The sequence below is a fragment of the Sinosporangium album genome (genome assembly GCF_900100605.1).
GTDB lineage: Bacteria > Actinomycetota > Actinomycetes > Streptosporangiales > Streptosporangiaceae > Sinosporangium > Sinosporangium album.
The window spans coordinates 1-56,701 of record NZ_FNCN01000025.1 but is presented as its reverse complement, the minus strand read 5'-3'; the positions used below and the strand labels follow the sequence as shown (position 1 = coordinate 56,701).

Below are 56,701 nucleotides of genomic sequence, written 5' to 3'. Positions count from 1 at the left end.
TGGGGCCAGAGCCCCGTCGTCTCAAGATCGAGTACGGCAAAGCCGGAGGGACCGCCCGCCACGGAGGAAACCTTCCATCGCCGAACAAGGAGCCGCTGCTTGCGACGATCTCAGCGAAGATCCGCGCGGGCGCGGGAAACGGTGTGAGTGTGACCCTCTTGTGATCACGCCGGAGGGCCGCGGCGCGGCGCCCGCTTGACCATGTGCGGGGGAAAGCGGTCACAGGGGGGCGTTGCCGTCCAGGTCCAGGCATGTGCACCGTGGAAGGGACCGTGGAAGGGACGGGGCCGAGAGGGGGCGGCGATGCGTGCAGACGACACCCATGCGCCGATCGTGACCGGCTATGACGGTTCGCGGGTGAGTGAGGCCGCGCTGATCTGGGCCGCGCGGGAGGCGCAGGCGCGGTACGCGCCGCTCGTGGTGTGCCACGGCTGGCAGTGGCCGTTCCCCACGCGGCCCGGAGACCCGTCCGCGATGGAGACGGTCAAGGCCCTCGCGGAGCACACACTGGGGAAGGGCATCGACGTGGCCAGGAGGCACGCGCCCGGCGTGACCGTGCGGGGGTGGCTGGAGCTGGGGTCGGCCTCCGCCGTACTGCTCGTCGAGGGGGCTGCCGCGAGCATGATCGTGCTGGGGGCGCGCGGCGTCGGCGGATTCGAGGGGCTGCGCCTGGGCGCCACGGCCGTCCAGGTGGTGGCGCACGCCTGGTGCCCGGTGGTCGTCGTCCCCGGGCCGTCGCGGATGAGCGGGCGGATCGTGGTCGGCGTCGACGACTCCCACGGGGAGACCGTCGCCATGGCCTTCGCCTTCGAGCAGGCCGCGCTCCACCGGGTGCCGCTCCACGCGGTGCGGGCCTGGGAGGAGGACGAGACGGCCCGTCGCGCGGCAGCCGCGCACTTCCACCGGCTCGTATCCGCCTGGAGTGAGAAGTTCCCCTACGTATCGGTCACCACGGCGTTCGTCGGCGGCTCACCCGCCGAGGTCCTGCTCGACGCGGCGCGTACGGCCGGCCTGGTCGTGCTCGGCAACCATCCCCGCCGCGAGGGGGCCGAGGCGACCATCGGCATGGTGACGCAGGCGGTGCTTCTCGGCGCGCCGTGCCCGGTCGCCGTCGTCAGGCCCCTGCCGCACTGACGGCGCACCCGCTGAGGGCGCACCTACAGACGGCCCATACTGACGGCCCGTACCGACGGCCCTCCCACTGACGGCGCGCCCATGGCCAGGGTGGGCCGGCCGCCGGGTCCGCAGGCCGCGGGCGCGGCGACGCCGACCCCGCGCTCTGCCGTATTCACGTGCTCAGCGGGCTCGTGCGGGGCCCGTGAGCTGGGCGATGTCCCCCGCGGCGTCGCCGATCAGCTTGTCGGCCAGATCGGCCAGCACGCGGCCCGCCGCCAGTTCGTCGCCGATCTCCGGGACGGGGCGGTCGCCGGGGTTGCGGCGGGCGAAGGCCGTGCTGGCATGCCTCTTGCCGCTCGGGGTGGTCAGCACTGCCTCGGCGACCGTCCGATAGTCCTCGTCGTCTTCCGAGATGGAGATTCGCACGGTCCACTCCTTGGTCTCCATGGCCTTCTCCTCCCTCGTGTCCCTTGTGCGCCGTCGGTGCTTCCCCTCCATTGTCACCCCTGCGTCGCCACACGTCAGCGCGTGTCGGAACATCGAAAGCGGGGGCCCGGAAGACCCGGGCCCCCGCCTGTCGCGATGGACCACGTGAAGGGCTAGCCCCTAACCGTGTGCCGTCAACGCCACACGTGCACGCGCGAGCTGCGGCTGGTCGAGTCGGCGTACTCCTTGTCGCCCTCGAAGACGGCGCGGTAGTCACCGCTCTTCTTGGCGCGGACCTTCGTCTTGAACGTGCCGTTCCAGCCGGTGTCCACGGACGTCACGTACTTCCACGCGCTGGTGCCCCGGGCGCGGAATTCGATCTCGACGTCCTCGTTCTCCAGGCCGTCCCAGCGGCCGTCCTCCAGCGCCCGCAGGCGCCCCGAGACCGTGATCTTGCTCTTCCGCTTCACGCTCGACGGGCTGGCGTAGAACCTGTCCAGCTTCGTCACCGCCTCGCTCTCTTCGATCTCCACGGAGAAGTTGACCGTGTCGGTCAACTTCTTGCCGTTCTTGTCGAAGGCGTCCGCGATGGCCTCCCAGCGGCCCTCGTAGTCGGAGTCGTCGAAGCGGGCCGTGTAGCGCCAGAGATCACCCTCGTGGACGACCTTCGCGGTCACCGCGTCCGCGGCGCGGTAGGTCCGGACGTCCGGGCGCAGCCGCAGCTCGACCTTGGTGGCCTCCGTGGTGCGGACCTCGATGGTCACCTCGGTCTCCCCGCCGTCCTTGACGACGACCGGGTTCGGCGACACGCTCGAGATCTTCACGTTCAGCGCACGCGCGGTCGACCCCGTGGCGGTACCGGTGCTGAGCAGCATTGACCCACCGACTGCCGCGGTCAGCGCGCCGATGGCGATTCGTTTGTACAAGAGGTTTCCTCTCCCCGTAGTGAGGAAAACGACCTGGGTTGGCCGTGTCCACCTACATCAGACCGGTTGACAAGGGGAAAAGTTGCGAAAAGTCTCAAAAATCTCACCGCAGCGCGTCTGTTAAGTGACGTTTAACTGTGAAAAGCGCAGGTCAAATGCGAGACTGCTTCGCGTTGCGTGCCATCGATGTGACGAAGACCACTTCCGGGCGGCGGCCCCGCCCTGAGGCGGGTCGTCACGCTCGGAGCCGCCGCGCTCGGAACGATCGGGGCCGATGCCGACCGCCTCGGCCGCGTCGGCGAAAGCGGGGGCCTGGACGAGCCAGACCCCCGCTTTTCACAAGGCGCGCCACCACGTCCGCCGCGGCGGACGTTCAGCCCGTCGTCAGCGCCAGGTGTTCACCCGCGAGCTGTGGCTGACGGAGTCGAAATAGTCGCGGCCACCGTTGAAGTAGGCGCGGTAGTAGCCGTCCCGCTTGCCGTGGACCTTGGCCTTGAACGAGCCGTGGCCCCCGCTCTTCACCGAGGTCACACGCTTCCAGCTCCGGGAGTCGCGGTCGCGGAAGTAGATCTCCACCTTCTCGCTGCCCAGCCCCTTCCACCGGCCGTGCTCCAGCTCCCGGAGGTTGCCCGAGAACGAGATCTGGCGGTACTTCCCGTAGCCCGACTTGTGCGCCCGGAACCCGTCCAGCTTCGTCCGGGACTTGCGGGACTTGCCGTCCTTGATCTTGACGTTCTTGACCTTGACGTAGAAGCCGGCCGTGTCGGTCACCTTCTTGCCGTGCCGGTCATAGGCGTCGGCCACGGCCACCCAGCGGCCGTCGTAGTCCGACCGGTCGAACCGGGCCTGGTAGCGCCAGCGGTCACCCTCGCGGATCAGCTTGGCGTGCACCGTCTTGACGCGCTGGGACCGGTTCTCCGGGCGGAGCTGAAGGGAGACCTTACTTCCCTTCGTGGCGCGGATATCGAAGTCCACGACGACGTTTCCGCCGCCCTTCCCGGATGCCGCGTACGGCGAGGCGTGAGAGATCTTCACGCCCAGGGGAGCCGAGGTCGAGGCGGTGGCCACGCCCGAGCTGAGCAGCAGTGATCCACCGACAGCAGCGGTCAGCGCGCCGATGGCGAGTCGTGAGTTCACGAGGATCCCTCTCTGTGCGAAGAAACGACCTGTTTGGTCGCATTCGCTGGAGTAAGACCTTTTCGGCGCGCAAAAAATTGCCAAGATCGCCATGAAATTCTGCATAAAACTGACGTTAAGCACTATTTAACTGTGGAATTCGCAGGTCAAGGCCGAGATCGCTCCGCTCCGTGACCGGCCCGATGTGGCCAAGGCCACGTCGGCCGACACGCCCCCCGGCGCTCACCCTGCGGACACGGTCGCGCCGATCCGCTCCGCCACGTCCACAGGCAGCGGGAACGGCCGCTCAGCGGGCAAGACCACTTCCGCCACCCCCGCCCGGACCTCTTCGCGCAGCCGTACGGCCATGGCCGTGACATCGTCGATCGACACGATCCACTCGCCCACATAGCGCTCGACCGCCTCCCCCGACAGCCCCACCTGCAGCGATCGGTACGGCAACGCCCGCAGATGCCGGTCGCGCTCCGGGTCCCACTGCACCCGCACCGGGCGGCTCCGCACACTCCGCGCCCAGGCCGCGCGGTCGGCGTGGAGAGCGTGGTCGTAGTGGCTCAGGGCCGCGTGCGCCAGCGCCCACAGGAATCCCTCACGGCGCAGCTCGACCGCGAGCACACGCTCCTGGCCCGGCTTCGCCGCCCACCCGGAGCGGTACATCATCCAGAGGAACGACGGCTTGATCCACGTCATGCGCTCGCGCTTGAACGGCGGCACGAACGTCTGCGCCTCCACGGCCCGGTCGGCGATCACGGGATCGTAGGCCTGGTAGACGGTGATTGTCTCGTCGGAATGCACGGCGCGGATCTGCCGGTTGGGTGTGGACATGCCGATCAGCTTTTCGGAACGGCCGCCGCGCCGGCAACCGAATATCTCTGGGGGCCGGCGCCGGAATTCAGCGGCTGCGGGGAAGGGGTATCGGCTCCCGCAACCACCGGGCCAGGAGTTCGCGTTCGATGAGGATGAGTCCCGCCCGGCGGGCTTCCTCAATGGCGGGCCGGGTCAAGCGGCCCGAGGTCACGAGAATTCCCGTATAACCGGTGAAAGTGAATCCCAGAGCGCCGAGGAAATTGCGCACCTCAGGTGAGCCGACCGCGCCCGCATAGCGTTTGCATTGAATGGCGAAACGCTCGCCGTGGGGGCCGACCGCGGTCAGGTCGACCCCGCCGTCGCCGGCGCGGCCGAGCTCGCGCACCTGGCGGAAGCCGTCGCGGCGCAGGAGCCCGGCGGTGAGCCGTTCGAACTGCGCGCCCGTCAGCCCGTCGACCCGCTCCAACGCCTGGTTCTCCAGCAGCCACCGGTGTTCCAGCGCCGAGGCCCGCCGTGCCCGCCACACCGCGAACGCCACCGCGATCCCCGCCGACACGACCACGAGGGCGGGCAGCCACGGCCAGTTGTCGCCCACGAAGGCCACGGCCGCCTGCAGCAGCCCCACCACCAGCAGAACGCCGATCGCCGCGGCGGCCCAGCCGCCCAACGAGCTTTTCTGTTTCCTCTTCCTGGACTTCGCGATCCTGGACTTCGCGATCCTGGATTTCGTGGTCCTGGATTTCGCTGGGCCTCGTCGTCTCTTCGCCGGCTTGCGGCTCGGCATGCGGCCGTTCTCCTATCGTCGGGAAAGCGTGAATCGATTTTACGACACCTTCCCCGCTCGAAACACAAACGTTATCCGAACCGGTATCTGTGCTCCCGGAATTCGGCTTGGAAAAACCCGGGAATGCGGCCACCTCATAATCACCCCGGCGCGGTGCCCCCCCTGGACCCCGTACGGCTGCCGCCCGGCAACCCCCCGGTCCCGCACGGCCCCCCGCCGACGCCCCCGGCACCCGCCGTACCCCGCCCCGGCCGTGACGACGAAACCCCCAGCCCTCCCCGAGCGCGACCAGCGCACAACGCGGACATCATCTGGCCGCGATGGGGTCTAGCGTGCGGTGTCCCCAGCGGAAGGAGACTCACTATGACCGTTCTCGTCACCGGCGCCACCGGCAATGTCGGACGCCACCTCGTCGCGCAGCTGCTCGACGCCGGGCACCGGGTCCGGGCCCTGACACGCGACCCTTCGAAGGCGGCGCTCCCGCCCGGCGCCGAGGTGGTCGGCGGGAACCTGACGGACGCCCCCGGGCTGGCGCGCGCCTTCGACGGGGTCACCGCGGCCCACCTGATCAACTTCAACGGCGAGGACTACTCCCTCCTCGCCAACGGCCCCGAGATCACCGACCTGGCGCGCGAGGCCGGGGTACGCCGCGTGACCGTGCTCAAGGGATCCCCCGACAAGAGCCCGCTCGAACAGGCCGTCGAGGCGAGCGGCCTGGCGTGGACCCATCTCGGCCCGGTGGAGTTCATGTGCAACGCCCTCGAATGGACCGCCTCGGTGCGGGACGAGGGGGTCGTCCGCGAGGCGTTCCCGGAGGCGAGGAGCGCGATGGTGCACGAGGCGGACATCGCCGCCGTGGCCGCCGCGCCGCCCGCACCTTCCTCCAGTGGGTGCGCGAGCACGCGTCCGCCTTCGGAGCCTGACCCCGCCGATCCGGCCGACCGAGTCCCTCTCGGTGATCTATGGTGTCGGCCGCCGCCGCGCTTGCCGAGAGGGGCCCGGACGGCCTCACCGCGCACGGCGCCGCCGACTACACCCAGGAGCGACTGCGCCCAGGAGTAGGTCTTCGAGCACGGCCTCGCCGATATCCTGGCCCGCTTCACCGCCGCGCGGTGAGACGGCCCGCCGCCCGTCCCCGCCGTCGGTCACGGAGCGTCCGCGCTCCCACGCCGCTCCCACGCCGCTCCCAAGGTGCTCCTACGCCGCTCCCGCGACGCGCTGGGCGGCGCCTATCTGCGGGAAAGAAGGGAATTCCCGGCCCCGGCTGCGGGGGCCCGGGGCCAGTCTTCCCGCGGGCCCGTTGCGAAATTCCCGAGATATATGCATTTGGCGGTGGATTTGAAGCGGTGAACGATCCCGGCGGTGCAGCATCCCCGTGCCCGTAGGGGATCCGGGAAAGTCCGAGCTCTCCCGGGGAGGGAGGTCCGAGGTGTCGGGGATTTTCTCCCGAGGGGCCACGCCGGAAAATTGTCGCCGCACGACATTTCCTTATAAAGCCTGAAAGAACCCTGAAAAAGGCTCACCCCTCACCGGCTGCCTCCAGGCCCGCGCCTCCAGGCCCGCGCCACCGGGTCCCGGACGCACGGCCCGGACGCACGGCCCGGACCTACGTCGGCCGGTGAGGCGGAGCCGTACCGCGATGCCGTACCGCAGAGCCGTACCACAGAGCCGTACAGCGATGCCGACAAAGCGGGATCCGAGCCCCGCGACACGTGCGATCTCGCCACGCGGACGCTCCATTCGTGGCGCGGCCGGGGGACACTAAGCTGTAACGGCGTATCCACCGATCCCGAGATTGAGGCCATGAAGACCTTCGAAGAGCTGTTCGCCAAGCTGTCCGAGAAGGCGCGTGTCCGGCCCGCCGGCTCAGGCACCGTCGCCGCGCTGGACGCCGGCGTCCATGCGATCGGGAAGAAGGTCGTCGAGGAGGCCGCCGAGAGCTGGATGGCGGCCGAGCACGAGTCGCGCGAGCGCGCCGCCGAGGAGATCTCGCAGCTGCTCTACCACGTGCAGGTGCTCATGCTGGCCCGCGGCATCGGTCTCGACGAGGTCTACAAGCATCTTTAGGTCCTGTCCCGCAGGTCGTGCCGCAGGGCATGCGATCTCGCGGGGTAGGGCCTGGGCCTCTCCCGCCGTTCACGACCTCGCCGTTCCGACGACCAGACCTAGGACTTCCGATGCTGCGTCTCGCCGTTCCCAATAAGGGCGCTCTCAACGATGCCGCCCAGACCATCCTCAAGGAGGCCGGCTACCGGCCGCGCTCCGACTCCAAGGAACTCGTCGTCGTCGACGAGGCCAACTCCTGCGAGCTGTTCTTCCTGCGCCCCCGCGACATCGCCGTCTACGTGGGGGAGGGCACGCTCGACGCCGGGATCACCGGGCGTGACATGCTCGCCGACTCCGGCGCCTCCGTCGAGGAGATCCTGACGCTCGGCTTCGGCGCCTCGACGTTCCGCCTGGCCGCGAAGCCGGGGACGATGGACAGCGTCAAAGACCTCGAAGGGCTGCGCGTCGCCACCTCCTACGCGGGCCTGCTCAGCCGCTACCTCGCCGACACCAAGGTCGACGCCCGCGTGATCAAGCTGGACGGCGCCGTCGAGACCGCGATCAGGCTCGGTGTGGCCGACGCCATCGCCGACGTGGTCCAGACCGGCACGACGCTGCGCAACGTCGGCCTGGAGGTCTTCGGCGAGCCGATCATGAAGTCCGAGGCCGTGCTCATCAAGCGGGAGGGCGCCGAGGAGGGCAACGGGCTCACGCAGCTCATCCGCCGTCTGCAGGGCGTCCTGCACGCCCGTGACTTCGTGATGATGGACTACGACATCCGCGCCGAGCGCATCGAGGAGGCCATCGCCCTCACCCCCGGCATGGAGGGGCCGACCGTGTCGCCCCTGCACCGCGAGGGGTGGGTGGCGGTCCGTTCGATGGTGCGCCGCAAGGGCCACCAGCAGGTCATGGACCAGCTCTGGGACATCGGCGCCAGAGCCATCCTGGTGACCGACATCTACGCCTGCCGCATCTGAGCGGCGGGGCCGCCCGTGACGTCTCGACCTGCGGCCGGAGGCGGCCGGTGGGTCTCCGTGGCCCCCGAGCGCCTCGCCGGATGGCTGCGCGGTTTCGCCGAGCGCCACGGGCCGCCCGCGGTCTCGGCCGGCTCCGCGACGGTGGTGCTGCGCGGCGCCGACGGCGAGTTGGCCGAGTGCCATGTGCCCTTCCCGCCCCTCGCCGTCGGCCGCGACGGCGAGGGTCTCGAATCAGACACGATCATCCCAGGTGGGGGCGGTTTCGATCCGCTCCTGGAGCCGCATACGGCCGCGCTCGTGGAGCACGCGCTGCGTCCGCGCCGGGTGGGGGTGGTGCTGGTGCGTCTCGGCGGCCACGCCGTCGGGGTGTTCGAGGGCGCCGAGCTCGTGGTGTCGAAGGTCGGGGCGCGGCTCGTGCAGGGCCGTACGGCGGCGGGAGGCTGGTCGCAGCGGCGCTTCGCGCGGCGCAGGGCCAATCAGGCGGCGCAGGCCCGCGAGTCGGCCGCCGACACGGTCGCCAGGGTGCTCGTGCCGCATCTCGACGGCCTCGCCGGTGTGGTGCTGGGCGGCGACCGGCGGTCGGTGGAGGTCCTGCGGGGCGACCGGAGGCTGTCGGGGGTGTTCGCTCGGGAGGTGGGGGACTTCCTCCCGGTCCCCGATCCGCGCCTGCAGGTGCTCGCCGACACGCCCCGGCTGTTCCGGGCGGTGAAGGTGAGGCTCACCGCTCCGGGGGAGAACGGAGCGGACCCCCTGTGAGCATGGCCATAGACTGAGCGCCATGCGCGCTTCCGATTGACCGAGCCGGCCGTCTTCGAGCCGTTCCCCTCATGCGTCGAGCGGTGCCGGGCGGTCGCACGGCGGGCCGGGTGTGATCCACGTCGATCCACGCCTCCCCGCTGTTTTCGCGGGTTCCCGGCCTCGCCGATACGACAATGCTCACCGACCCCGTCGACCTCCGGCCTGGGAGTGTTTCCTCCGCCATGATCATTTCTTCCGACATCGAGCTGCGAGCCGGCTCGCGCCTGCTCATCGAGGGTGCCACCTTCCGCGTCAACGCGGGCGACAAGATCGGCCTGGTCGGCCGCAACGGTGCCGGCAAGACCACGCTGTGCCGTGTCCTCGCCGGTGAGGGCATCCCCGCCGCGGGGTCGGTGAGCGTGACCGGGGCCGTCGGCTACCTCCCTCAGGACCCTCGCACCGGCGACCTGTCGGTGCTCGCGCGCGACCGCATCCTGTCGGCGCGGGGCCTCGACGAGGTGCTGCGCGAGCTGCGCGCCGCCGAGCAGGGCATGGCCCAGACCGACGAGCGGGCGCGTGACAAGGCGGTGCGGGCCTACGGGCGGCTCGAGGACCGCCTGCACGTGCTCGGGGGCTACGCGGCCGAGGCCGAGGCGGCGTCGATCGCGTCCAGTCTGGGTCTGCCCGATCGAGTTCTGGGTCAACCCCTCAGCACCCTGTCCGGTGGCCAGCGCAGACGTGTTGAATTGGCGCGAATCCTCTTCAGCGACGCCGAAACTCTGCTGCTCGACGAGCCGACAAACCACCTCGATGCCGACTCAATCGGCTGGCTTCGTGATTTTTTGCGATCTCATCAGGGCGGTTTGGTGATCATCAGCCATGACGTCACGCTTCTTGAAGCGACGGTCAACCGCGTGCTCCACCTGGACGCCAATCGTTGTGTGATCGATACCTACAACGTCGGCTGGAAGGCCTACCTCACCCAGCGGGAGACCGACGAGCGGCGCAGGAAGCGCGAGCGGGCCAACGCCGAGCGCCAGGCGGGCGCCCTGCTGTCGCAGGCCGACCGGATGCGGGCCAAGGCCACCAAGGCCAAGGCCGCCCAGGACATGGAGCGCCGCGCGCGGCGCCTGCTCGCCGGGGTGTCGGAGGAGCGCCGCTCCGACAAAGTGGCCAAGCTCCGCTTCCCCGAGCCCGCGCCCTGCGGGCGCACCCCGTTGACGGCGACCGGGCTGTCCAAGTCCTACGGCTCGCTGGAGGTCTTCACCGATGTCGACGCGGCCGTGGACCGGGGTTCCCGCGTCGTCATCCTCGGCCTCAACGGCGCGGGCAAGACCACGCTGCTGCGCCTGCTCGGCGGCCTGGAGAAGCCCGACACGGGCGAGGTCAGGCCCGGCCACGGCCTGAAACTCGGCTACTACGCCCAGGAGCACGAGACGCTCGACGCCGAGCGCACGGTGCTGGAGAACATGCGCACGGCGGGGCCCGACGTGGCCGACGTCGATCTCCGCAAGGTCCTCGGGTCGTTCCTGTTCACCGGCGACGACGTCGACAAGCCCGCCGGGGTGCTCTCCGGCGGCGAGAAGACGCGTCTCGCCTTGGCCACGTTGGTGCTTTCGAGCGCCAATGTCCTCCTGCTCGACGAGCCGACCAACAACCTTGATCCGGCGAGTCGGGAACAAGTGCTTTCTGCACTTAGGTCCTATTCTGGGGCAATCGTGCTTGTCACGCATGATGAGGGTGCAGTAGCAGCCCTACGACCGGATAGGGTGATCTTGCTACCGGACGGAGTTGAAGACGCTTGGAGCGATGAATTTTCCGATCTTGTGGCACTCGCCTGATCTTAATTTGAGCGGGTACGGATCTTTTCCCGTGGAGTAGGTAGCCGATCCCGCTGAAATGACTGATCATGGCGTGAGTAACGCTGCGGAAGTCTGGCACTACAGGAGGTACTCGTGGCCGAGACTCTGAAGAAGGGCACCCGGGTGACCGGGGCCGACCGTGAAAAACTGGCCGCCGATCTCAAGAAGCGCTATGCCGCGGGTGAAAGCATCCGCGCATTGGCCGCCTCTACCGGTCGGTCATATGGGTTTATCCACCGCATCCTCAGCGAGTCCGGTGTGACTCTGCGTGGGCGCGGCGGGGCCACCCGAGGCAAGTCCAAGCGCTGAGACCGCCTCGGAAACGTGCGACCGCAGCCGCTCGTCTCCCGTCATACGGAGCTGTCGCACCCGAGTTGTTAGAACCTCGTTCTAGAGGAGCGCTAGGCTCGGGTGCGACGGTCGCCGAGGACGCGGGAGGGAGCGATGGCGGACGTAGCGCTTGGGGGGAGCGCGGAGCTCGCTGACAGCGGGCTGCGCTACGAGGTGGACGGCGAAATCGCGACGATCACACTGAACCGGCCGGAGAAGCGGAACGCGCAGACGTTCGCGACCTGGCTGGGTCTGGCCCGGATCGGACACAACTTGCCAGAGCAGGTGCGTGTCGTCGTGGTGAATGGCGAGGGGCCGTCCTTCTCGGCAGGCATCGACCTGCGGATGTTCACAGCAGACGGGATACCCGGGCAGCGGCCGATCGCGGAGGTCGCGGCGATGTCCCGTCGGTCTTTCTCCGAATGGCTTGCTCCGGCTCAGGAGGGATTCCTCTGGCTGCGCCGACCCGGCATCGTGTCGGTCGCGGCCGTCCAGGGGCATGCCGTCGGCGCGGGGTTCCAACTCGCCCTGGCGTGTGACCTGCGCGTCCTTGCCGCGGACGCGAGGTTCTCCATGCGGGAGGCCTCACACGGACTGGTTCCGGATCTCACGGGCACCAAGCCCCTGGTCGATCTCGTCGGCCTGCCCAGAGCCATCGAGCTCTGCCTGACGGGCAGGTCCGTCGGCGCCGACGAGGCGCTGCGCCTCGGTCTCGCCGAACTCGTCGTCGAGCCCGCGGACCTGGAGTCGGCCGTCGCCGACCTGACCGCCGCCCTGCTGGCCGTCGACAGGGACGTGGCGACGGCGACCAAGCGGTTGCTGACCGCCGCGCGCACCAACACCCTGGAGGAGCAGGCGGCGGCCGAACGGCACGAGCAGTGGGACCGCATCCAGGCGCTGTTCGCCAGGGGCTGAGCGGGCGGACACCGCGCTTCGGGAATCACCGGGGCCCGTGCCATGCTGCACCGGGCGACAGCGCGTGCCTTCCGGCGCGCGGGAACGGGCGGTGGCGATGTCCATGATGAACGGGGGCTACGGTTCGGCGTGGCGTTCGCTGCGGCGCGACGACTCGGTGGTCAAGGAGAAGGTCGCGCCCGGCACGGTGCGCCGCATCACCCGATACGCCCTGCCGTACTCCCGGCAGATCACGGCGTTCCTCGTGCTGGTGGTGCTCGGGTCGACGACCGTGATCGCCTCACCGCTGCTGATGAAGGCCGTCATCGACAACGGCATCATCCCCAAGCGGGTCGACGTCGTCGTGCAGCTCTCGCTGGCCATCGCGGGCCTGGCCCTTCTCGACGCCGTGCTGTCCCTCGGCCAGCGGTGGTTCTCCTCGCGGGTCGGCGAGGGGCTCATCTTCAACCTGCGCACCGAGGTGTTCGACCACGTCCAGCGCATGCCGGTCGCGTTCTTCACCCGGGCCCAGACCGGGGCGCTGGTGTCGCGGCTCAACACCGACGTGATCGGCGCGCAGCGCGCCATCACCAGCACCCTGTCGTCGGTGGTGTCCAACGTGGTCAGCCTGGTGATGGTGCTGGGCGCCATGCTCGTGCTGTCCTGGCAGATCACCTTGGTCGCCCTGGTGCTGCTGCCGGTGTTCGTGATCCCGGCCAAATGGGTGGGGCGGCGCATGTCCGGGCTCACCCGCCGGCAGATGGTCCTCGACGCCGACATGAGCCAGGTGATGACCGAGCGGTTCAACGTCGCCGGGGCCATGGTCGCCAAGCTGTACGGCAGGCCCGACGACGAGGCCGCGGCCTTCGCCGATCGGGCGGGGCGGGTGCGGGACATCGGCGTCACGGTCGGCATGTACGGCGCGTTCTTCCGCATCGCGCTCGGCCTCGTCGCGGCCCTGGCCACCGCCCTCGTCTACGGCCTCGGCGGTGTCCTGGCGGTCGGCGGCGTCTTCGAGCTCGGCACGCTGGTCGCGCTCGCCTCGCTGCTGATGCGCCTGTACGGCCCGCTCACCAGCCTGTCCAACGTCCACGTCGACGTGATGACGGCGCTCGTCAGTTTCGACCGTGTTTTCGAGGTTCTCGACCTCAAGCCCATGGTGGCCGAGCGCCCGGGGGCCGCGGCCGTACCCGACGGCCCGGTGAGCGTGGAGTTCGCGGACGTGGCGTTCCGCTACCCGGCGGCGGGGGAGGTGTCGCTGGCCTCGCTGGAGGCGGTCGCCCGCCCCGACACCGGGCCGGGGCAGGAGGTCCTGAACGACGTGTCGTTCACTGTGCGGCCCGGTGAGATGGTGGCGCTGGTCGGCCCGTCGGGGGCGGGCAAGACGACGATCACGTCGCTGGCGACGCGGCTCTACGACACCACCGGAGGCGGGGTGAGCCTCAACGGGCTCGACGTGAGGGACGCCACCTTGGCCTCGCTGCGGGAGACGATCGGCGTCGTCACCCAGGAGGCCCACCTGTTCCACGACACGATCGGGGCGAACCTCCGCTACGCCCGCCCGTCGGCGACCGACGAGGAGATCTGGGAGGCGCTGCGCGCGGCCCAGATCGCCACCATGGTGGAGAGTCTCCCCGAGGGGCTGGAGACCGTCGTGGGCGACCGGGGCTACCGCCTGTCGGGCGGCGAGAAGCAGCGCCTGGCGATCGCCAGGCTGCTGCTGAAGGCGCCGCGTGTGGTGGTGCTGGACGAGGCGACCGCGCATCTGGACTCCGAGTCCGAGGCGGCGGTCCAGCGGGCCCTGAAGTCCGCGCTGACGGGCCGCACCTCCCTGGTGATCGCGCACCGGCTGTCGACGATCAGGGAGGCCGACCAGATCCTGGTGGTGGCGGGCGGGCGCATCGCCGAGCGGGGGCGGCACGAGGAGCTCCTCGCCGCAGACGGGGTCTACGCCGAGCTGTATCGCACGCAGTTCGCCCACCAGCCGCCGTTCGAGACGGTGATGCCGGAGAGCCGAGCGGGCGAGGCCGTCGATGCCGTCGATGCCGTCGATGCCGCCGAGGACGCCGAGGCGGACTGGGCGGGCCGCGGTCAGCTCAGATAGCCGAGCCGGCCGAGCTCCTCCCTGGCGACCTTCTCGACCAGCGCGGCGTCCTCGGGGCGCAGCCGGGTCCGCCAGGACCCGGGGGGCGGCCCGGCCGCGGCGTACAGCGCGACCTTGGAGACGCGCGTCTCCAGGAACGCCGACAGGGTCTCGGCGGTCTCGGCGGGGTCGTCGAGGAGGCTCTCGTGGCGCAGGGTGAGGAGCTGGTCCTTCGGCAGCTCCTGCCGCAGCGCGGCAGACAGGCGCACCGCGCCGCGCCAGCGCAGAGCGCACTTGCCCGCGGTCGGCATGGCCTTCCACCGGTCGCGGTGCTCCTCGGACTTGACGCCGAGGAAGGCGTTGGGGAACTCGGTCTCCTCGCTGAGCATCGACGGCTTGAACCACGCCAGGCACGCCGGATCGGCGAGCATGTCGGCGGTCACGTCCCTGCCGTCCCGGATGACCTGCACGAATCTCGCGTCGGGGAACGCCTGGAGCAGCACCGGCGCGCTGTAGAGCAGGTCGGGGCCGGCGTCGCCGAACCGGGCCACGGTGCCGGGCGTGGCGCACGGGCCTCCGCCGGTCACGCCGCCGGCCTCGCGGCAGGACCCGGGACACTCGAAGCACGAGCCGGGCAGGAGCTGCCAGGAGTCGGCCAGAGCGTCGCGCAGCACCCTGGCCGCTCCGGACCCGCGCCCGGAGGCGATGGACGGTTTGCGGGCGAAGGCGTAGATGACGTGGGCGACGGCGGGGCGGCCCATCGTGACGTGGAAGCCGGGGGAGCGTTTCAAGGCACGGCCCAGCAGGTCCGCGCCCGAGTGCGGAGCGGCGAGCACGAACACGGGGCGACGGACCTTGACGCCGTTGACCACGAGGATGTGGGGCGGAGGTCGCATAGGTGAGGACAGTGTGACACCGTTTGCCGCGTGAGCGAACCCGAGCGCGCGACACCCCCTCTCACCTGCTGTGATAGGCCCCACATTCTGGGAGGTTCTTGGTGTTTTTGATACGTAATCGTGCTCTCCTGCGCTTCTCCTACTCGGAGAGAAGGGGACAATAGAGACAACGTGCTGAGGAGGACGACCGGCAGAGGGGACACATCGCGTGTGGCTGTTCCGGCGGCGACGGGAGCGGCAGGCGCCACGGCGGGCCGCCGAGGACGTCGACCTCGATTCCCTGCTCGCCCTGGTCGCCGAAACCCTCGGATACACCTGCGCGTTCGCCGCGGACGGCTCCAGCCTGGCGCTGTCGGCCGAGGACGGCACCCGGCACGCCGTACGGCTCACCGGGCTCCGGCGCGAAGCCGCCAAACGCGCCCGTGAGGACTGGCCCACCCTCGTCTCCGCCCACCTCGCGCACGTCGTCGCCACCGCCGGGGAGCCCCTCGACGCGGCGGAACTGGAACAGATCCGCCCCCTGCTGCGCACCCGCGTCCAACTCGCCGACGACATCCCCGATCTCGGCCGCGTCGTCGGCCGCCACCTCAGCTCCGACCTCGTCGAGCTGCTGACCGTCGGGTACGGCGGAGCCGTACGGGCTGTCCGCCCCGAGGAGGCGGGCTGCTGGCCGCTCCCCTCCGGGGAGGTGCTCGACCTCGCCCTGACCAACGCCCGCCACGACGAGCGCCTCACCGCCGAGGAGGCCGACCTGAGCGGTGTCCCGGTCTGGCGGCTGTCCGGCTCGACCGCCGGCGCGGCGGCCCACCTGCGGTGGCTTGAGGAGTATCTCCCGGTCCCCGATGACGGCGCCCTGGTCGCCTTCCCGTCATCCGCCACGATGATCGTCCACTTGGTGCGGGGCATCGGCGTGGTCCGGGCCATCGAACGCCTGCGGCTCTACGCGCAGAAGGAGTACGACGGCGAGGGCGACGCGGTCAGCCCCCAGATCTACTGGTGGTGCGATGGGCGGCTCACCCTGATCAAGGCGGACCTGGTCGGGGGCGACGGCCGCATCCGGTTGGTCGTCGCCCCCTCCCGGGAGTTCGCCAGAGTGCTCGCCGACATCGCCACCCGGGGCGACTGAGCCGGTCCGGGGCGGCTGAGCCGCCCCGCGCGGACGCTCAGCACCTCAGGACAGGGTGCGGGCCGTGTGGATCAAGGGCACGTGGCTGAACGCCTGCGGGAAGTTGCCCATCATGCGGCCCGTCGCCGGGTCGTACTCCTCCGCCAGCAGCCCCACGTCGTTGCGGAGCGCCAGCAGCCGCTCGAACATCTCGATCGCCTCGTCCTTGCAGCCGATCATCGCCTTGGCGTCGGCCAGCCAGAAGCTGCACGCGAGGAACGCCCCCTCGCGGCCGGGCAGGCCGTCCACAGGGTTGTCCGCCGCCACGGGGTATCTCAGGACGAACCCATCCACCATGAGCTCGCTCTCGATGGCCCGCACCGTGTTGACCACCCGGGGGTCGGTGGCGGGCAGGAAGCCCACCGCCGGGATGAGGAGCAGGGACGCGTCGAGCTCGCGGGAGCCGTACGACTGCGTGAAGGTGCCGGTGTCGGAGTCGAAGCCCTTGGAGCAGATCTCGGCGTGGATCTGGTCGCGCAGCGCGCGCCAGCGGGCGAGCGGGGCCTGCTTGCCGAAGATCTCGGCCTGGCGGACCACCCGGTCCAGCGCCACCCAGCACATCACCTTGGAGTGGGTGAAGTGGCGGCGCGGCCCCCGGACCTCCCAGATGCCCTCGTCGGGCTGATCCCACTGGGACTCCAGGTAGCCGACCAGCTCCCGCTGGATCGCCCAGGCGCGGCGGTCGTGGCCCAGCCCCGAGGCGCGGGCCCTGTAGAGGCAGTTGGCCACCTCGCCGTAGACGTCGAGCTGGAGCTGGTTGACGGCGCCGTTGCCGATGCGCACCGGGCGGGAGTTCTCGTAGCCGCGCAGCCAGTCGAGCTCCATCTCGGGGAGGCGGCGCTCGCCGGCCACGCCGTACATGATCTGGAGGTCCTGGGCGCGTCCGGCGACGGCGCGCAGCAGCCATTCGCGCCAGTCCCGCGCCTCGTCGAGGTAGCCGGCGCCGAGCAGCGCGTCGAGGGTCATCGTGGCGTCGCGCAGCCAGCAGTAGCGGTAGTCCCAGTTGCGCACGCCGCCGATGTCCTCGGGCAGCGAGGTGGTGGGGGCGGCCACGATGCCGCCGGTGGGGGCGTAGGTCAGACCCTTGAGCGTGATGAGGGACCGGACCACGGCCTCGCGCCAGCGGCCCTTGTGGGCGCAGCCGTCCACCCACTCGGTCCACCCCGCCTCGGTCTCCCGGAGCTGGAACTCGGGGTCGATCTCCTCGGGTCTCGGCTCGTGCGAGGGGTGCCAGGTGAAGACGAACGCGAGGCGCTGCCCGGCCGACACGCGGAACGTTCCCTGGTGGGCGTAGTCGCCGCCGGTGAGCGGCACGGGCGAGTTCAGCCACGCCGCGTCGGGCCCGCCGATCGCCTGCAGGTCGCCGTCGGAGCGGCGCACCCACGGCACCACGCGCCCGTAGTCGAACCGGATGCGGATCTGGGTGGACATCTCCACGCTGCCCGACACGCCCTCGACGATGCGCACCACGTCGGGGTTGGCGTGCCGGGGCGGCATGAAGTCGATGACCCTCACCGTGCCGCCGGGGGTGTCCCACTCGCTTTCGAGGATCAGCGTGTCCTCGCGGTAGCGTCGCCGGTTGGCCATGGGCCTCCCGGAGGGACCGATCCACCAGTGGCCGTTGCGCTCGCTGCCCAGCAGGGAGGCGAAGCAGGCCGGCGAGTCGAACCGGGGCAGGCACAGCCAGTCGATCGAGCCGTCCCGGCCGACGAGGGCGGCCGACTGCATGTCACCGATGAGGGCGTAGTCCTCGATCCGCATGCCTCGACGTTATACGCCCGGAGCGCCGGAGCGGCGATCCGCCGCCAGGAGCGGCATGAAGAACTGGGTCATCGGCCCGATCGACAGGGCGAAGACCAGGGTGCCGATCCCGAGGTTGCCGCCGAGCAGCCACCCGGCGAGAAGGACGGTGACCTCGATGAGCATACGGCTGAGCCGGATCGACAGGCCCTTGGCGGCCAGGCCAGTCATCAGCCCGTCGCGCGGGCCGGCCCCGAAGCCGGCGCCGATGTAGAGGCCCGTGGCCACCGCGGTGATCACGATGGCCGCCGCGAGGAACGCCCAGCGTACGGCGAGGTCGCCGGGGGTGGGGGCGAGCCAGAGGGTGAGGTCGGCGAAGAGGCCGATGCAGAAGACGTTGCTGATGGTGCCCAGGCCGGGTTTCTGGCGCAGGGGGATCCACAGCAGCATGACGAACACGCCGACGACGGTGACCGCCAGGCCGATGGACCACCCGGACATGAGGCTGAGGCCGTGGTGGAACACGTCCCAGGGGAAGTTGCCGAGGGTGGATTCGATCTGGAGGCCGATGCCCGCGCCGTACAGCGCGAGACCGGCGTAGAGCCGCACGAGGCGGCCGGGCAGCGGACCGAGGCGGCGAAGGGTTGTTTCACTCATGACAGGCGCCATCGTGTCGGTGCGCCCGGTTGCCTTTGAATAGCCAATCCGGGAAAGTGGCTTTATGTCTGGCCTTAACCGTCATATCAGTGCGACCCAACTGGCCCGGCTCGTTCGGATCGACCCGGGCACCCGGCCCTACTACCAGGCGCTCGCCTCCTCCGTGCGCTCGCTCATCCTGGACGGCGGCCTGGCGGTCCGCGTCCGCCTGCCCGCCGAACGCCACCTGGCCGCCGAGCTCGGCGTCAGCCGTACCACCGTGACCTCCGCCTATGACCGGCTGCGCGAAGAGGGCTACCTGGCGAGCAGGCAGGGGGCGGGAAGCTGGACCGAGCTGCCCGACTCCGGGGCGCTCGGTGTCGACAACCCCTGGGTGGCGGCCGAGAGTGGCGGGCTGCTCCCCATGCACTGCGCCGCGCCGGCGGCGGGCGCCGCGCTCGCGGCCGCGGTGGAGGCCGCCGCGGCGGAGCTGCCGCGCTACGCGCTCGGCATCGGCTACGAGCCCACGGGCCTGCCCGCGCTGCGCGAGCTGGTCGCCGCGCGCTACACCGAGCGCGGGGCCGCCACCAGGCCCGAGCAGATCCTGATCACCCCCGGGGCGCAGCAGGCCATGAACCTGATCACGCTTCAACTCATGGCGCCAGGGGATGCGCTGGTGGTCGAATCGCCGACCTATCCGCACATTCTCGATCTCGCGCGGCTGCGGGCCGCCCGCATCGTCCCGGTGGGCATTCCGCCGGACGGCTGGCACCTCGACCTGCTGACCTCCGCGATGCGCCAGTCCGCCGCCCGCCTCGCCTACCTGATGCCCGACTTCCAGAACCCCACCGGTCGGCTGATGGGCGACGAGAAGCGGGCGGAACTCGTCGCGGCGGCCCGCGCCTGCGGCACCACCTTGGTGATCGACGAGAGCTGGGCGGAGACCGCCGTCGACGACGTGCCCGCGACCAGGGCGACGGCCGCGTTCGACACCGACGGCCGCGTGATCAGCATCGGATCGGCCTCCAAGCTGTGGTGGGGCGGGCTGCGCATCGGCTGGATACGCACGACGGCGGCGATGGTCCGCCGGCTCGCGGTGCTGCGTGCCGGAGTCGACATCGCGAGCCCGGTGCTCGAACAGCTCGTCGTGGCCCGGCTGTTCCAGGACATCGACGCCGGGCGCGCCGAACGGCGCCGCGCGCTGGCCGCCTCGCGGGCGGCCCTGACCGCGGCGCTCGCCGCCGAACTGCCCTCGTGGACCTACACGATGCCCCACGGCGGGGGAGTCGTGTGGGCGCGGCTCCCCGGGCCCACCGCCACTCCTCTCGCCGAGGCGGCGGCGTCCCGGGGCGTACGGCTCGCGCCCGGCCCATGGTTCGGCGTCGACGGCACGCTGGAGGCCTACGTGCGCATGCCGTACACGCAGTCGCCGCAGGTCGTGACCGAGGCCGTGCGCCGGGTCGCGGCGGCTTTCCACGGCGGCCCGGGGCCGGTGCGCCGGTCGTTCGAGGCGGTCACCCCGGCACTGTGACGGGCGCTGCGGCAGGGCTGTGACGGGTGCTGTCACGGGGGTTGTGACAGGCGCTGCGGCGGTCTACTCGTCGGGGATCCCGCGGGCCAGGGGCGCGCGCCAGCCGTACCGCATGGCGAGGATGCGCAGGAGGAACGCGAGGACGGCGGCGGCGAGGGTGGCGGGCCAGCCGGTGAAGCCGGCCCCCCAGAGCAGGGCCATCACGGCCGAGCCCAGCAGGGCGGGCACCGCGTAGAGCTGGCGGTCGTAGAGCAGGCTCGGGATCTGCCCCGCCAACACGTCGCGCAGGATGCCGCCGCCGACCGCCGTGGTCATCCCGAGCAGCACCGCGTGCAGCGGGCTGAAGCCCACCGTGAGCGCCTTCTCCGTACCGACGGCGCAGAACAGCCCGAGTCCGGCGGCGTCGAACACCAGCACCGTCGGCATGCCCCGCTCGACCTGCGGATGCCAGAAGAACACGATCACCGTGGCGAGCAGGGGCACGAGCACGTAGCCGAGGCTCTCGAACGCCGCGGGGCGCACGTTCAGGATCAGATCACGCAGGATGCCGCCGCCGAGCGCGGTCATCGACGCCAGCACCGCCATGCCCACCACGTCGAGGCGTTTGCGCGCTCCCATGAGCGCTCCGGAGAGGGCGAAGACGAAGATGCCCGCGAGGTCCAGCAGCGGGCTGACGTGCAGCGTGTCGTTCACGGGAGAATTGTCGTCTATGCCGGAATGTGCTCTCCCGTGAGGTGACGCAACCTGCCGGACCAGGCCAGCAGGACGAGCCCGGCGAGCACCGCGACGGCCGCCAGAAGCAGGAAGTACTGCGTCTCGCTGACGAAGGCCCGCAGCCGGTAGGTCTGCCCGCCGACCGAGTCCCCCACGGCCGAGGCCAGGAACCACACGCCCAGCATCTGCCCCTTGAAGGCGACCGGCGCGAGCTTGGCGGTGACCGACAGGCCCACCGGGCTGAGTGACAGCTCGCCGAAGGTCTGGATGAGGTACATGAGCGCGAGCCACGCGATGCCGACCTTCGCCCCGCCTTCGGCGATGCCCGCTGCGGCGGAGAGCACGACGAAGCTCAGCCCCGCCATGAACAGGGCGAAGGCGAACTTGGCCGGACTGCCGACCCGGTCGCCCACCTTGAGCCAGAGCGCCGCGAAGACCCCGGCGAAGACGATCACGAAGAGCGAGTTGAAGTTCTGGGTCCAGCCCGCCGGGATCGCGTAGCCGAAGACCGTGAGGTCCACGTGGTTCCTGGCGAAGCCGGTGACCGGGCCCGGCGCCAGATCGAAGATCATCCAGAAGATCGCGGCGGCGGCGAAGAGCCAGATGTAGGCCGCCATCCGCCGCCGCTCATCCGCCGTCACGTGGGGGTGGCGCAGGATGTAGACGAAGTAGGCCACGGGCACGGCCACCGTCACCGCCGTCGCGGCGTAGGTCACGTTGTCGACCGTCAGCATCCCGGCGCTCGCCGCGGCCAGCGCGACCGCCGCGACCGCGGCCGCCGCCACGCCGACCCGGCTCACCGCGCGGGCGCGCTCGGCCGCCGTGAGCGGGTCGCCGGGGCGCAGTCCCGCGCCCCGGAGGTGCCGTCCACCCAGCACGTACTGCGCGAGCCCGACGGCCATGCCCACCGCCGCCGCGCCGAAGGCCAGGTGCCACCGGTCCTCCCCGGCGAGCGCGGGCGTGACGAAGATGCCCGCGAAGGCGCCGATGTTGATGCCCATGTAGAACAGCGAGAAGCCGGAGTCCCGCCGCGCGTCCTCGTCGTCGCGGTACAGGTGGCCGACCATGCTGGAGATGTTGGGCTTCAGCAGCCCCGTGCCGGCGACGATGAGCGTCAACCCGACCCAGATCAGCGCCGGGCCCGGCACCGGCACCGCCATGGCGATGTGCCCGCACATGATGACGGCCCCGCCCCACAGCACCGCGCGGCGGGCCCCCAGCACCCGGTCGGCGAGCCAACCGCCGGGCAGCGCGGTCAGGTAGACGAGGCCCTGGTAGATGCCCACCACCGCGTACGCCGTCGCGGCGGGCAGCCCGAGCCCGTTCCGGACCGGCGGTGCCGCCAGGAACAGCGCGAGGATCGCGCGCAGGCCGTAGAAGCTGAAACGCTCCCACATCTCGGTGCCGAACAGCGTGGCCAGGCCGCGCGGGTGCCCGAAGAAGGACCGCTCCCGCGCGCGAAGTGTGCGCTCGGCCATCGCGTGACCGCCCCCGATCGCGACGTCGTACCTCTCGTGGCTTGCCGGGGAGGTGCAGGGATCAATGCCCAGCCTCGGGGGTGCCAAGCGGCGGAGGTCGCTTTTGGCGAGACTTTGAAACGCGAGATCGCAGAGATCGCGGAACGCGGAGCGCCCGGTCCCCCGCGGGGGACCGGGCGCTCTCGGACACGAAGTCAGCGGACAACGCTCACGTCATCATGAGGCATCGCAAGGCATCGCAAAGCATCGCGAGTCATCACGACTCATCGCGACTCATCACAGGTCAGAGGCGGCGCGGCTTCACGACCGTCGTCCTCTGGACATCGCTCAGGTCATTGGCGTAGTGGTCGGTGCCGTTGTAGCGCATCCGCCACAGACCACTCGTACGGTTGGCGACGCGCTCCGAGAAGCGGCCCGACTGGTCGGTCGTGACCGTCGCGGCGAGCTCCCACTTGGCCGCGCCGGAGGGGCGGTGCAGGATCTCCACCTGCTGTCCCGCGTAGGGGGTGTAGTCCAGGTGACCGGTCGGGTCGACCCGGCTGAGCGTGCCGCGCACCCGCACGGCCTGGGTGTTCTTGATGCGGACGGCCCGCAGGTCGGTGAAGGCCGTGTTGCGGCGGAGGCGGAAGGTCGCGTACTCCGTGATGGTCTGCCCGTTGGCGCCCTTGGCGGTGACGCGCACGGTCCAGTAGCCCGTCGGATACCAGCGGCTCAGGCCCTTCTCGGGCAGGAACCGCCACGTCTGCCATCCCTCGGAGGCACGCGTGCCCGCGGGCTTCCCCTCAGCGGCGGGCTTGGCGGCGCCGGGCTTGGCGGCGTTCGCCTCCGCCGCGTCGGCGGTCCCGGCCGCCGGCTTACCGGCGCTCGCCCCGGTCGTTGCGGGCGTGCCCGCCGCTCCCGGTGTCCCGGGCGTGCCGGCCGCGGGCTTGGCGGCGTTAGGCGCGGCGTTCGGGACCGGGCCCGTGATCGGGTTCGTGCTCGAACCCGCCGACTGCCCCGCCGAGTTCGTGGCCGAGATCGCGGGCGGGGCCGTGTCGTGGGCCGTGTCGTGAGTGGTGTCTTGGGTGGTGTCGTGGGCCGTGTCGTGAGTGACGTCCTGAGCCGCGTCCTGAGCCGAGCCCGACGTCGCCCCCGAGCCCGACGTCGCCCCCGAGCCCGACGTCGCCCCCGAGGCCGCCGGGGTGTCCGGGGCGGCCTCGTCGATCATCTCGACCGCGAGCTCCTCGGCGGCGGCGTCACCACCGGGCGCCTGTTCTTTGCCCTCCTTGACGTCCTTGCCTTCCTTGTGATCCTTCTGGTCTTTGGCCTGCTCCTTGGCCTGCTCCTTGGCCTTGTCCTTGGCTTGGTCCTTGGCCGCGGTCTCGCCGGACAGGTCGGCGGCGTCCTGAGGCGGCATGCCAGGGCTTACCTTGATGGTGACGCCGTTCCGGCCCACCACGCCGCGCGCCACGACGTCGACCACCAAGCGGACCGAACCGCTGGCCCCGACGACGGGCGAACCCGGCTTGATGCGGACGGCCCTGATCGCCACCCCGTCGTCGGTCGGCACCGGGGCCGCCTGCGCTGCGGTGGGCAGGACCACCGTTCCCGCCGCAAGGGACAGGAGAACTACTTTTTTGATCATGACCGAGAGGTTAAAAACCGCTAGGTCATGGCCAGGGCTTCGAAACACCCCACGTACGGCAAAGCACGCCTGTCCCACGCAAAGCTTGACCTGCCGTACGGCACAGCGGCCCCCACAGTCGCTCACTGCGCAGACCAAGCGACGAGCGAACCAAGGGGACATCCGGGGTATAGATCGTAAATGAGTTGCCGCAGAGCGGTCGTCTCTGGCCTGATAGGTCTCCGGACGACGCCGGAAGGAGGCGACACATATGACGTACACCATGGTGGCCGGGGCCAGAGCGCCGATCAGGATGTGGGCCGACCCCGCCGAGGTCGAGGACCAGGCCATGCGGCAACTGCGCAATGTCGCCGACCTTCCGTGGGTGCACGGCGTCGCGGTGATGCCCGACGTGCACTACGGCAAGGGCGCGACCGTGGGCTCGGTCATCGCTATGCGCGGCGCGGTCTCGCCCGCCGCCGTGGGGGTCGACATCGGCTGCGGGATGACCGCGGTCAAGACCTCCTACACCGCCTCGCAGCTGCCCGACAACCTCGCCTACCTGCGGTCCAAGCTTGAGCAGGCCATCCCCGTCGGATTCGGCCACCACAAGCGCCCCGTCGACCCCGCGAGGTTGCACGGGTTCCCGACCGGCGACTGGGCCGCGTTCTGGAGGCACTTCGACGACCTCGCCCCCGCCGTACGGCCCCGCCGCGAACGGGCCGAGGTGCAGATGGGCACGCTCGGCGGGGGAAACCACTTCCTCGAGGTGTGCGCCGACGACGACGGCGCGGTGTGGGTGGTCCTCCACTCCGGCTCCCGCAACATCGGCAAGGAGCTCGCCGAGCACCACATCCACGAGGCCCAGCGGCTTCCCCACAACCAGGACCTGCCCGACCGCGACCTCGCGGTCTTCGTGTCCGGCACCCCGCAGATGGAGGCGTACCGCCGGGACCTCTACTGGGCGCAGGACTACGCGCGGCGCAACCGCGCGCTCATGATGGCCCTGGTTCGCGACGTGCTCCGCCGCCACCTCCCCGGCATCGCGTTCGAGCCCGAGATCTCCTGCCACCACAACTACGTGGCCGAGGAGACCTATGACGGGGTGGACGTCCTGGTCACCCGCAAGGGGGCGATCCGGGCCGGCTCCGGCGATCTCGGCATCATTCCGGGCTCGATGGCCACCGGCACCTACATCGTCGAGGGGCTGGGCAACGAGTCCTCGTTCAACTCGGCCTCCCACGGGGCAGGCCGCCGGATGAGCCGGAACAAGGCCAAGAAGACCTTCACCCTGGCCGATCTCGAGGCGCAGACCGCCGGAGTCGAGTGCCGCAAGGACCAGGGGGTGCTCGACGAGATCCCCGGCGCCTACAAGGACCTCCGGGCCGTGATGGCGGCGCAGACCGACCTCGTGCGGGTCGTGGCGCACCTGCGGCAGGTCATCTGCATCAAGGGTTGAGCCGGGCACGTGTGTCGGCGACGGGGCGGGCCCGGAATCGCGGGGCCCGCCCCACCGTTGTCGCGGTTAAAGGCCGTCTGTGTGGAAAGATCCGGACACCCCGTAGGGTTACGTCCAGCGGGCTCCGCCGTACGAGAGGAGCCTCGTGCCAGGCGCTCTCCCCGGAGGCGGCCGGACGACAGGAGGTGGGCCCCGGTGCTGGTGGACTCGTTCGGACGGGTGGCGACGGACCTGCGGGTCTCCCTGACGGACCGGTGCAACCTGCGCTGCACCTACTGCATGCCCCCCGAGGGGCTGGAGTGGCTGCCCAAGCCCGAGCTCCTGACCGCCGACGAGATCGTGCGCCTCGTCGGCATCGGAGTCGAACGGCTCGGCATCACCGAGGTGCGCTACACGGGCGGCGAGCCGCTGCTCCGCCGCGAACTCGTCGACATCGTGACCCGCACCGCCGCGCTGAGGCCCAGGCCCCGGCTCTCGGTCACCACGAACGGCATCGGCCTCAGCCGCCTCGCCGCCCCCCTCGCCGACGCCGGCCTCGACCGGGTCAACGTCTCCCTCGACACCCTCGACCGCGACACGTTCGTGAGACTCGCCCACCGCGACCGCCTCGCCGACGTGCTCGCCGGGCTCGCGTCCGCCGAGGCGGCCGGACTGCGGCCCGTCAAGGTCAACGCCGTACTGATGCGGGACGTCAACGACCACGAGGCCGTGCCGCTGCTGGACTACTGCCTCGAACGCGGCTACGAGCTGCGTTTCATCGAGCAGATGCCGCTCGACGCCCAGCACGGCTGGCGGCGCGACACCATGGTGACCGCCGACGAGATCCTCAAGCGCCTGCTCGACGCCTACGACCTCACGCCTGACGACCCCCGCGAGCGTGGGAGCGCGCCCGCCGAGCTGTTCCTCGTCGACGGCGGGCCGGCGCGGGTCGGGGTCATCGGATCCGTCACCCGCCCGTTCTGCGGCACCTGCGACCGCGTCCGCCTCACGGCCGACGGGCAGATCCGCAACTGCCTGTTCGCCACCGACGAGTCCGACCTGCGTACGGCGATGCGCAATGGGGCGGGCGACGACGAACTGGCCGAGCGCTGGCGTGCCGCCGTACGCGTCAAGCGCGCCGGGCACGGCATCGACGACCCGGCCTTCCTCCAGCCGGCCCGCCCCATGTCCGCCATCGGCGGCTGATCTGGGCGGCGTGGGCGGCGGCAGGGCCGGTGTGGCGCGGGCATCGGCCCGGATGGCGTTACAGGGGGCCGTTACAGGGGGCAGGGCGGACGGCGGGGTGGACAGTGTGGACGGCAGGGTGGGGGGCGGCGTGGTGAGAGCGCCGGGGGAGCGGGCGCCTGTATATGACGCGGTGGTGCTTGCCGGGGGCGGTGCCGCGCGGCTGTCCGGGCGGGACAAGCCGGGCCTGGAGGTCGGGGGCCTCGCACTGGTGCGGCGTGTCGCGTCGGCCGTGGCCGATGCCCGGCGGGTGGTCGTGGTGGGGCCGGAGCGCGAGGGGCTGCCCGGGGCGGTGTTCGTCCGGGAGGACCCGCCGGGCGGCGGCCCCGTCCCGGCGCTGCGCGCAGGCCTGGCGGAGGTCTCGGCGCCCTGGACGGCTCTCCTGGCGGGTGACCTCCCGTTCCTTGAGCCCCGGCACGTCCACGCGCTGCTGGCGGCCTCCGGCGACGCCCACGGCGCCGTCCTGGTGGACGGCGAGGGCCGCGAGCAGTGGCTGGTCGGCCTCTGGCGGGTGGAGCCGCTCCGCCGGGCCCTGGCGTCCTACACCGGGCGCTCGCTCCACGGCCTGCTCGGCCCACTCCAGCCCGTACGGCTGGCGGCGCCGCCCGCGCCCGGCCTCCCGGAGCCGTGGTTCGACTGCGACACAATGGATGATCTGCGCCGCGCGCGGGACCTGGCGGAGCGCGACCACGCGGATGATCCTGTTCCTTGACGCGCTCCCCGGCGCCGCGCGCCGTGTCCCGCCGTGCCCGTGTCCCGCCGAACGCCGCGGGCGCGCGGCGGGTCGTGCGCGGCGGGCGGCGAGATCGGGCCCGTCCGGCCGTGCCCGTGTCCCGCCGCGTGCGCGTCTCGGTGCCGCGGGCCGTGAAACGGACCCGTTCCCGGAGTGCGGGGATGGGTGTGAAAGGAGTGTGTCCTGTGAACGTGCTGGAGGAGTGGACCGCGGAGGTGTGCCGCGAGCTGGGCATCGACCCGGCCACGGTCGACCGCGACGTGGTCCTCGACCTGACGCGTGAGATCGCCCACGGCGTCGCGCGCCCCGCTGCCCCGCTGACCGTCTATCTGCTCGGCCTGGCGAAGGGCGCGGGCACCGCCCCCGAGGACGCCGTCGGCCTGCTCACCCGCCGCGCCCGCGAGTGGGCGGCCGACACGAAGGACCGCTGACCGCTCCCGATGGCCGACCGCTCGTCCACCGCCGTCCGGGGCCGCTCGCCGCGAGCCCGCTCCCGCAGGGCCGCCCGTCACGGGCGGCCACAGCGCGCTCGCCGTACGGCATGGTCCCCGCGGCGCTTTGACTGGCGGACTTGACCGACCCGCTGCGGCGCCGCGTTCGACGGGCGCGACAGGCGTGCGCCGACGGGACGGCCGCGGGAGGTGGTCGGGGGGAAGGCTCCCCGTCAAAGATGAGATGAAAAGGGCGACGCCGGGTGGTTACGGGGGCAAACCACCCGGCGTCGCTTCATCGGCGTTCCGACGGGGGCCCGGAACGCCGGCACCAGCGCCCCGACGGGGGACCAGGGCGCTTGGCTAAAGCGTACACCTACTACCCGTGGTGTGCGTCAAGACTTAGTCACGACCCGATCTCACGTCGATGCCTTGGTATCTCGTTTTGGTTAGCTTCCGGGTCGTCAAAGGTGGGGGGAGGGGTGCCTTTCCCCCGTTCATTCGCCCCGATTACGGCAATGTACGGCAAAAATACAGCGCCCGCGATAAAGATGATCTTCACAGGCCAGGGTCCGGGGACGACCACGGCGAGAATCAGACAGATGGTGCGGATGCCCATCTGGATGAGATAGCGCTTCTCCCTACGGCCGATGTCGGCGGTCAGAGAGGGCTGGGCATCGGTCACCGGATGCACGGTCGAGCGCTTCCGCCACGTCTTCACCATTCCACGTTAGACCTCTCCGGCCACCGGGTGACCCTTGGCATGTGACGGGCCCTCCCGGGTAGTCAACAGGCACGGCCCGGCCACGGGGGCGGCCGGTACTGCTGCTGAGATGCGGGGGAGCGGGATGACGGATCGAACGTACCGGGTGACCGAAGTGGTCGGTTCCTCGGGGGAAGGCATCGACCAGGCCATACGCAACGGGCTCGGGCGCGCCGCGCGCACCCTGCGCCACCTTGACTGGTTCGAGGTCACCGAGGTGCGCGGCCACCTCGTCGACGGAGAGGTGGCGCACTTCCAGGTCGGGATGAAGGTCGGCTTCCGCCTGGAGGACGCCTGAGCGGGCCCGTGCCGTACGGCCGGGGCCCGGCGTGCGCGCGAGGCCCGTGCCGTACGGCGAAGGCCCGCCTGGCCGGGCACGGCGCCGTACATGCCGCGCCCGGCGGTGGAGGAGTCAGTTGGCCTGGCTGACCGTGGACATGTTGAAATCGGGCACCCGCAGCGCGGGCATGACGGCGCGGGTGAAGTAGTCGCTCCACTCGCGCGGCAGGGTCGGCACCGACGCCCCCACCTCCGTGGTGCGGCCCAGGAGGTCCACCGGGCTCTCGTTGAACCGGAAGTTGTTGACCTCCCCGACCACCTCGCCCTTCTCCACGAGGTAGACGCCGTCCCTGGTCAGACCGGTGAGCAGGAGCTGCTGAGGATCGACCTCGCGGATATACCACAGGCAGGTCACCAGCAGCCCGCGCTCGGTTGAGGCGATCATCTGCTCCAGCGAGGCGTCCGCGCCGGCCGACGACATGATCAGGTTGTCGATCGCCGGGGTCGGCGCGAGGCCGGTGAGTTCGGCCGAGTGCCGGGTCTGCAGCAGGTTGGCCAGGTGGCCGCCCGCGATCCAGTCGGTGGACGCCAGCGGCAGGCCGTTGTCGAAGACCGACCTCTCGCGGCTGCCCGCGTGGGCGACGACGAACGGCGAGCAGCCGATGCCGCCCGCGAGCGGGTCGCTGTAGAGCCGCAGCGGCAGCGGGGACAGCTTCTCCCCGACGCGCGTCCTGCCCTCGGGCGCGGAGAACACCGTGCGCCCGTCGGCGGCGTCGCGCGCCCCCGCCGTCCAGTAGAGGTAGATCATCAGGTCGGCCACCGCCGTGGGCGGCAGCAGCGTCTCGTAGCGGCCCGCGGGCAGGTCGATCCGGCGGGAGGCCCATGCGAGCCGTGTGGCCAGAGTGGAGGACAGGGCCGCGATGTCGACGTCGGTGAAGTCGCGTGTCGCGACGCCGGTCCAGGCCGAGCGCTTCATGTCGGGGGACTTGCCGTTGAGCTCCAGCCGGCCCGTCGGCTGGTCGTGGCGCAGGCGCAGGCCCCGCGACGAGCCGACGAAGGTAGAGGTCAGGGAGTGCTCGGCGAAGCCGTACAGCTTCGTGCCCGCCGCCTCGGCGGCGGCGAACGCCTCGCCGAGGGCGGGGGCGACACCGGCGAAGACCCCGATGCCGGTGGGCTCGACAGGGGCGTCCCAGCCGTCGGCCGGGCCGGTGCCCTCGACCAGCGGCCGGGCGTCCTCCGCGGGACGGGCGTCCCTGGCGGTGCGGTCGGCCTCGGCCACGACGTCGGCGATCTGCTCGGGCCGGACCGCCGACCGCGAGACCACGCCCACGCTCTCACCGACGATGGAGATGACGGTGAGCTGTGACGAGCGGGCCACGCCGTTGGTGGTGAGCGTGTTGCCGGCGAACCGCAGGTTGGCGGTGGAGCCCTCGTCGGCGATCACAATGGTGTCGTCGGCGGCGCTGAGGGACAGCGCCCGCTCGACGGTCTCCTGTGGGGTCACTTTCCACCCTCCTGCACGGTGTTGAGAATGCGCACTCCCCGGAACAGCGCCGACGGGCAGCCGTGGCTGACCGGCGCGACCTGGCCGGGCTGCCCCTTGCCGCAGTTGAACGCGCCGCCGAGGACGTAGGTCTCCGGGCCGCCCACGGCCTCCATCGACCGCCAGAAGTCGGTGGTGGTCGCCTGGTAGGCGACGTCGCGGAGCTGGCCCTTGAGCTCACCGTTCTCGATCCGGCGGAAACGCTGCCCGGTGAACTGGAAGTTGTAGCGCTGCATGTCGATCGACCAGCTCTTGTCGCCCTCGATGAGGATGCCGCGCTCGACCCGCGACACCAGCTCCTCGGTCGAGGGGCCGTCCGGCGCGGGCCGCAGGGAGACGTTCGCCATGCGCTGGATCGGCATGTGGCCGGGGGAGTCGCCGAAGGCGCAGCCGTTGGAACGGCCGAAGCCCTTCATGAGCGCCATGCGCCGGTCGAGCTGGTAGCCGGCGAGCGTGCCGTCCTTGACGATGTCGAAGGACTGTCCGGCCACGCCCTCGTCGTCGTAGCCGATGGTCGCCAGGCCGTGCTCGACCGTGCGGTCACCGGTCACGTTCATGATCGGAGAGCCGTATTCCAGGTTGCCGAGCTTGTCGAACGTCGCGAAGCTGGTGCCGGCGTAGGCGGCCTCGTAGCCGAGCGCCCGGTCGAGCTCGGTCGCGTGGCCGATCGACTCGTGGATCGTCAGCCACAGGTTGGAGGGGGCGATCACCAGGTCGTAGGAACCGGCCTCGACCGAGGGCGCGGCGAGCTTCTCGGCGAGGAGCTCCGGGATGCGGGCGAGCTCGCCGGGGAAGTCCCAGCCTGTCCCCGTCAGGTATTCGTAGCCGCGCCCGACCGGAGGGGCGAGCGTGCGCATGTCGTCGAACCGGCCGTCCGCGACCTTCGCCGCGGTGAGCTGCGGATGCACCCGCACCCGCTGCTGGGTCGTCACCGTGCCCGCGCTGTCGGCGTAGAACTTCTGCTCCTTGACCGCCATCAGCGACGCGCTCACATGGTCGACCCTGGTGTCCTTCAGCAGGTCGGCCGACCAGTCGGCGAGCAGGCCGACCTTGTCCTTGGCGGGGACGTCGAACGGATCGACGTCGTACGACGACACCCAGGTGGCGTCGGCGTGCACCGGCTCGGGCGCGAGCTCGATCGGCTCCCGGTTCACCGCGGCCGCCACCGTCGCGACCTCGACCGCCTGCGCGGCCACGGCCGCCGCGGCCTGCGGCGTCAACTCGATGCCCGCGGCGAACCCCCAGGTGCCGCCTTTGATCACCCGTACGGCGTAGCCCAGGTCGTCGGAGTCGATGGAACCTTCCAGGCGGGCGTCGTAGAGGCGCATCGTCTCGGCCCGCACGCGTTCGAACCGGAAATCGGCGTGCTCGGCACCGAGGTCGCGCGCGGTCTGCAGGGCCGCATCCGCAAGCTGCCGCAGGGGCAGCGCGAGAAAATCTGGATCGATCTGGCGCATGTCCACGATCCTAGCCACGTGATCTTGTACCCCCCGGATATCTGGGTTACCCAGTGGTAGGCGATAGCGTCTGGCCTCATGGCACGCTCTGTACTCGTCACCGGTGGCAATCGCGGCATCGGTCTTGCGATAGCCCGTGAACTCGCGGTGGCCGGCGACGCCGTCGCCGTGACCTACCGCTCCGGAGAACCGCCCGAGGGCCTGTTCGGCGTCCGCTGCGACGTCACGAGCATGGCCGACGTCGAGGCGGCCTTCGATAAGGCCGAAGCCGAGCACGGCCCCGTCGAGGTGGTCGTCGCGAACGCGGGCATCACCAAGGACACCCTCCTGCCGATGATGAAGGAGGAGACCTTCACCGACGTCATCGACGCCAACCTCACCGGCGCCTACCGCGTGGCCAAACGCGCGGTCAGGGGCATGCTCCGCATGAGGCGGGGACGCATCATCCTGATCTCCTCCACCACCGCCACCCGCGGCCTGGCCGGACAGACCAACTACGCCGCCTCCAAGGCCGGCATGATCGGCTTCGCCCGCTCGGCCGCGCGCGAGCTCGGCTCGCGCGGCATCACCGTCAACGTGGTGGCGCCCGGCTTCGTCCAGACCGACATGACCGCCGACCTCGACGAGTCATACCAGGAGCAGATCAAGGCGGCCATCCCACTCGGGCGCTACGCCACCACGGCGGACATCGCCCGCGTGGTGAAGTTCATCGCGAGCGACGACGCCGCATACATCACCGGGGCCGTCATCCCGGTCGACGGCGGTCTGGGAATGGGGCACTGACCATGGGACTTCTCGAAGGCAAGCGCATCCTCGTCACCGGAGTCCTCACCGACTCCTCCATCGGCTTCTCCGTGGCGAAGATCGCCCAGCAGGAGGGGGCGAGCGTCGTCCTCACCGGGTTCGGCCGCCTCAGCCTCGTCGAGCGCATCGCCAAGCGCCTGCCCGAGCCGGCGCCGGTGATCGAGCTCGACGTGCAGAACACCGAGCACCTGGACACGCTGGCCGACCGGGTCGGCCAGCACCTCGACGGGCTCGACGGCGTCGTCCACTCCATCGGCTTCGCCCCGCAGACCGCCCTCGGCGGCAACTTCCTCAACACCTCATGGGAGGACGTCGCCACCGCCCTGCAGATCTCCACCTACTCCTTCAAGTCCCTGGCGGTGGCCTGCCTGCCGCTGATGAAGGAGGGCGGCTCCGTCGTCGGCCTCGACTTCGACGCGACCAAGGCGTGGCCCGTCTACGACTGGATGGGCGTCGCCAAGGCCGGGCTCGAGTCCTGCTCCCGCTATCTGGCCCGCGACCTCGGCCCCCAGGGCATCAGGGTCAACCTGGTGGCCGCCGGGCCGCTGCGCACCATGGCCGCCAAGAGCATCCCCGGCTTCAGGGAGTTCGAGGACAGCTGGCCCGCCAAGGCGCCGCTCGGCTGGGACCTCGCCGACACCGTGCCCGCCGCCAAGGCGTGTGTGGCGCTGCTGTCCGACTGGTTCCCCGCCACGACGGGCGAGATCGTCCACGTCGACGGCGGCGTCCACGCCATGGGAACCTGACGCCGCCCGCCATGCGACCCGGGGCGCCCCGGCCGTTCGGCCACGCGCCCTGTGCGACGTTCACGCCCGCCACCCGTGCCCCGGGTGGCGGGCGGACGCCGTACGTTTCAGGTGATGCGGCAGGCGTCCGCCGTGCGGGGCGCGCGGCGGACGCCTGCCGCGCCGCCGCTGGGCCGCCGCTGGGCCGCCGCCGTCCGGTCAGGCCAGCCGGTGCCGACCTCGGGGACGAACCGGCTCGAACGGGATGGTCTCCTTACGCGGCTGCTGCCTCTTCGCATAGACGAACCGCGTGGCGAGAAGCGCCGACAGCAGCAGCGCCATGGTGAGCGACGTGCCGAGGGCGTCCGGCTTCCGGGCCGACGGCGTCACGACCTTCTCGCCGCTCACCTTGTCGTTGAGCAGCTCCTGGAGCGGCACGGGCCAGACCAGCGGCACCCTGGCCGTCTCCACGTCGACCCGGGGGGCCTCCTTCCCCGGCTTCCCGTCCTCGTCCCGCCGGTTCCGCGGCTCCGCGCCCGCGCCCGCGCCCACTTCCGTGCTGTCGACGAAGTGGGGCCGCCGCTCGGGGGTGTACGGCTGCCCGACGGCCGGCTCGGCCGGGCGCTCGTCCCGCTTGTTCGGGGCCGTCGTGCGAGAAGACGGTGCGGCGGCCTCGCCGCCGGTGCGCTCGCAGTCGCCGCGCGTACGGCACGAGCCGTCGGCCGCGGCCTTGGACTCGTCCGCGTCGGTCTGCCGCCGTTCAGGCTGCTGCCGTTCGGCGCCCGGCTTCTGCTCCTGCACAGAGGGCGGTGTCGGCTCGGAAGCGGGACGGCGAGACTCCTCCGGCTCCGGCGCGGGCGCGGGCTTCTCCTCCGGCTTGGGTGAGGGGGGCTTGGAAGTGGGGGCCACGGAACCCACGCCGTTGAACACGGATGTCGTGGTGTCGGACAGAGGCTTTGTGACCGAGGACAACGACCCTCCGGTCAGCTCGTCGACGGCGTCGGTGACACCGTTGACGACCTCGCACAGCCCCCCGGTCAAACCGGAGAGCAGACCCCCTTCCTTCTCGCAGGTGCGGGCCGAGGCGCTCCCGGCGAGGCCACCCACTGTGGCCTGTGCGGGTGCGGCGGCCCACACGGGCAGCGCGCCCAAGGTCAGCGCCAGGGCTCCTGCCGAAATCGCGGCTGCCCGGCGTCCAGTCTCCATCTCTTCCCCCTCGGACGTAAACGGTGACCCCTCCTGTCACCCGTTGACAGTTTTGTGGGGACGGCGAATCTTTCCATAAAAAGTCTCGGTTCGGTATCGATTAGTGATACGCGAATGCGCTTCTCATTCCCGATCATTCCGTCGCCGAGACGTCGTCCAAGGCGTCGCGGATCTCCACGGGAAGGGTCAGATCCTCGGCCAAGAGGATGCCGGTGAGCTGGGTGCTCGTCCGGGCCCCCACGATGGCCGCGCAGACGCCCGGCTGGTCTCGCACCCACGACAGCGCGACCGACAGCGGGGACACGGCGAGCCCCTCGGCCGCCGTGGTGACCGACTCGACGATGCGGCGGCAGCGTTCGTCGAGATAGGGACGGACGAAGTCCGCGAAATGCGGAGTGGCCGCGCGGGAGTCCGCCGGCACCCCGGTTCGGTATTTACCGGTCAGCACTCCCCGCCCCAGAGGCGACCAGGCGAGCACCCCGGCCCCGAGGTGCTCGGCGGCCGACAGGACCTCCCGCTCCGCGTCCCTGGCCAGCAGCGAATACTCCACCTGCGCCGACACGATCGGGGTGCGCCCCAGAGCCCCCTGGTGCACCGCCGCCGCGGTCAGCTGCCACCCCGCGTAGTTGCACACCCCCGCGTACGCGGCGCGGCCGGTGGACACGATCGTGTCCACCGCCGCCAAGGTCTCCTCCAGCGGCACCTCGGAGTCGAAGGCGTGGAGCTGCCACAGATCCACGTCGTCCACCCCGAGCCTCGCCAGCGAGGCGTCGACCGCGGCGATCAGATGCCGCCGCGAGGCGTCCCGCGGACGCCGCGAGGCGGGCGTCAGCACCGCCTTCGTCGCGATCACCAGCTCCGAGCGCGGAACCGTTTCGCGCAGCAGGCGCCCGAGCAGGCGCTCGGCCTCGCCGCCCGTGTAGACATCCGCGGTGTCGATCAGCGTGCCACCCGCGTCGGCGAACGTGCGGAGCTGCAGCGCCGCCTCCTCAGGCCCGGTGTCACGCCCCCAGGTCATCGTCCCGAGACCCAAGCGGGACACCGACAGCCCGCTCCGTCCGACATAACGCTGCTCCATGGTCGGCTTAGGGTACCGCCTGGGCAGGGAGAACCTCGGGTTAGGCTGCCGCGACCCGCCGATGTTGCCCGTCTCTGGCGGGCTTTGCCGGGGAGGTGGGAGCTCGCCGGAGTGGGGTGGGGATCGTGGGGGCGGGAGCCGTACGGCATGGCCCGCCGTACGCTGTGCTGTGTGACGACGTTGCTCCTGGCCCGGCATGGCCTGACGCATTTGACTGGACCTGTTCTCGCCGGGTGGACGCCGGAGCTACCGCTGAGCGAGGCCGGGCGCGCCCAGGCCAAGGGGCTGGCGGAGCGGCTGGCCCCGCTGCGGCTGGACGCGATCGTGTCCAGCCCTCTGGACCGCTGCGTCGAGACGGCCGGGGCCGTGGCGGAGGGGCGGCAGACCGAGGTGGCGCTCGACGAGCGGTTCGGTGAGTGCGGCTACGGCGACTGGACCGGGCGGCCGATCGAGGAGCTGGCGCGCGAGCCGCTGTGGAGGGTGGTGCAGGCGCATCCGAGCGCGGTGGTGTTCCCCGGAGGGGAGGCGCTCGCCGACGTCCAGCACCGCGCGGTCGCCGCGGTCCGCGAGTGGAACGCGCGGCTCGGCCCGCGGGGGGTCTACCTCGTGTGCAGCCACGGTGACGTGATCAAGGCGATCGTGGCGGACGCGCTCGGCCTGCACCTCGATCAGTTCCAGCGGATCACGGCCGACCCCGCCTCTCTGACGGCCATCCGCTACACCCCCTTGCGCCCCTTCCTCCTCAGGCTCAACGACGTCGGGGGGGACGTGTCCGGTCTTCAACCTCCCAAGGAGAGCCCGGAGGATTCGGAGTCCGCTGAGGGGGCAGAAAACCACACCGAGAGCGACGCCGCCGTCGGCGGCGGAGCCGGAACCACGTAAGGTCGGGTTATGCCGGTCTTCGACTACGATCCGCCCGAGAGGTTCGTGGCCGGTGCCGTGGGGCAACCGGGATCACGCGCCTTCTTCCTGCAGGCCCGCGCGATCGGCAGGCTGACGACGGTGGCGCTGGAGAAGTTCCAGGTCGCCGCGCTCGCCGACCGGTTGGACGAGCTGCTCGACGAGGTGCTCCGCAGGAGCGGCGGGCGGGCCCGCATCCCGGTCGTGGCCCCCGCCGAGCTGGCCGACGAAGGCCCGCTCGACCTTCCCATGACGGAGGACTTCCGGGTCGGCACCATGACCCTCGGCTGGGACCCCGAGTCGTCCCAGGTGGTGATCGAGGCCCAGGAGCTCACCGACGACGAGGACGAGATCGAAGGGCCCGACCCGGCCGTCCTACGGGTGCACATCAGTGCCGGTGAGGCACGGGCCTTCTCCAAGCGAGCGCTCCAACTTGTCGCGGCGGGCCGTCCGGCCTGTCCGCTGTGCAGTCAGCCTGTGGAAGCGGAGGGCCATATCTGCGTGCGTCTGAATGGATACCGTGCCGGCCAGGGTGGTGTGTGATCGAGCCGATCCAGGAAGAGGCGGCATGAGCGCCGAAAGCGAGCCCGCGGTGAGCGCGGCGCCCATGCCGGGAATCGATGACGACACCGCGTTGAAGCTGCTCCGGGAGGGCCGCCTCGAGGTCGCCGGCCGGCTGGTCCAGGCGACCAACATGACGCTTTACTGTTCGGTCAGGCTGGGCGATCTCGCTGCGGCCTGCGTGTACAAGCCAGTGCGGGGGGAGCGGCCGCTGTGGGATTTTCCCGACGGCACCCTGGCCGCCCGCGAGGTGGCCGCTTTCGAGGTGTCGGCCGTGACGGGGTGGCGCATCGTCCCGCCGACCGTCTACCGCGACGGCCCGTTCGGTCCGGGGATGTGTCAACTGTGGATCGAGAGCGACCGCGACATCGACCTCATGGCGCTGGTCCGCAGCCGCCACCCCGCGTTGCGGCGCATGGCCGTGTTCGACGCGGTGGTCAACAACGCCGACCGCAAGGGCGGGCATCTGCTGCCGCTGCCCGACGGGCATGTCTACGGCGTCGACCACGGGGTCTGCTTCTCCTCCTCGGACAAGTTGCGCACCGTGCTGTGGCAGTGGCGCAACAAGTCCCTGTCCCGCGAGGCGGTCAACGTCCTGGCCCGTCTCGACCGTGAACTGGAGAACGGTCGCCTGGGCCGGCGGCTCCGCGAGCTGCTGACCCCCGCCGAGGCGGACGCCACCGCGGCCCGGGTGCGCCGGCTGCTCGACAGCGGCGTCCACCCGGTCCCCTCCAGCGACTGGCCGGCCGTCCCCTGGCCGCCCATCTGAGCACTCGCAGGTTCGGGTTCAGGAGGTCTCCCCACCGTGTGCACCGTTGTCGTCGACATCGACCCGGCGTCGGCCGTCCCTCTTCTGCTCGTCGGAGTCCGCGACGAGCTCGCCGGTCGGCCTTCCCGCGGGCCCGGTGAGCACTGGCCGGGGCTGCCCGGCGTGCTCGGGGGCATCGACCTGCGGGCGGGGGGCACCTGGCTGGCCGCCGAGCCGTCCGCCCCCCGGGTGGCCGCCCTGCTGAACGCCCAGGGTGTCCCCGCCTCCGACGACCGGCGGGTGTCTCGGGGGGAGCTGCCGCTGCGCACCGTCCGCGGCGGTGAGCCGCCGGAGGGCGACCTGCGCCGCTACGACCCGTTCCACCTGCTCCTCGGGGACGCGCACGATGTGCGCTTGTGGACCTGGGACGGCGTACGGCTCAGCCAGGACAAGCTTCCTCCCGGCACCCATGTGATCGGCAACCGGGGGTGGGCGGCGCCCGGTGACGAGAAGGCCGATTTCTTCGGCCCGCGTTTCGCCGCCGCGCCTCGGCCGCCGGTCGCGGAGGCGGCGATCTCGGCGGCGCCGGAGGAGTTCTGGGGCGAGTGGCTGGAGTGGGCCTCCGGCGCCGGCCTGCCGTACGACGACCCTCGGGCGATGGTCGTGCGGCACGAGACGGCCGACGGGCAGGTGTGGGGGTCGCTGTCGGTGACGTTGGTCGCACTCGTCGACGGGGCCCTGCGCTACGACTTCCGGGTGCTCGGCGACGATCCGGGACCGTGGGAGCGGGTGCTTCCGGCGCTGCCGTAGTGGGGCCGCGGGGGGTGCCGCCATGGCGGGGTCACGCAGTGGTCATGGCGTGGGTAGCGCGTGGTCCTGGCATGGTCATGGCGTGGTCATGACGTGGTCATGACGTGGGCAGCGCGCGGTCACGACGCGGAGCACCGGTGTGGCGCCGTAAGTCGGAGACGGTTGAGGTGAGTTGAGGGGAAATGTCACCCCCAGGGTGATCCGGGTGGTCTGCGGCATGGATAGGCTCAAGGCATGCGATCGTGGTCTGCTCCGAAGCTCCCTCGGCTCCCCGGCGTCGGCACTCCGGTGCGGCTCTACGACACGGCTTCCCGTGAGGCCAGGCTGACCGAGCCCGGCTCCACTGCGAAGATCTACGTGTGCGGCATCACGCCGTACGACGCCACACACCTCGGCCACGCCAACACCTACCTCGCCTTCGACCTGGTCAACAGGGCCTGGCGGGACGCGGGGCACGAGGTGCACTTCACCCAGAACGCCACCGACGTGGACGATCCCCTTTTGGAACGTGCCGAAAGCACCGGTGAGGACTGGCGCGAACTCGCCGAGCGCGAAATCGAGCTGTTCCGCAGCGACATGGAGGCGCTGCGGGTGCTGCCGCCCCGCGAATACGTCGGCGTCACCGAGGTCGTCGATCAGGTCGCCGACCTGATCGCGGTGCTGCGCGACAAGGGCGCGACCTACACCCTCGACGGCGACGTCTACTTCGACGTGGCCGCCGCCCCCAAATTCGGCGCGGTGTCGGGCTACTCCGAGCAGGAGATGCTCGCCCTGTTCCCCGAGCGCGGCGGAGACCCCGACCGCCCCGGCAAGAAGCACCCCCTGGACTGGCTGCTCTGGCGCGCCGAGCGCCCCGGCGAGCCGTCCTGGCCCTCGCCGTTCGGCCCCGGCCGCCCCGGCTGGCACGTGGAGTGTACGGCCATCGCCCTCGCGTCCCTCGGTCCCGGCTTCGACGTCGCCGGCGGCGGCTCGGACCTGATCTTCCCCCACCACGAGATGGGCGCCTGCGAAGGCCACGTCGCCACCGGCGAATGGCCGTTCGCCAAGTCCTACGTGCACGCCGGCATGGTCGCGCTCGACGGCGAGAAGATGTCCAAATCCCGGGGCAACCTCGTCTTCGTGTCGCGGCTGCGGGCCGAGCACGACCCGATGGCCGTGCGCCTCGCCCTCCTCGCGCACCACTACCGCGAGGACTGGGAGTGGACCCCCGACCAGATCGGCACCGCCGAGACGAGGCTCGCCCGGTGGCGCGCCGCCGCGGCCCTCCCCGCGGGGCCCGCGGCCGAGGGCCTCCTGGAGCAGGTCCGCGACCGCCTCTCCGACGACCTCGGCGCCCCCGGCGCCCTCGCCGCTGTCGACGCCTGGACCGAGCGCGCCCTCACCGAGGGCGGCGGCGACGCGTCCGCCCCCGCCCTCGTCCGCGACCTCGCCGACGCCCTCCTCGGCGTCGACCTGTCCACCTGACCGCTCCCGCGGCCGGCCCGCCCCGGCGGTCCGGCCCGCGGTCAGCCGGGGAGGTCGGCCTGGGCGAGGAAGCGCTCGCGTTCGTCGCCGGGCAGGTGATCGATGAACAGGACGCCGTCCAGGTGGTCGATCTCGTGCTGGAGCACCCGGGCGAGGACGCCGATGGCGCGGACGGCGACCGGTCGGTCGTGCATGTCGCGCCCCCGCGCGGTGACGGCGTAGGCGCGGTCGAGCGGCCACCAGTGCCCAGGGGCGGACAGGCACGCCTCGTCCGCTGTGATCCTGCGCTCGGAGAGTTCGAGGCGCGGATTGATGATGTGCCCGGACTTGCCGTCATAGGCGTAGGCGACCACGCGGAGCGGGACCCCCACCTGGGGAGCGGCCAGCCCGGCGCGTCCGGATCCGGCGCGCATGGTCGCGGTGAGGGATTTGACCAGAGAACGCAGCTCTTTGTCGAAGGTCGTCACCCGTTCGGACACTTCGCGCAGAACGGGATCGCCGAACACGCGGATCTGCCGAACGGTCATAGAGCCCTCCCCGAGCCACGGCGACACGCAGACGATGCCCGTGACGCGACCGGCCCAACCACGCATGAACTCACGTGAAATCGCCCGTCCGGCACTCGTCACCACAAGATCCTAGTGGTGGGGAAACAGCGGAAACACGCCGCGACATGCCCGCCGTAGCACAGCGGTAACCGGCCGGACCCAATCGCGAAACGGTCAGGCCGCACGATCGGACCATGCTGGAGACGGCGCCTGACGCGCTGGCCGGGTTCACCATCGGGATCACCGCGACCAGGCGTCACGACGAGTTGCGCGCATTGCTGGAGCGCAGGGGAGCGCGGGTGGTCGGCGCGCACGCCATCCGCCTGGCCCCCGCCGCCGACGACGGAGACCTGCTGGCCGCCACGCGGGCCGTGCTGGCCGCCCCGGTCGACGACGTCGTGGTGACCACCGGGGCGGGCTTCCAGGACTGGATGGACGCCGCCGAGGGATGGGGTCTCGGTACGGCCCTGAGCGCCCGCCTGGCGCAGGCCAGACTGCTGGCCCGGGGGCCCAAGGCGACAGGCGCGGTGCGCGCCGCCGGCCTGCGGGAGCACGGCGCCTACCGGGGCCAGTTCTGCGAGGAGATCGCCCGCCACCTGCTCGCGCAGGACCTCCGCGGCAGGAGGATCGCCCTGCTGCCGCACGGTGAGCCGCTTCCCGCGCTGGCCGAGGCGTTACGCGCCGCCGGGGCCGAGGTGATCGAGCTGCCGCTCTACCGGTGGCTGCCCGGTCACGACACGGCCCCGCTGCGCCGGTTGATCGCCTCGGCGGCGTCGGGCGGGCTCGACGCGGTGGCCTTCACCAGTGCGCCGGCCGTACGCGCCACCCTGGCCGCCGCCCGCGGGGACGGGCTGGAGCAGGATCTGGTGAAGGCGTTCTCGGGGCCGGTCGTCGCCGCCTGCGTGGGTCCGGTGAGCGCAGGTCCGCTGCTCGCGCTCGGGGTGCCGGTGCTCCAACCGGAGAGGTTCCGGCTCGGCGCCCTGGCCCGTACCTTGGTCAGGCACCTGCCGGAAAGCGGGGTGATCCGCCTGTCCGCCGGAGGTCACGAGCTAGAGATCCGCGGCCACGCGGTGGCCGTCGACGGCGAGTTGCGCCCGCTGCCGCCCGCGCCGATGGCGGTGCTCAAGCGGCTGGCCCGCCGTCCAGGGCATGTCGTCGCCCGTTCCGAACTACGCACCGTCCTGCCTGGCGGTGCGTCCCGGGATTCCGCCGAACACGCGGTCGAGATGGCTGTGACGCGGCTGCGCAGGGCCCTTGGCCGCGCCGGCATCGTGGAGACCGTCGTGAAGCGGGGCTACCGGCTCGCCTACGACAGGTGGTCGGTGATCCCCTGACACCCGGGCGGGGCGGCCGGAGTGAGCCGCAGTTCCCGCACGATCTCCTCCGCGCAGTCGTCTCGCGACGGGCCCGCGCCGGCCCCGGAGAACAACTCATCGTAGGCACGTCTGAAGCAGCCCGCCAGGAACAATCTGGCGCTGCCGACCGGATCCACGTCCGCGCGGACACGTCCGGCCCGCTGCTCGGCGGCCAGATAGTCCGCGAGCGGCTGGATCTCCGACATCGGCCCGAGTTCGGCGTCACGCTGCGCCTCACGGAACCGTACGGTCACCCGCGGCGAGGTGAACGCCGGGAGCTGTGCCGAGTGCACATCGGCGTAGTAGTCGATCCCGGCTCGGGCGATCGGTAGAAGATTGTCGTTGACATTACCCTTTCCGATGAGGTTGCTGAGGTCGTGCAGGATGCGCAGCCACAGGGGCAGCCGGTCCTGGAGGAGGGCAAGGAATCTGTCCACCGCCTGTCCCGAGGCGGCGTGTCTGACGTGGGGGTGTGCCGCCGCGTCCTCGCCGTCGTCGCGCTTCATGTACCCAGCGATCTCCAGGACGCGACGTCGCGTGTCCTGTGTTCTCTGGTGCGGTTCAAGCTGGGGAATCGCCATAGTTGCCCTAACGTGCGCAGTCTTGAGAGTCGCGCTCACACGGATCCTCGCTGGTTGTCGGACCCGGCTCGCCGCTCGTACACCGACGTTTACAGAGCCGCGTTCTCCTGATAGTGGGATTCATTACCGGCAGCCGTTCCGTAGCGGGGGCAAACCGCACGGAACGGATGGCGCTCAGTGGCGCTCATTATTACCTGAAAACTAGGAGAAATGGTGAAATTGACGAGAAGTCTCAGCAAGCCTTCAGGAGAAGGGTAGGAGTGGGCCTGCAAGCGGCCATGGAGGCCCTGGTCAGGCCGGTCAGAGGCCGTTCAGGGGGCCGTGCGGCCCCTCGCTCCACCCGGGCGTGTCGCGCCTCTCGGCGCCTTTCGCCCCGCGGGTGAGCAGCCCGATCCGCAGGCCACTACGAGGCCCGTTTCGCGGATTTCGGCCGTCCTATGACTTTTAGTCAGGCCCTCGTGTGCCGCCGCGTTCGCGCCGCGCCCTCACCGCGTCCGCCCCGCGTCCGCCCACGCCGTGTCGGCCGTGCCCTGGCCGTGTCGCGGTCGGCTGTGTGCCGCCGCCATGTGCCATCTCGGGGCGGCGGGCTCTGGGCGGAGGGCCGCGCCGTACGGCACGGCGGGAGGGGCGCCGCCCCGCGGCGGGGCGGCGGAGACCCGGCGCGTGAGGGTGGGGATCAGCCGTCGGTGTCGTGGTCTCTTCGGCGCAGATAGCGCTCGAACTCCGCGGCGATGGCGTCGCCGCTGGCCTCGGGCAGCTCGGCGGCGTCTTTGCGCTCCTCCAGCTCCCGCACGTATTCGGCCACTTCGCTGTCCTGAGACGCGAGCTCGTCCACCCCGTGTTCCCAGGCCCTCGCCTCCTCGGGCAGCTCGCCGAGCGGCATCGGGATGTCGAGCAGGTCCTCGACCCTGCGCAGCAGCGCCAGCGTCGCCTTCGGATTCGGCGGCTGCGCCACATAATGCGGCACCGACGCCCACAGCGAGATCGCCCGCATGCCCGACGCGCCGAGCGCCTGCTGAAGCACGCCGACGATGCCCGTCGGCCCCTCGTAGCGGGTCACCTCCAGGTTGATCGATCGGGCGAGCCCCGGATCGCTCACCGTGCCCGCGATCGGCACCGGCCTCGTGTGCGGCGAGTCGTTCAGAAGCGCCCCGAGCAGCACGGCCGTCTCCACGCCCACCTCCCGGCAGATCACCACGATCTCCTCGCAGAACGTGCGCCACCGCATGTTCGGCTCGATGCCCCGCAGAAGCACCACGTCACGATCCATCCCCGGCGGGCGGGCATAGGAAAGCTTCGTCGTGGGCCACGTGATCGACCGGGTCAGCCCTTCGCCCAACTCGACGATCGGCCGGGTAACCTGAAAGTCGTAATAATCCTCCGGATCGAGGGCGATCAGAGGTGTCGCCTTCCAGGTCGTCTCCAGGTGCGTGACCACACCGCTGGAGGCCTCACCCGCGTCGTTCCACCCTTCGAACGCCGCGATGAGCACCGGATCGACGAGCTCGGGGAGCCCTTCGAGCTCGATCACGCGCCGTCTCCTCTCACTGTTTGGGATAAGCCTATGCCGTGTGGCCCCCCTCGCGTTACGTGAGCGGCGAGCCGACCCGAAGTGAGCACCTCGCGAGCGCAGCGAGCCCTTGGCCAACGGAGGGGAGTGCGAGTGCGACCGTGGGCGGGTGAGCGGCGAGCCGACCCGAAGTGAGCACCTCGCGAGCGCAGCGAGCCCTTGGCCAACGGAGGGGAGTGCGAGCGCGACCGTGGGCACCTCAGAGGCGAGTGTGGAGGTCGGGGGCCGGGTGGGGGGTTTCCCGTAGTCTGGGGCGCATGACTGTCTCGCCGGCCTTTCGTGAGGTCCTAGCGCGGCGCGTCATGGTCGCGGACGGCGCCATGGGGACGATGTTGCAGGCCCATGAGGTGACCCTCGACGATTTCGAGGGCCATGAGGGCTGCAACGAGATCCTCAATGTCACCAGGCCGGACATCGTGCGGGCGGTGCACGACGCCTACTTCGAGGTGGGCGTCGACTGCGTCGAGACCAACACATTCGGCGCCAATCTCGGCAACCTCGGCGAATACGATATCGCCCACCGGATCTATGAGCTGTCGTCGGCGGGGGCCCGGCTGGCGCGGGAGCGGGCGGAGCACTGGTCGACGCCGGAGTGGCCGAGGTTCGTGCTGGGGTCGATCGGGCCGGGGACGAAACTCCCGACGCTGGGGCACGTCTCCTACGCGGCGCTGCGGGACTCGAACGAGGAGAACGCCAGGGGGCTGATCGACGGCGGCGCCGACGCACTGATCATCGAGACGTGCCAGGACCTGCTCCAGGTGAAGGCGGCGGTCGTGGGAGCGCGGCGGGCCGTGGCGGCGTCCGGGCGGGACGTGCCGATCATCGCCCAGGTGACGATCGAGACGAACGGTGCGATGCTCCTCGGCTCGGAGATCGGGGCCGCGCTGACGGCGATCGAGCCGCTCGGCATCGATGTGATCGGCCTCAACTGCGCGACGGGTCCGGCGGAGATGAGCGAGCACCTGCGCTACCTCGCCCGGCACGCCCGCCTGCCCCTGTCGTGCATGCCCAACGCGGGCCTCCCCGAGCTGACCTCCGAGGGCGCGCGTTACCCGCTGTCGCCGACGGCGCTGGCCGACGCGCACGAGACCTTCACGAGGGACTACGGCCTGAGCCTGGTGGGCGGCTGCTGCGGCACCACACCGGAGCATCTGCGGCGGGTGGTTGAGCGGGTGCGCGGGCAGGAGCCCGCGGCGCGGCGGCCGAGGCCGGAGGCCGGGGCGTCCTCGCTGTACCAGACGGTGCCGTTCCGGCAGGACACCTCTTTCCTGGCGATCGGCGAGCGCAACAACGCCAACGGTTCGAAGGCGTTCCGCGAGGCGATGCTGGGCGGCCACTGGGACGAGTGCGTCGAGATCGCGCGGGGGCAGGCCAGGGACGGCGCCCACATGCTCGACCTGTGCATCGACTATGTGGGGCGGGACGGCGTCGCCGACATGAAGGAGCTGGCCTTCCGCCTGGCCACCGCCTCCACGCTGCCGATCATGCTGGATTCGACCGAGCCCGATGTGCTGCGCGCAGGTCTGGAGATGCTCGGCGGCCGGGCGGTCGTCAACTCGGTCAACTACGAGGACGGCGACGGGCCCGATTCGCGCTTCACCAGGATCATGCGGCTGGTGAAGGAGCACGGCGCGGCCGTGGTGGCGATGTGCATCGACGAGGAGGGGCAGGCGCGCACGGCCGAGTGGAAGGTCCGCGTCGCCCGGCGCGTCATCGAGGACCTCACCGGCGCCTGGGGCGTGCCGGTCGAGGACATCGTGGTCGACTGCCTCACGTTCCCCGTCGCCACCGGCCAGGAGGAGACGCGGCGCGACGGCGCGGAGACCGTCGAGGCCATCCGGGAATTGAAGCGGCTCTATCCGGCGGTGCAGACCACGCTGGGCGTGTCCAACATCTCCTTCGGGCTCGACCCGGCCGCCCGTGTGGTGCTCAACTCGGTCTTCCTCAGCGAGTGCGTCAACGCGGGGTTGGACTCGGCGATCGTGCACGCCTCCAAGATCCTGCCGATGGCCCGCATCCCCGAGGAGCAGCGCCAGGTCGCGCTGGATCTGGTCTACGACCGCCGCCGCGACGGCTACGACCCGCTGCAGCGGTTCATGGAGCTGTTCGAGGGCGTCGATGTGGGCGCCCTGCGGGCGGACAGGGCGGCGGAGCTGGCCGGGCTGCCGCTGTGGGAGCGGCTCAAACGGCGCATCGTGGACGGGGAGCGCAAAGGGCTTGAGGCCGATCTGGCCGAGGGCCTGTCGCGGCGGCCGGCCCTGGAGATCGTCAACGACGTGCTGCTGGACGGCATGAAGACCGTCGGCGACCTGTTCGGCGCGGGGCAGATGCAGTTGCCGTTCGTGCTGCAGTCGGCCGAGGTGATGAAGGCCGCGGTCGCCTACCTCGAACCCCACATGGAGCGGGTGGAGGGTGAGAGCAAGGGCCGCATCGTGCTCGCCACGGTCAAGGGCGACGTGCACGACATCGGGAAGAACCTCGTCGACATCATCCTGTCCAACAACGGCTACGAGGTGATCAATCTCGGCATCAAGCAGCCGGTGTCGGCGATCCTCGAGGCCGCCGACGAGGAGCGCGCCGACGTCATCGGCATGTCGGGCCTGCTGGTCAAGTCCACGGTCGTGATGCGGGAGAACCTGGAGGAGATGAACACCAGAGGCGTGGCGGGCCGCTACCCGGTGCTGCTCGGCGGGGCCGCGCTGACCAGGGCCTACGTCGAGCAGGACCTCGCGGGTCTGTTCGACGGAGACGTCCGTTACGCCCGCGACGCCTTCGAGGGGCTGCGCCTGATGGACGCCTTCATGGCGGTGAGGCGCGGAGACCGGGGCGCGGCGCTGCCGCCGCTGCGCGAGCGGCGCGTCAAGGCCGGCGCCGTACTCGAGCGCACCCCGGTGGACGCGCTTCCGGCCCGGTCGGACGTGGCGTCCGACAACCCGGTGCCGGCGGCGCCGTTCCTCGGGGTGCGGGTGGTGAAGGGCATCCCGCTGGCGGACTACGCCGCCTACCTCGACGAGCGGGCCACGTTCATGGGGCAGTGGGGTCTGAAGGCGGCCCGGGGCGGCGACGGCCCCTCCTACGAGGAGCTGGTCGAGTCCGAGGGGAGGCCCAGGCTCCGCATGTGGCTGGAGCGCATGCAGACCGAGGGGCTGCTGGAGGCGGCGGTGGTCTACGGCTACTTCCCGTGCGTCAGCGAGGGCGACGCGCTGGTCGTGCTCTCCGCCGACGGCGCCGAACGCACCCGCTTCACCTTCCCGCGCCAGCGCCGCGACCGGCACCTGTGCCTGGCCGACTTCTTCCGCTCCCGCGAGTCGGGCGAGGCCGACGTGGTGGCGTTCCAGGTCGTGACGATGGGCCACCGCGTCAGCGAGGCCACCGCCGAGCTGTTCGCCAAGAACTCCTACCGCGATTACCTGGAGCTGCACGGGCTGTCGGTGCAGCTCACCGAGGCCCTGGCGGAATACTGGCACGCCCGGGTGCGGGCGGAGCTCGGGATCGGCGGCGGCGAGTCGCCGGCCGACACGCTCAAGGTGGCGTTCCGGGGCTGCCGCTACTCCTTCGGCTACCCCGCGTGCCCCAACCTGGAGGACCAGGCGCAGTTGGTGGAGCTGCTCGACCCGTCGCGCATCGGCGTGACGCTGTCGGAGGAGTTCCAGCTCCACCCGGAGCAGGCCACCTCCGCTCTCATCTCGCATCATCCCGAAGCGAGATACTTCAACGTTTGACGAACATCCGTCTCCTGATCGTCTCCGCGCCGGGGCCGTCCCGGGCGGAGCTTTTCCGGCATGTGAAACACGACGAGGGGTTAGAGGCGAGAGTGGACGCTGTCTTCTTCGACATGGACGGGCTGCTGGCCGACACCGAGAAGGTCTGGCTGCGTGTCGAGACCGAGGTCATGGAGCGCCTGGGCGGCGAGTGGAGCCACGAGCACCAGCGGAACCTGGTCGGCGGCTCGATGGAGCGCGCGGTCGACTACATGCTCGCGGTGTCGGGGGCGGACGTCCCGGCGCACGCCGTACGGCAGTGGCTCATCGACGGGATGCTCCGCCGCCTCGGCGAGGGCGTCGAGGTGATGCCGGGCGCTCTGGAGCTGCTGACCTCCGTGGTAGAGGCGGGGGTGCCGGTGGCGCTGGTGACGTCGTCTCTGCCGGAGATCGCCGACGCCGTGCTCGAGAGCGTCGGCCGCGACCGGTTCGACGCGATCGTGACCGCCGGGGACGTACGGTGCCCGAAGCCCGATCCGGAGCCCTATCTGAAGGCGTGCGCCCTCGTCGGGGCGCGGCCCGCGCGCAGCGTGGTGCTGGAGGACTCCCCGAACGGCGTGGCCGCGGCGTCGGCGGCGGGATGCCAGGTGGTGGCCGTGCCCAGCCTGCTCCCCATCGAACCCGTGCCGGGACGCGTCGTCGTCTCCTCGCTTCTGGACGTGGATCTGCCGTTTTTGAGGTCGCTCATCCCTTAGGGGGATTTCCCCTCCCTGAGGAGGAGCGTGCGCCGCGCGTCCGCGTGCCAGGATGGAATGGCAGGACGCGACGAAGGGGGCGGCACCGATGTACGACCAGATCGCATGGTTCCCGCTGTGCGCCGGGCTGACCGCGGTGGGGCTGGTGCTCAGCTTCCTCGCGTTGCGGCGCAAGGGCGTGGCGGCGGGGCTGCGTGCTGCGGCCTGGTCGCTCGTGCCGCTCGCGGCCTACCTGCTGGGCGCCGTGCAGACGCTGTGGAACGTCGGCTCCGCCATCGTCGGCTTCTTCACGGGCCTGGTCTTCTCGCCGTCGGTGTGGGCCGGGGTGGCCCTGACGGGGCTCGCGGTCGTGCTCTACCTCGTCTCCGGTGTGCTGTACACCAAGGGCGGCGGGTCCACGCGCGCCTCACGCAGGGCCGCCAAGGGCGGCGCCGCTTCCACCGCGGCGCCCTCGGCAGGGCCCGCCACGCCCGCGGGCCGGAAGCAGGCGCCCGCCGCGCCGCAGCGTCCCCAGGTGCCGCAGGGCCGCAAGCAGGCGGCCGACGACGACTTCTCCGACATCGAGGACATCCTCCGTCGGAGAGGCATCAGTTAAGTTTGTTTCGGCTTTTGGTGTCACAGTTCCGAGACGTAACTAAAACGCCGTCCAGACATTTCCCATAAGATCAAAACGAATGAGTTTCGCCGGAATCACGGTTAAGCCACAGCCTGTGTCAAGGGGCTGGTCAGAGCCGCCCGGCCCATAGATTCTGCCTCCTGAGGTCCGCACTTCGGATCTCTGCCGACATGTCACCTTTACCGTGGGTGTCATGGCGGCCGGACTCTGTTGTCTGGCGCTCAGGGGGCCTGGGAAATGACCGCACCGCTCGACGTTTCACCAGGGGAGGGGGTCGCTCCTCCCGTGTCGGGCGGGGGCGTGGCGATCCAGGGAAGGTCCCTCAGTCAAATCGCCTGGGCGCGCCTCAAGCGAGACCGGGTGGCGATGGCCGGCCTGGGGGTCGTGGTCTTCCTGGTGCTCGTCGCGGTCTTCGCCCCGGTCATCGTGGGCCTGCTCGGACACCCGCCGCTGGAGCACCACCGCAGCATGGTGGACGCCACGACCCAGGTGCCGAAGGGCGCCTTCGGCGGCATCAGCACCGACTTCCTCTTCGGTGTCGAGCCGCAGAACGGGCGCGACATCTTCAGCCGCGTCGTCTACGGCGCGCGCGTGTCCCTCCTGATCGCCTTCCTCGCCACCCTGCTGTCGGTGGTGATCGGCACGGTTCTCGGCGTCATCGCGGGCTTCATGGGCGGATGGGTCGACACCCTGATCAGCCGGGCGATGGACGTCTTCCTCGCCTTCCCGATCCTGGTGTTCGCCATCGCGCTCGCCGGCGTCGTGCCCGACGAGGCGCTCGGCCTGTCCGGAGACGCGCTCCGGATCGCGCTCCTGGTCTTCATCATCGGCTTCTTCAACTGGCCCTACATCGCGAGGATCATCCGGGGCCAGACCCTGTCGCTACGTGAGCGGGAGTTCGTCGACGCGGCGCGGAGCCTGGGAGCGCGCACGCCGTACATCGTCTTCCGCGAGCTGCTGCCGAACCTCATGGCGCCGATCCTGATCTACGCCACGCTGCTGATCCCGACGAACATCCTGTTCGAGGCGGCCCTGTCCTTCCTCGGCGTCGGGGTGCGCCCGCCGACGCCGACGTGGGGCGGGATGCTCGCCGACGCGGTGCGCTACTACACCATCCCGCACTTCGCGATCTTCCCCGGGCTCGCGATCTTCCTCACGGTCCTGGCCTTCAACCTCTTCGGGGACGGCCTGAGGGACGCCCTCGACCCGCGCGCTCGCTGAGCGTGACGTCCTGACCAGCCCGTCCGCAGTTCCTACCAACGAGGGGTGTGTTCCGCTACATGAAGAGAAAACCCACACTGGCAACGATTGCTCTGGGGGCCGTGCTCGCCCTGGGCCTTTCCGCCTGCGGAGGAGGAGGAACCGAGTCGAGTGGCGGCGGGAGCAAGCCCGCGGAGGCCAAGGGCAGTTTCAACGCGGCCCTGACCGCGGCGTTCAACCCGTCCACCAAGAAGGGCGGCACCCTCAAGTTCGCCAACCCCGGCGAGTGGGACTCTCTTGACCCGGCCGATACGTACTACGCCTACACCTGGAACTTCATCCGGCTGTACGGCCGCGCCCTGGTGATGTTCAAGTCCGCCCCCGGACCCGATGGCAGCACCGTGGTGCCAGACCTGGCCGAGAGCCTCGGCAAGCCGAGTGACGACTTCAAGACGTGGACCTATACCCTCCGCAAGGGCCTGAAGTACGAGGACGGCAGCCCGATCACGTCCAAGGACGTGAAGTACGCGGTGCAGAGGTCGATCGACCGGGAGACGTTCCCGAACGGCCCGACGTACCTGAACACCATGCTCAATTGGCCGAAGGACTACAAGGGCCCCTACAAGTCCAAGGGCGCCGACGTCGACTCGGCCATCGAGACCCCCGACGACCACACGATCGTCTTCAAATTGAAGCAGCCCTACTCCGGCTTCGACTACCTGGCCCAGATGCCGGTCACGATGCCGGTCCCCGAGGCCAAGGACACGGGCTCGAAGTACCAGGAGCACGTGATCTCCTCGGGCCCGTACATGTTCGAGAAGAACGAGATCGGCAAGGGCTTCAGCCTCGTCCGCAACCCCCATTGGGGGGACGACCCGAATCGGCCCGCGCTGCCCGACAGGATCGAGGTCCAGCTCAAGGTCAACGCCGACGACATGGACAACCGCCTGCTCTCGGGTGACATCCATGTGGACGTCACCGGCAACGGCGTGAGCTCCGCCGCGCAGGGCCGTGTCCTGCAGGACCAGAACCTGAAGGGCGGCACCGACAACGTGGCGCAGCAGCGGCTCTGGTACACCTCGGTCAACCCCACGGTGAAGCCGCTCGACAACATCGACTGCCGCAAGGCCGTCCTCTACGCCACCGACCGCGCCGGCTACCAGGCCGCGTTCGGCGGCGAGTTCGCCGGCGGCGAGATCGCCACGGGCCTGCTGCCTCCGACGGTGCCGGGCTTCGAGAGGTTCGACCTCTACCCGGCCGGCGCCGACAACACCGGCGACCTGAACAAGGCCAAGGAGCATCTGGCCAAGTGCGGACAGCCGAACGGCTTCGAGACCAACATCTCCTACCGCGCCGAGCGGCCCAAGGAGAAGGCGACCGCGGAGGCCCTTCAGCAGGCCCTCGGCCGGGCCGGCATCAAGCTGACGCTCAAGCCGTACCCGCAGGGCGACTACTTCTCGCTCTACGCCGGTAAGCCGTCGTTCGTCGTGGAGAACAAGCTGGGTCTGGTCATCAACGGCTGGGGCTCGGACTACCCCGACGGCTACGGCTTCCTCCAGCAGATCGTGGACAGCCGCGTTATCCGTCCGGGTGGCGGCTCCTCCAACACCAGCGTCCGCATCCCGGATGTCGACGCCCTGATCGACAAGTCGCTCACCGAGCCCGACGCCGCCAAGCGGCTGCCGATCTGGGCGCAGATCGACAAGCGCGTCATGGAGGAGGCGGTCATCCTGCCCGGTGTGTGGGCCAAGACGCTCCTCGTCCGCGGTAAGGGGCTGACGAACGTCTACGCCAGCGACAGTCAGCAGATGTACGACTACGTCGGTCTCGGCGTGCAGCAGTAGCGGCAACGGCCACGTCAACGAGTAGTTAGGCAGGTGAAGGCGAGGGTGTCCGCCGGGGAGGAAATCCCCGGCGGACACCGGGGCCGGGCACTGTGGTCACATACATCATCAGGCGCCTGATCGCGGCGATCCTCATGCTCCTCATCGTGAGCATGGTCACCTTCGCGATCTTCTTTCTGGTGCCGCGGCTCGCGGGGGCGACACCGGAGGGCATGGCCAGCCGCTACGTCGGCAGGACGGCGAACGCCGAGACCGCCAAGCTGGCGGCCGAACGGCTCGGATTCAACGATCCGGTCGTCGTGCAGTACGGCAACTACATCAAGGGCATCGTCTTCGGCGCCGAATACGACTACGGCCCCGGCGTCGAGAAGTGCCCCGCCCCCTGCCTGGGGTACTCCTTCATCACCCGCCAGCCCGTCCTGAACGATCTGATCGACCGGTTCCCGGTGACACTGTCGCTCGCGGTCGGCGCGGCGGTCATCTGGGTGCTCGCCGGCGTCTCGATCGGCGTGCTGTCGGCGCTCAGACGCGGGAGCCTGTTCGACCGGGCCGCCATGACGGTCGCGCTGGCGGGCGTGTCACTGCCCATCTTCTTCACCGGGCTGATATCCCTGGTGGTGTTGAGTTACGGAAATCCGTTCTCGATATTCGCCCAAGGCGGGCATTACACGCCCATTACCGAGAATCCCATTGAGTGGGCATACAACCTGATCCTTCCGTGGATCACACTGGCCTTCCTCTTCGCCGCCGGATATGCCCGACTTACTCGGGCGGGGATGCTCGACACCATGAACGAGGATTACATCCGTACGGCACGAGCCAAGGGACTGCCCGAGCGCACCGTGGTCGCCAAGCACGGCCTGCGGGGAGCCCTCACCCCGATCGTCACCATCTTCGGCCTGGACTTCGGGCTGCTCATCGGCGGTGCCGTACTCACGGAGAGCACGTACTCCTTGCAGGGGCTGGGTAAATACGCCGTGGACGCGATCACCAACAACGACCTGCCGAAGGTCATGGGCGTCACCCTGCTGACCGCCGTGTTCGTGATCGCGGCGAACCTGATCGTGGACCTCCTCTACGCGGTGGTCGACCCGAGAGTGAGGCTGTCTTGAGCCGTGCGGACAACTCCGCGGACGCCTCGCCGGCGCCCCCGTCGTACCTCGAACTCCGCGACCTGCGCATCCACTTCCCGACCGACGACGGCCTGGTCAAAAGCGTCGACGGCCTGTCGTTCCGGCTCGACCGCGGCAAGACCCTCGGCATCGTGGGCGAGTCCGGATCCGGCAAGAGCGTCACCAGTCTCGGCATCCTCGGCCTGCACAACCGGCGCAACGCTCGCGTGTCCGGCGAGATCTGGCTGGACGGCGAGGAACTCGTGACCGCGCCCCCGGACGCCGTCCGGGCGTTGCGCGGCAAGAAGATGGCGATGATCTTCCAGGATCCGCTGTCCGCCATGCACCCCTACTACACGGTCGGCAACCAGATCATCGAGGCGTACCGCATCCACAACAAGGTCACCAAGGCGGTCGCCCGCAAGCACGCGGTCGACATGCTCGGGCGCGTCGGCATCCCCCAGCCGGACCGCCGCGTGGACGACTACCCTCACGAGTTCTCCGGCGGCATGCGCCAGCGCGCGATGATCGCGATGGCGCTGTCCTGCGACCCCGAACTGCTCATCGCCGACGAACCCACCACCGCGCTCGACGTGACGGTGCAGGCGCAGATCCTCGACCTGATGCGCGACCTCCAGCGCGAGTTCGACTCCGCCCTGATCATCATCACCCACGACCTCGGCGTCGTGGCCGAGCTGTCGGACGACATCCTGGTGATGTACGGCGGCGCATGCATCGAGTACGGCTCCACCGACGACATCTTCTACCGCCCCGAACACCCCTACACGTGGGGGCTGCTGAGCTCGATGCCCCGGCTGGACCGCGAGCCGACCGAACGGCTGCTGCCCATCAAGGGCACCCCGCCGTCCCTGATCAACGTTCCCCCCGGATGCGTGTTCAGCCCCCGCTGCCCCTACGCCGACCGCACCGGAGACCGCGCCGCGACCGAGGTGCCCGAACTGCTTGAGACGCGCGCCGGACACGGGGGCCATGGCGGCCACGGGGGCCATATGGTCCGCTGCCACATGCCGCCCGCGGAACGGCGCTCACTCTGGGAGAACGACGTCAAGCCGATGCTGGAGACGACGTGAGCACCCCCCGCGAACCTCGCCCCGCACCTGGCCCTGCATCCGGCCCTGCACCCGGCCCTGCACCTGCCCCCGCATCTCACCTCGCGCCTCACCGCACGCCGAAGAGGATGAACCATGTCCGCTGAGCCGCTCCTGTCCGTCACGGACCTGAGCAAGCACTTCCCCGTGACCAAAGGACTGCTGAAGCGCCAGGTCGGCGCCGTCAAGGCCGTCGACGGGGTGAGCTTCGACGTCATGCAGGGCGAGACGCTCGGCGTGGTCGGCGAGTCGGGGTGCGGCAAGACGACCACCGGACGGCTCATCACCCGGCTGCTCGAACCGAGCGGCGGGACGGTCGTGTTCGAGGGCCAGGACATCACCCACATGTCGCAGAAGAGGCTCCGGCCGCTGCGCCGCGACATGCAGATGATCTTCCAGGACCCCTACTCGTCGCTGAACCCCCGCCACACCGTCGGCACGATCGTGGGCGCGCCGTTCCACATCCAGGGCATCAAAACCGAGCACGGCGTCAAACGCGCGGTCCAGGACATCCTCGCCCTCGTCGGGCTCAACCCCGAGCACTACAACCGCTACCCGCACGAGTTCTCCGGCGGCCAGCGGCAGCGCATCGGCATCGCCCGCACCCTCGCCCTCAAACCGAGACTGATCATCGCCGACGAGCCGGTGTCGGCCTTGGACGTGTCCATCCAGGCGCAGGTCGTCAACCTCCTCGCCGACCTCCAGGAGGAACTCGGCCTGACCTACGTCGTCATCGCCCACGACCTGTCCGTCGTGCGCCACATCAGCGACCGCGTCGCCGTGATGTACCTCGGCAAGATCGTCGAGATCGGCCGGCGCAAGAGCCTCTACACGGCCCCCCTGCACCCCTACACCAACGCGCTCCTGTCGGCCGTCCCCATCCCCGACCCGAGGGGCCGGTCGGAGCGCGAGCGCATCCGGCTCCAGGGCGACGTCCCGAGCCCGCTGAACCCGCCCCCGGCCTGCCGGTTCCACACGCGCTGCTGGAAGGCCCAGGACGTGTGCAAGACCGTCGAGCCCGTGCTCGCCGAACGCGCCGACGGGCACCAGGTGGCCTGCCACTTCCCCGAGAACGCGCCCGCCGTCCCCGACGGCGTGCCGGAGCCGACCGCCGGGTGACCCGGCGCCAGGTCAGGGGAGGGCACCGGGGGTGATGAGGCCCACCTCGTAGGCGAGGACGACGGCCTGGACCCGGTCCCGCAGGGTGAGCTTGGTGAGGACGTTGCCGACATGGGTCTTGACGGTGGTCTCGCTGACGACCAGCTTGGCGGCGATCTCGGCGTTGGACATGCCCCGGGCGATGAGCTTGAGGACTTCCAGCTCACGCTCGGTGAGCCGGTCGAGCCGTGCGGGGGGGCTCTGCTGGTACGCCGAGGGCAGGCGGCCCGCGAAACGGTCCAGAAGGCGGCGGGTAACGCTCGGGGCGACGATGGCGTCGCCGCCGGCGACGACCCGGATGGCCTGGACGAGCTCGTCGGGCGGCACGTCCTTGAGCAGGAAGCCGCTGGCGCCGGCGCGCAGCGCCTCGACGATGTACTCGTCGAGGTCGAAGGTGGTGAGCACGAGCACCCGGGGCACGTGGGCCCCGCCGGTGGCCTCCTTGACGATGCGCCGCGTCGCCTCGATGCCGTCGACGCCGGGCATGCGGATGTCCATGAGCACCACGTCGGGCAGCAGGGCGCGGGACTGGTCCTGGGCGGCCTTGCCGTCCCCCGCCTCCCCGACCACGGTGATGTCGGTCTCGGCCTCCAGGATGAGACGGAATCCGGTGCGCAGCAGTGGCTGATCGTCCACGAGCAGCACTCTGATAGTCATCAGGAATCTCCGAGGAGACCCCCGCCTTCAGGCGGGGGAGGAAGCGGACACCCTGCGGAGCAGGGCAGGGGCAGGCGGTCCGCCGCCGGGCGAAACGCCGTACGAACATATGCGCGAGTCTCGACCGATCGAGCGATAGGGTCCGAGGCGTGGCGCAGATCGTGAAGCGGGCCTACAGGTACCGCTTCCACCCGACCCCCGGACAGGCCGCCGAGCTTGCCCGGACGTTCGGCTGCGTCCGCCTCGTCTACAACAAGGCGTTGGAGGAGCGGACCCGCGCCTACAGGCTGGAAGGCCGCCGCGTCTCCTATGCGGAGTCGTCGGCCGCGCTGACCGCGTGGAAGCGCGGCGGCGACTACGACTTCCTGTTCGAGGTGTCGTCGGTTCCGCTGCAGCAGGCGCTGCGCCACCTGCAGGCGGCGTT

General features: G+C 70.6%; 54 protein-coding genes (1 of these 54 cut by a window edge). 33 read left to right on the top strand and 21 right to left on the bottom strand.

Annotated features, from left to right (window positions below; all coding sequences use genetic code 11):
* Positions 1-62 carry the start of an exonuclease domain-containing protein gene (locus BLQ73_RS22750; RefSeq protein WP_093173143.1) on the bottom strand. The gene continues 1,201 nt to the left of window position 1, outside the view, so only the first 62 of its 1,263 coding nucleotides appear in the window; its start codon is at positions 60-62; the stop codon falls past the left edge of the window.
* Positions 63-303: 241 nt separating this feature from the next.
* On the opposite strand from BLQ73_RS22750, the gene BLQ73_RS22745 reads away from it, so the two are divergent.
* Positions 304-1,134 (top strand): universal stress protein, encoded by an 831-nt coding sequence (locus BLQ73_RS22745; protein ID WP_176955608.1) that lies wholly within the window; start codon positions 304-306, stop codon positions 1,132-1,134.
* Between the two features lie 162 nt (positions 1,135-1,296).
* On the opposite strand, the gene BLQ73_RS22740 is transcribed toward BLQ73_RS22745, so the two are convergent.
* The 5 genes from BLQ73_RS22740 to BLQ73_RS22720 all read right to left on the bottom strand — a co-directional run bounded on the left by BLQ73_RS22740 (position 1,297) and on the right by BLQ73_RS22720 (position 5,076).
* Positions 1,297-1,563, bottom strand: coding sequence for a DUF1876 domain-containing protein (locus BLQ73_RS22740; protein WP_093173139.1), 267 nt, complete (start codon positions 1,561-1,563; stop codon positions 1,297-1,299).
* 173 nt (positions 1,564-1,736) lie between these two features.
* A complete protein-coding gene (locus tag BLQ73_RS22735) occupies positions 1,737-2,468 on the bottom strand; it encodes a hypothetical protein (RefSeq protein WP_093173137.1) in 732 nt (243 codons plus the stop codon).
* Positions 2,469-2,852: 384 nt separating this feature from the next.
* Positions 2,853-3,605, bottom strand: coding sequence for a hypothetical protein (locus tag BLQ73_RS22730; RefSeq protein ID WP_093173135.1), 753 nt, complete (start codon positions 3,603-3,605; stop codon positions 2,853-2,855).
* 222 nt (positions 3,606-3,827) lie between these two features.
* Complete coding sequence (locus BLQ73_RS22725; protein ID WP_093173133.1) at positions 3,828-4,427, bottom strand: DUF4291 domain-containing protein; 600 nt, start codon at positions 4,425-4,427, stop codon at positions 3,828-3,830.
* Positions 4,428-4,494: 67 nt separating this feature from the next.
* On the bottom strand, positions 4,495-5,076 hold the full coding sequence (locus BLQ73_RS22720; protein ID WP_143020383.1) for a restriction endonuclease: 582 nt from the start codon (positions 5,074-5,076) through the stop codon (positions 4,495-4,497).
* Positions 5,077-5,556: 480 nt separating this feature from the next.
* Between BLQ73_RS22720 and BLQ73_RS22715 the strand changes: the two genes are divergently transcribed.
* The 8 genes from BLQ73_RS22715 to BLQ73_RS22680 all read left to right on the top strand — a co-directional run bounded on the left by BLQ73_RS22715 (position 5,557) and on the right by BLQ73_RS22680 (position 14,144).
* Complete coding sequence (locus BLQ73_RS22715) at positions 5,557-6,255, top strand: SDR family oxidoreductase (protein ID WP_093173129.1); 699 nt, start codon at positions 5,557-5,559, stop codon at positions 6,253-6,255.
* A 741-nt stretch (positions 6,256-6,996) separates the two neighbouring features.
* A complete protein-coding gene (locus BLQ73_RS22710; protein ID WP_093173127.1) occupies positions 6,997-7,260 on the top strand; it encodes a phosphoribosyl-ATP diphosphatase in 264 nt (87 codons plus the stop codon).
* Positions 7,261-7,370: 110 nt separating this feature from the next.
* On the top strand, positions 7,371-8,216 hold the full coding sequence (gene hisG, locus BLQ73_RS22705; RefSeq protein WP_093173125.1) for an ATP phosphoribosyltransferase: 846 nt from the start codon (positions 7,371-7,373) through the stop codon (positions 8,214-8,216).
* 15 nt (positions 8,217-8,231) lie between these two features.
* A complete protein-coding gene (locus tag BLQ73_RS22700) occupies positions 8,232-8,972 on the top strand; it encodes an acVLRF1 family peptidyl-tRNA hydrolase (RefSeq protein ID WP_093173123.1) in 741 nt (246 codons plus the stop codon).
* 224 nt (positions 8,973-9,196) lie between these two features.
* Positions 9,197-10,795 carry an ABC-F family ATP-binding cassette domain-containing protein gene (locus tag BLQ73_RS22695; RefSeq protein WP_093173193.1) on the top strand — a complete coding sequence of 533 codons (1,599 nt, stop codon included), beginning with the start codon at positions 9,197-9,199 and terminating at the stop codon, positions 10,793-10,795.
* 114 nt (positions 10,796-10,909) lie between these two features.
* Complete coding sequence (locus BLQ73_RS22690) at positions 10,910-11,125, top strand: helix-turn-helix domain-containing protein (RefSeq protein ID WP_093173121.1); 216 nt, start codon at positions 10,910-10,912, stop codon at positions 11,123-11,125.
* A 135-nt stretch (positions 11,126-11,260) separates the two neighbouring features.
* Positions 11,261-12,061 carry an enoyl-CoA hydratase/isomerase family protein gene (locus BLQ73_RS22685; RefSeq protein ID WP_093173119.1) on the top strand — a complete coding sequence of 267 codons (801 nt, stop codon included), beginning with the start codon at positions 11,261-11,263 and terminating at the stop codon, positions 12,059-12,061.
* 97 nt (positions 12,062-12,158) lie between these two features.
* The gene (locus tag BLQ73_RS22680) at positions 12,159-14,144 is read left to right on the top strand and encodes an ABC transporter ATP-binding protein (protein WP_093173191.1); all 1,986 of its coding nucleotides are present in this window, start codon (positions 12,159-12,161) and stop codon (positions 14,142-14,144) included.
* On the opposite strand, the gene BLQ73_RS22675 is transcribed toward BLQ73_RS22680, so the two are convergent.
* Positions 14,132-15,019, bottom strand: a complete 888-nt coding sequence (locus BLQ73_RS22675; protein WP_093173117.1) for a sulfotransferase family protein — start codon at positions 15,017-15,019, stop codon at positions 14,132-14,134. The two genes, BLQ73_RS22680 and BLQ73_RS22675, sit on opposite strands and share 13 nt — an antisense overlap.
* A gap of 208 nt (positions 15,020-15,227) precedes the next feature.
* On the opposite strand from BLQ73_RS22675, the gene BLQ73_RS22670 reads away from it, so the two are divergent.
* Complete coding sequence (locus BLQ73_RS22670) at positions 15,228-16,145, top strand: hypothetical protein (RefSeq protein ID WP_245691297.1); 918 nt, start codon at positions 15,228-15,230, stop codon at positions 16,143-16,145.
* A gap of 45 nt (positions 16,146-16,190) precedes the next feature.
* Here the strand turns inward: BLQ73_RS22670 and BLQ73_RS22665 are convergent, their stop codons facing one another.
* Positions 16,191-17,945, bottom strand: a complete 1,755-nt coding sequence (locus BLQ73_RS22665; RefSeq protein WP_093173115.1) for a glycoside hydrolase family 15 protein — start codon at positions 17,943-17,945, stop codon at positions 16,191-16,193.
* Positions 17,946-17,954: 9 nt separating this feature from the next.
* A complete protein-coding gene (gene yczE / locus BLQ73_RS22660) occupies positions 17,955-18,581 on the bottom strand; it encodes a membrane protein YczE (protein WP_093173113.1) in 627 nt (208 codons plus the stop codon).
* Between the two features lie 64 nt (positions 18,582-18,645).
* On the opposite strand from yczE, the gene yczR reads away from it, so the two are divergent.
* Positions 18,646-20,091: a MocR-like transcription factor YczR gene (gene yczR / locus BLQ73_RS22655; RefSeq protein WP_093173111.1), complete on the top strand. Its 1,446-nt coding sequence runs from the start codon at positions 18,646-18,648 to the stop codon at positions 20,089-20,091.
* Between the two features lie 63 nt (positions 20,092-20,154).
* Here yczR and BLQ73_RS22650 read toward each other — a convergent pair whose 3' ends face one another.
* The 3 genes from BLQ73_RS22650 to BLQ73_RS22640 all read right to left on the bottom strand — a co-directional run bounded on the left by BLQ73_RS22650 (position 20,155) and on the right by BLQ73_RS22640 (position 23,907).
* On the bottom strand, positions 20,155-20,784 hold the full coding sequence (locus BLQ73_RS22650; protein ID WP_275936311.1) for a trimeric intracellular cation channel family protein: 630 nt from the start codon (positions 20,782-20,784) through the stop codon (positions 20,155-20,157).
* A gap of 14 nt (positions 20,785-20,798) precedes the next feature.
* A complete protein-coding gene (locus BLQ73_RS22645; protein WP_093173109.1) occupies positions 20,799-22,283 on the bottom strand; it encodes a peptide MFS transporter in 1,485 nt (494 codons plus the stop codon).
* 283 nt (positions 22,284-22,566) lie between these two features.
* A complete protein-coding gene (locus BLQ73_RS22640) occupies positions 22,567-23,907 on the bottom strand; it encodes a hydroxyisourate hydrolase (protein WP_143020382.1) in 1,341 nt (446 codons plus the stop codon).
* Positions 23,908-24,157: 250 nt separating this feature from the next.
* Between BLQ73_RS22640 and BLQ73_RS22635 the strand changes: the two genes are divergently transcribed.
* The 4 genes from BLQ73_RS22635 to BLQ73_RS22620 all read left to right on the top strand — a co-directional run bounded on the left by BLQ73_RS22635 (position 24,158) and on the right by BLQ73_RS22620 (position 27,733).
* The gene (locus BLQ73_RS22635; RefSeq protein ID WP_093173105.1) at positions 24,158-25,345 is read left to right on the top strand and encodes an RtcB family protein; all 1,188 of its coding nucleotides are present in this window, start codon (positions 24,158-24,160) and stop codon (positions 25,343-25,345) included.
* Positions 25,346-25,540: 195 nt separating this feature from the next.
* On the top strand, positions 25,541-26,530 hold the full coding sequence (gene moaA, locus BLQ73_RS22630) for a GTP 3',8-cyclase MoaA (protein ID WP_218125967.1): 990 nt from the start codon (positions 25,541-25,543) through the stop codon (positions 26,528-26,530).
* Between the two features lie 106 nt (positions 26,531-26,636).
* Positions 26,637-27,281: a molybdenum cofactor guanylyltransferase gene (gene mobA / locus BLQ73_RS22625; RefSeq protein WP_245691295.1), complete on the top strand. Its 645-nt coding sequence runs from the start codon at positions 26,637-26,639 to the stop codon at positions 27,279-27,281.
* 206 nt (positions 27,282-27,487) lie between these two features.
* A complete protein-coding gene (locus BLQ73_RS22620) occupies positions 27,488-27,733 on the top strand; it encodes a DUF6457 domain-containing protein (protein WP_093173101.1) in 246 nt (81 codons plus the stop codon).
* 406 nt (positions 27,734-28,139) lie between these two features.
* Here the strand turns inward: BLQ73_RS22620 and BLQ73_RS22615 are convergent, their stop codons facing one another.
* Positions 28,140-28,457: a DUF3099 domain-containing protein gene (locus tag BLQ73_RS22615; RefSeq protein WP_245691293.1), complete on the bottom strand. Its 318-nt coding sequence runs from the start codon at positions 28,455-28,457 to the stop codon at positions 28,140-28,142.
* A gap of 124 nt (positions 28,458-28,581) precedes the next feature.
* Between BLQ73_RS22615 and BLQ73_RS22610 the strand changes: the two genes are divergently transcribed.
* Positions 28,582-28,794: a dodecin gene (locus BLQ73_RS22610; RefSeq protein ID WP_093173099.1), complete on the top strand. Its 213-nt coding sequence runs from the start codon at positions 28,582-28,584 to the stop codon at positions 28,792-28,794.
* A gap of 114 nt (positions 28,795-28,908) precedes the next feature.
* Here BLQ73_RS22610 and BLQ73_RS22605 read toward each other — a convergent pair whose 3' ends face one another.
* Positions 28,909-30,279: a metallopeptidase TldD-related protein gene (locus BLQ73_RS22605; protein WP_093173097.1), complete on the bottom strand. Its 1,371-nt coding sequence runs from the start codon at positions 30,277-30,279 to the stop codon at positions 28,909-28,911.
* Positions 30,276-31,775: a TldD/PmbA family protein gene (locus BLQ73_RS22600; protein WP_093173095.1), complete on the bottom strand. Its 1,500-nt coding sequence runs from the start codon at positions 31,773-31,775 to the stop codon at positions 30,276-30,278. The genes BLQ73_RS22605 and BLQ73_RS22600 overlap by 4 nt, the downstream gene beginning before the upstream one ends.
* 78 nt (positions 31,776-31,853) lie before the next feature.
* On the opposite strand from BLQ73_RS22600, the gene fabG reads away from it, so the two are divergent.
* Positions 31,854-32,558, top strand: a complete 705-nt coding sequence (fabG, locus tag BLQ73_RS22595; protein ID WP_093173093.1) for a 3-oxoacyl-ACP reductase FabG — start codon at positions 31,854-31,856, stop codon at positions 32,556-32,558.
* Positions 32,559-32,560: 2 nt separating this feature from the next.
* Complete coding sequence (gene fabI / locus BLQ73_RS22590; protein WP_093173091.1) at positions 32,561-33,325, top strand: enoyl-ACP reductase FabI; 765 nt, start codon at positions 32,561-32,563, stop codon at positions 33,323-33,325.
* A 198-nt stretch (positions 33,326-33,523) separates the two neighbouring features.
* Here fabI and BLQ73_RS22585 read toward each other — a convergent pair whose 3' ends face one another.
* Positions 33,524-34,510 (bottom strand): hypothetical protein, encoded by a 987-nt coding sequence (locus BLQ73_RS22585; RefSeq protein ID WP_143020381.1) that lies wholly within the window; start codon positions 34,508-34,510, stop codon positions 33,524-33,526.
* A gap of 133 nt (positions 34,511-34,643) precedes the next feature.
* Positions 34,644-35,588 (bottom strand): aldo/keto reductase, encoded by a 945-nt coding sequence (locus tag BLQ73_RS22580; RefSeq protein ID WP_093173087.1) that lies wholly within the window; start codon positions 35,586-35,588, stop codon positions 34,644-34,646.
* A 171-nt stretch (positions 35,589-35,759) separates the two neighbouring features.
* Between BLQ73_RS22580 and BLQ73_RS22575 the strand changes: the two genes are divergently transcribed.
* The 5 genes from BLQ73_RS22575 to mshC all read left to right on the top strand — a co-directional run bounded on the left by BLQ73_RS22575 (position 35,760) and on the right by mshC (position 40,071).
* A complete protein-coding gene (locus BLQ73_RS22575; protein ID WP_093173085.1) occupies positions 35,760-36,470 on the top strand; it encodes a histidine phosphatase family protein in 711 nt (236 codons plus the stop codon).
* 9 nt (positions 36,471-36,479) lie between these two features.
* On the top strand, positions 36,480-37,031 hold the full coding sequence (locus BLQ73_RS22570; RefSeq protein WP_093173083.1) for a DUF3090 domain-containing protein: 552 nt from the start codon (positions 36,480-36,482) through the stop codon (positions 37,029-37,031).
* 25 nt (positions 37,032-37,056) lie between these two features.
* The gene (locus BLQ73_RS22565; RefSeq protein WP_093173081.1) at positions 37,057-37,818 is read left to right on the top strand and encodes an SCO1664 family protein; all 762 of its coding nucleotides are present in this window, start codon (positions 37,057-37,059) and stop codon (positions 37,816-37,818) included.
* 36 nt (positions 37,819-37,854) lie between these two features.
* Positions 37,855-38,607 carry an NRDE family protein gene (locus tag BLQ73_RS22560; RefSeq protein ID WP_093173079.1) on the top strand — a complete coding sequence of 251 codons (753 nt, stop codon included), beginning with the start codon at positions 37,855-37,857 and terminating at the stop codon, positions 38,605-38,607.
* Between the two features lie 234 nt (positions 38,608-38,841).
* Positions 38,842-40,071, top strand: coding sequence for a cysteine--1-D-myo-inosityl 2-amino-2-deoxy-alpha-D-glucopyranoside ligase (mshC, locus tag BLQ73_RS22555; protein WP_093173077.1), 1,230 nt, complete (start codon positions 38,842-38,844; stop codon positions 40,069-40,071).
* A gap of 41 nt (positions 40,072-40,112) precedes the next feature.
* On the opposite strand, the gene def is transcribed toward mshC, so the two are convergent.
* The gene (def, locus tag BLQ73_RS22550; RefSeq protein ID WP_093173075.1) at positions 40,113-40,598 is read right to left on the bottom strand and encodes a peptide deformylase; all 486 of its coding nucleotides are present in this window, start codon (positions 40,596-40,598) and stop codon (positions 40,113-40,115) included.
* A gap of 215 nt (positions 40,599-40,813) precedes the next feature.
* Between def and BLQ73_RS22545 the strand changes: the two genes are divergently transcribed.
* On the top strand, positions 40,814-41,953 hold the full coding sequence (locus BLQ73_RS22545; RefSeq protein WP_093173073.1) for a uroporphyrinogen-III synthase: 1,140 nt from the start codon (positions 40,814-40,816) through the stop codon (positions 41,951-41,953).
* On the opposite strand, the gene BLQ73_RS22540 is transcribed toward BLQ73_RS22545, so the two are convergent.
* Together BLQ73_RS22540 and BLQ73_RS22535 are read right to left on the bottom strand one after the other, a co-directional pair.
* The gene (locus BLQ73_RS22540) at positions 41,926-42,480 is read right to left on the bottom strand and encodes a TetR family transcriptional regulator C-terminal domain-containing protein (protein WP_093173072.1); all 555 of its coding nucleotides are present in this window, start codon (positions 42,478-42,480) and stop codon (positions 41,926-41,928) included. The genes BLQ73_RS22545 and BLQ73_RS22540 overlap by 28 nt on opposite strands.
* A gap of 751 nt (positions 42,481-43,231) precedes the next feature.
* Positions 43,232-44,086: a PAC2 family protein gene (locus tag BLQ73_RS22535; protein ID WP_093173070.1), complete on the bottom strand. Its 855-nt coding sequence runs from the start codon at positions 44,084-44,086 to the stop codon at positions 43,232-43,234.
* Between the two features lie 296 nt (positions 44,087-44,382).
* On the opposite strand from BLQ73_RS22535, the gene metH reads away from it, so the two are divergent.
* The 8 genes from metH (at position 44,383) to BLQ73_RS22495 (ending at position 55,581) form a co-directional block, all read left to right on the top strand.
* Positions 44,383-47,847: a methionine synthase gene (gene metH, locus BLQ73_RS22530; protein WP_093173068.1), complete on the top strand. Its 3,465-nt coding sequence runs from the start codon at positions 44,383-44,385 to the stop codon at positions 47,845-47,847.
* The gene (locus BLQ73_RS22525; protein ID WP_338056641.1) at positions 47,844-48,581 is read left to right on the top strand and encodes an HAD family hydrolase; all 738 of its coding nucleotides are present in this window, start codon (positions 47,844-47,846) and stop codon (positions 48,579-48,581) included. Before metH ends, BLQ73_RS22525 begins: the two co-directional genes overlap by 4 nt.
* 88 nt (positions 48,582-48,669) lie before the next feature.
* Positions 48,670-49,176 carry a cellulose synthase gene (locus BLQ73_RS22520; RefSeq protein ID WP_093173181.1) on the top strand — a complete coding sequence of 169 codons (507 nt, stop codon included), beginning with the start codon at positions 48,670-48,672 and terminating at the stop codon, positions 49,174-49,176.
* 258 nt (positions 49,177-49,434) lie between these two features.
* Positions 49,435-50,418 (top strand): ABC transporter permease, encoded by a 984-nt coding sequence (locus BLQ73_RS22515; protein WP_093173066.1) that lies wholly within the window; start codon positions 49,435-49,437, stop codon positions 50,416-50,418.
* A gap of 59 nt (positions 50,419-50,477) precedes the next feature.
* Positions 50,478-52,241, top strand: a complete 1,764-nt coding sequence (locus BLQ73_RS22510) for an ABC transporter substrate-binding protein (RefSeq protein ID WP_093173179.1) — start codon at positions 50,478-50,480, stop codon at positions 52,239-52,241.
* 92 nt (positions 52,242-52,333) lie between these two features.
* A complete protein-coding gene (locus BLQ73_RS22505; RefSeq protein WP_093173064.1) occupies positions 52,334-53,353 on the top strand; it encodes an ABC transporter permease in 1,020 nt (339 codons plus the stop codon).
* Positions 53,350-54,444 (top strand): ABC transporter ATP-binding protein, encoded by a 1,095-nt coding sequence (locus tag BLQ73_RS22500; RefSeq protein WP_093173062.1) that lies wholly within the window; start codon positions 53,350-53,352, stop codon positions 54,442-54,444. Before BLQ73_RS22505 ends, BLQ73_RS22500 begins: the two co-directional genes overlap by 4 nt.
* A 114-nt stretch (positions 54,445-54,558) precedes the next feature.
* Positions 54,559-55,581, top strand: a complete 1,023-nt coding sequence (locus BLQ73_RS22495; protein ID WP_093173060.1) for an ABC transporter ATP-binding protein — start codon at positions 54,559-54,561, stop codon at positions 55,579-55,581.
* A 12-nt stretch (positions 55,582-55,593) separates the two neighbouring features.
* On the opposite strand, the gene BLQ73_RS22490 is transcribed toward BLQ73_RS22495, so the two are convergent.
* Positions 55,594-56,277 (bottom strand): response regulator, encoded by a 684-nt coding sequence (locus BLQ73_RS22490; protein ID WP_093173058.1) that lies wholly within the window; start codon positions 56,275-56,277, stop codon positions 55,594-55,596.
* A 149-nt stretch (positions 56,278-56,426) separates the two neighbouring features.
* Between BLQ73_RS22490 and BLQ73_RS22485 the strand changes: the two genes are divergently transcribed.
* Positions 56,427-56,701, top strand: a 275-nt coding sequence (locus BLQ73_RS22485) for a helix-turn-helix domain-containing protein (protein ID WP_176955607.1), incomplete at its 3' end; no start/stop codon positions are given.

Bases quoted from the DNA above. Each gene is read 5' to 3' on its own strand.
- BLQ73_RS22745 (WP_176955608.1), top strand. From the start codon at position 304: ATGCGTGCAGACGACACCCATGCGCCGATCGTGACCGGCTATGACGGT.
- BLQ73_RS22740 (WP_093173139.1), bottom strand. From the start codon at position 1,563: ATGGAGACCAAGGAGTGGACCGTGCGAATCTCCATCTCGGAAGACGAC.
- BLQ73_RS22725 (WP_093173133.1), bottom strand. From the start codon at position 4,427: ATGTCCACACCCAACCGGCAGATCCGCGCCGTGCATTCCGACGAGACA.
- BLQ73_RS22715 (WP_093173129.1), top strand. From the start codon at position 5,557: ATGACCGTTCTCGTCACCGGCGCCACCGGCAATGTCGGACGCCACCTC.
- BLQ73_RS22710 (WP_093173127.1), top strand. From the start codon at position 6,997: ATGAAGACCTTCGAAGAGCTGTTCGCCAAGCTGTCCGAGAAGGCGCGT.
- hisG (WP_093173125.1), top strand. From the start codon at position 7,371: ATGCTGCGTCTCGCCGTTCCCAATAAGGGCGCTCTCAACGATGCCGCC.
- BLQ73_RS22695 (WP_093173193.1), top strand. From the start codon at position 9,197: ATGATCATTTCTTCCGACATCGAGCTGCGAGCCGGCTCGCGCCTGCTC.
- BLQ73_RS22685 (WP_093173119.1), top strand. From the start codon at position 11,261: ATGGCGGACGTAGCGCTTGGGGGGAGCGCGGAGCTCGCTGACAGCGGG.
- BLQ73_RS22680 (WP_093173191.1), top strand. From the start codon at position 12,159: ATGTCCATGATGAACGGGGGCTACGGTTCGGCGTGGCGTTCGCTGCGG.
- BLQ73_RS22675 (WP_093173117.1), bottom strand. From the start codon at position 15,019: ATGCGACCTCCGCCCCACATCCTCGTGGTCAACGGCGTCAAGGTCCGT.
- BLQ73_RS22665 (WP_093173115.1), bottom strand. From the start codon at position 17,945: ATGCGGATCGAGGACTACGCCCTCATCGGTGACATGCAGTCGGCCGCC.
- yczE (WP_093173113.1), bottom strand. From the start codon at position 18,581: ATGAGTGAAACAACCCTTCGCCGCCTCGGTCCGCTGCCCGGCCGCCTC.
- yczR (WP_093173111.1), top strand. From the start codon at position 18,646: ATGTCTGGCCTTAACCGTCATATCAGTGCGACCCAACTGGCCCGGCTC.
- BLQ73_RS22645 (WP_093173109.1), bottom strand. From the start codon at position 22,283: ATGGCCGAGCGCACACTTCGCGCGCGGGAGCGGTCCTTCTTCGGGCAC.
- BLQ73_RS22640 (WP_143020382.1), bottom strand. From the start codon at position 23,907: ATGATCAAAAAAGTAGTTCTCCTGTCCCTTGCGGCGGGAACGGTGGTC.
- BLQ73_RS22635 (WP_093173105.1), top strand. From the start codon at position 24,158: ATGACGTACACCATGGTGGCCGGGGCCAGAGCGCCGATCAGGATGTGG.
- BLQ73_RS22615 (WP_245691293.1), bottom strand. From the start codon at position 28,457: ATGGTGAAGACGTGGCGGAAGCGCTCGACCGTGCATCCGGTGACCGAT.
- BLQ73_RS22610 (WP_093173099.1), top strand. From the start codon at position 28,582: ATGACGGATCGAACGTACCGGGTGACCGAAGTGGTCGGTTCCTCGGGG.
- BLQ73_RS22600 (WP_093173095.1), bottom strand. From the start codon at position 31,775: ATGCGCCAGATCGATCCAGATTTTCTCGCGCTGCCCCTGCGGCAGCTT.
- fabG (WP_093173093.1), top strand. From the start codon at position 31,854: ATGGCACGCTCTGTACTCGTCACCGGTGGCAATCGCGGCATCGGTCTT.
- fabI (WP_093173091.1), top strand. From the start codon at position 32,561: ATGGGACTTCTCGAAGGCAAGCGCATCCTCGTCACCGGAGTCCTCACC.
- BLQ73_RS22585 (WP_143020381.1), bottom strand. From the start codon at position 34,510: ATGGAGACTGGACGCCGGGCAGCCGCGATTTCGGCAGGAGCCCTGGCG.
- BLQ73_RS22580 (WP_093173087.1), bottom strand. From the start codon at position 35,588: ATGGAGCAGCGTTATGTCGGACGGAGCGGGCTGTCGGTGTCCCGCTTG.
- BLQ73_RS22570 (WP_093173083.1), top strand. From the start codon at position 36,480: ATGCCGGTCTTCGACTACGATCCGCCCGAGAGGTTCGTGGCCGGTGCC.
- BLQ73_RS22565 (WP_093173081.1), top strand. From the start codon at position 37,057: ATGAGCGCCGAAAGCGAGCCCGCGGTGAGCGCGGCGCCCATGCCGGGA.
- mshC (WP_093173077.1), top strand. From the start codon at position 38,842: ATGCGATCGTGGTCTGCTCCGAAGCTCCCTCGGCTCCCCGGCGTCGGC.
- def (WP_093173075.1), bottom strand. From the start codon at position 40,598: ATGACCGTTCGGCAGATCCGCGTGTTCGGCGATCCCGTTCTGCGCGAA.
- BLQ73_RS22545 (WP_093173073.1), top strand. From the start codon at position 40,814: ATGCTGGAGACGGCGCCTGACGCGCTGGCCGGGTTCACCATCGGGATC.
- BLQ73_RS22540 (WP_093173072.1), bottom strand. From the start codon at position 42,480: ATGAAGCGCGACGACGGCGAGGACGCGGCGGCACACCCCCACGTCAGA.
- metH (WP_093173068.1), top strand. From the start codon at position 44,383: ATGACTGTCTCGCCGGCCTTTCGTGAGGTCCTAGCGCGGCGCGTCATG.
- BLQ73_RS22520 (WP_093173181.1), top strand. From the start codon at position 48,670: ATGTACGACCAGATCGCATGGTTCCCGCTGTGCGCCGGGCTGACCGCG.
- BLQ73_RS22515 (WP_093173066.1), top strand. From the start codon at position 49,435: ATGACCGCACCGCTCGACGTTTCACCAGGGGAGGGGGTCGCTCCTCCC.
- BLQ73_RS22510 (WP_093173179.1), top strand. From the start codon at position 50,478: ATGAAGAGAAAACCCACACTGGCAACGATTGCTCTGGGGGCCGTGCTC.
- BLQ73_RS22495 (WP_093173060.1), top strand. From the start codon at position 54,559: ATGTCCGCTGAGCCGCTCCTGTCCGTCACGGACCTGAGCAAGCACTTC.
- BLQ73_RS22490 (WP_093173058.1), bottom strand. From the start codon at position 56,277: ATGACTATCAGAGTGCTGCTCGTGGACGATCAGCCACTGCTGCGCACC.